The sequence below is a fragment of the Subtercola boreus genome, assembly GCF_003399645.1.
In the GTDB taxonomy this organism is placed as follows: Bacteria; Actinomycetota; Actinomycetes; order Actinomycetales; family Microbacteriaceae; genus Subtercola; species Subtercola boreus_A.
Genome location: NZ_NBXD01000002.1, coordinates 281,697 through 338,843, shown reverse-complemented (window position 1 = coordinate 338,843; position 57,147 = coordinate 281,697). Strand labels below are relative to the sequence as shown.

General features: G+C 67.7%; 53 protein-coding genes and 1 pseudogene (2 of these 54 running past the window's edge). 34 read left to right on the top strand and 20 right to left on the bottom strand.

From position 1 onward, the window contains the following. The 3 genes from B7R24_RS01660 to B7R24_RS01650 form a co-directional block, all read left to right on the top strand. Positions 1-394 carry the 3' portion of a lysophospholipid acyltransferase family protein gene (locus tag B7R24_RS01660; RefSeq protein WP_116417214.1) on the top strand. Its footprint begins 296 nt before the window's first position, so only the last 394 of its 690 coding nucleotides appear in the window; its start codon lies beyond the left edge, outside the window; it ends in the stop codon at positions 392-394. Positions 395-529: 135 nt separating this feature from the next. Beyond that, positions 530-1,327: a ferritin-like domain-containing protein gene (locus B7R24_RS01655; protein ID WP_116417213.1), complete on the top strand. Its 798-nt coding sequence runs from the start codon at positions 530-532 to the stop codon at positions 1,325-1,327. 8 nt (positions 1,328-1,335) lie between these two features. Continuing rightward, the gene (locus tag B7R24_RS01650) at positions 1,336-2,403 is read left to right on the top strand and encodes a diacylglycerol/lipid kinase family protein (RefSeq protein WP_116417212.1); all 1,068 of its coding nucleotides are present in this window, start codon (positions 1,336-1,338) and stop codon (positions 2,401-2,403) included. On the opposite strand, the gene B7R24_RS01645 is transcribed toward B7R24_RS01650, so the two are convergent. Next, positions 2,400-2,777, bottom strand: coding sequence for a DUF4440 domain-containing protein (locus B7R24_RS01645; RefSeq protein ID WP_116417322.1), 378 nt, complete (start codon positions 2,775-2,777; stop codon positions 2,400-2,402). The two genes, B7R24_RS01650 and B7R24_RS01645, sit on opposite strands and share 4 nt — an antisense overlap. Positions 2,778-2,924: 147 nt before the next feature. On the opposite strand from B7R24_RS01645, the gene B7R24_RS01640 reads away from it, so the two are divergent. Further along, positions 2,925-3,161, top strand: coding sequence for a hypothetical protein (locus tag B7R24_RS01640; protein WP_116417211.1), 237 nt, complete (start codon positions 2,925-2,927; stop codon positions 3,159-3,161). Between the two features lie 121 nt (positions 3,162-3,282). Then, positions 3,283-4,680 (top strand): LLM class flavin-dependent oxidoreductase, encoded by a 1,398-nt coding sequence (locus B7R24_RS01635; protein WP_116417210.1) that lies wholly within the window; start codon positions 3,283-3,285, stop codon positions 4,678-4,680. Between the two features lie 43 nt (positions 4,681-4,723). Here B7R24_RS01635 and B7R24_RS01630 read toward each other — a convergent pair whose 3' ends face one another. The 7 genes from B7R24_RS01630 to B7R24_RS01600 all read right to left on the bottom strand — a co-directional run bounded on the left by B7R24_RS01630 (position 4,724) and on the right by B7R24_RS01600 (position 14,035). Continuing rightward, positions 4,724-6,598 carry a cation:proton antiporter gene (locus tag B7R24_RS01630; RefSeq protein WP_116417209.1) on the bottom strand — a complete coding sequence of 625 codons (1,875 nt, stop codon included), beginning with the start codon at positions 6,596-6,598 and terminating at the stop codon, positions 4,724-4,726. A gap of 76 nt (positions 6,599-6,674) precedes the next feature. After that, positions 6,675-7,586 (bottom strand): glycerophosphodiester phosphodiesterase, encoded by a 912-nt coding sequence (locus tag B7R24_RS01625; RefSeq protein WP_116417208.1) that lies wholly within the window; start codon positions 7,584-7,586, stop codon positions 6,675-6,677. Between the two features lie 2 nt (positions 7,587-7,588). After that, entirely contained in the window at positions 7,589-8,965 is a 1,377-nt protein-coding gene (locus B7R24_RS01620; protein WP_116417207.1) for an ABC transporter substrate-binding protein, read from the bottom strand. A gap of 119 nt (positions 8,966-9,084) precedes the next feature. Beyond that, positions 9,085-9,906 carry a carbohydrate ABC transporter permease gene (locus B7R24_RS01615; RefSeq protein ID WP_116417206.1) on the bottom strand — a complete coding sequence of 274 codons (822 nt, stop codon included), beginning with the start codon at positions 9,904-9,906 and terminating at the stop codon, positions 9,085-9,087. Further along, positions 9,903-10,889 carry a carbohydrate ABC transporter permease gene (locus tag B7R24_RS01610; protein WP_116417205.1) on the bottom strand — a complete coding sequence of 329 codons (987 nt, stop codon included), beginning with the start codon at positions 10,887-10,889 and terminating at the stop codon, positions 9,903-9,905. Before B7R24_RS01610 ends, B7R24_RS01615 begins: the two co-directional genes overlap by 4 nt. Positions 10,890-11,303: 414 nt before the next feature. Next, positions 11,304-12,110, bottom strand: coding sequence for a response regulator (locus B7R24_RS01605; protein ID WP_116417204.1), 807 nt, complete (start codon positions 12,108-12,110; stop codon positions 11,304-11,306). Beyond that, positions 12,107-14,035, bottom strand: a complete 1,929-nt coding sequence (locus tag B7R24_RS01600) for a sensor histidine kinase (RefSeq protein WP_116417203.1) — start codon at positions 14,033-14,035, stop codon at positions 12,107-12,109. Before B7R24_RS01600 ends, B7R24_RS01605 begins: the two co-directional genes overlap by 4 nt. A gap of 185 nt (positions 14,036-14,220) precedes the next feature. On the opposite strand from B7R24_RS01600, the gene B7R24_RS01595 reads away from it, so the two are divergent. Then, positions 14,221-15,684, top strand: a complete 1,464-nt coding sequence (locus B7R24_RS01595) for a cation:dicarboxylate symporter family transporter (RefSeq protein WP_116417202.1) — start codon at positions 14,221-14,223, stop codon at positions 15,682-15,684. 145 nt (positions 15,685-15,829) lie between these two features. On the opposite strand, the gene B7R24_RS01590 is transcribed toward B7R24_RS01595, so the two are convergent. The 3 genes and pseudogenes from B7R24_RS01590 to deoC all read right to left on the bottom strand — a co-directional run bounded on the left by B7R24_RS01590 (position 15,830) and on the right by deoC (position 19,525). After that, complete coding sequence (locus tag B7R24_RS01590; RefSeq protein WP_116417201.1) at positions 15,830-16,690, bottom strand: aldehyde dehydrogenase family protein; 861 nt, start codon at positions 16,688-16,690, stop codon at positions 15,830-15,832. A 359-nt stretch (positions 16,691-17,049) separates the two neighbouring features. After that, a pseudogene (locus B7R24_RS01585) lies at positions 17,050-18,504 on the bottom strand (aldehyde dehydrogenase family protein); the annotation flags it as partial. A gap of 16 nt (positions 18,505-18,520) precedes the next feature. Then, positions 18,521-19,525 (bottom strand): deoxyribose-phosphate aldolase, encoded by a 1,005-nt coding sequence (gene deoC / locus B7R24_RS01580; RefSeq protein WP_116417200.1) that lies wholly within the window; start codon positions 19,523-19,525, stop codon positions 18,521-18,523. A 127-nt stretch (positions 19,526-19,652) separates the two neighbouring features. Here deoC and B7R24_RS01575 point away from each other — a divergent pair, with 127 nt between their 5' ends. The 3 genes from B7R24_RS01575 to B7R24_RS01565 all read left to right on the top strand — a co-directional run bounded on the left by B7R24_RS01575 (position 19,653) and on the right by B7R24_RS01565 (position 23,424). Next, positions 19,653-20,621: an ABC transporter permease gene (locus B7R24_RS01575; RefSeq protein WP_116417199.1), complete on the top strand. Its 969-nt coding sequence runs from the start codon at positions 19,653-19,655 to the stop codon at positions 20,619-20,621. Positions 20,622-20,737: 116 nt separating this feature from the next. Then, positions 20,738-21,556: an ABC transporter permease gene (locus B7R24_RS01570; protein ID WP_253259219.1), complete on the top strand. Its 819-nt coding sequence runs from the start codon at positions 20,738-20,740 to the stop codon at positions 21,554-21,556. After that, positions 21,556-23,424, top strand: a complete 1,869-nt coding sequence (locus B7R24_RS01565) for a dipeptide ABC transporter ATP-binding protein (protein WP_116417198.1) — start codon at positions 21,556-21,558, stop codon at positions 23,422-23,424. The genes B7R24_RS01570 and B7R24_RS01565 overlap by 1 nt, the downstream gene beginning before the upstream one ends. Before the next feature lie 26 nt (positions 23,425-23,450). On the opposite strand, the gene B7R24_RS01560 is transcribed toward B7R24_RS01565, so the two are convergent. The 3 genes from B7R24_RS01560 to B7R24_RS01550 all read right to left on the bottom strand — a co-directional run bounded on the left by B7R24_RS01560 (position 23,451) and on the right by B7R24_RS01550 (position 25,350). After that, positions 23,451-23,744: a putative quinol monooxygenase gene (locus B7R24_RS01560; RefSeq protein WP_172582655.1), complete on the bottom strand. Its 294-nt coding sequence runs from the start codon at positions 23,742-23,744 to the stop codon at positions 23,451-23,453. A gap of 64 nt (positions 23,745-23,808) precedes the next feature. Beyond that, positions 23,809-24,300: a hypothetical protein gene (locus B7R24_RS01555; RefSeq protein WP_116417197.1), complete on the bottom strand. Its 492-nt coding sequence runs from the start codon at positions 24,298-24,300 to the stop codon at positions 23,809-23,811. Between the two features lie 216 nt (positions 24,301-24,516). Continuing rightward, positions 24,517-25,350 (bottom strand): DeoR/GlpR family DNA-binding transcription regulator, encoded by an 834-nt coding sequence (locus tag B7R24_RS01550; RefSeq protein ID WP_253259205.1) that lies wholly within the window; start codon positions 25,348-25,350, stop codon positions 24,517-24,519. Positions 25,351-25,543: 193 nt separating this feature from the next. Here B7R24_RS01550 and B7R24_RS01545 point away from each other — a divergent pair, with 193 nt between their 5' ends. The 9 genes from B7R24_RS01545 to msrA all read left to right on the top strand — a co-directional run bounded on the left by B7R24_RS01545 (position 25,544) and on the right by msrA (position 34,878). Then, positions 25,544-26,827 carry an ABC transporter substrate-binding protein gene (locus B7R24_RS01545; RefSeq protein WP_116417319.1) on the top strand — a complete coding sequence of 428 codons (1,284 nt, stop codon included), beginning with the start codon at positions 25,544-25,546 and terminating at the stop codon, positions 26,825-26,827. A 96-nt stretch (positions 26,828-26,923) separates the two neighbouring features. Beyond that, positions 26,924-27,844: a carbohydrate ABC transporter permease gene (locus B7R24_RS01540; RefSeq protein WP_116417195.1), complete on the top strand. Its 921-nt coding sequence runs from the start codon at positions 26,924-26,926 to the stop codon at positions 27,842-27,844. Between the two features lie 2 nt (positions 27,845-27,846). Then, positions 27,847-28,767: a carbohydrate ABC transporter permease gene (locus tag B7R24_RS01535; protein ID WP_116417194.1), complete on the top strand. Its 921-nt coding sequence runs from the start codon at positions 27,847-27,849 to the stop codon at positions 28,765-28,767. Positions 28,768-28,822: 55 nt separating this feature from the next. Next, positions 28,823-29,680, top strand: coding sequence for a ketose-bisphosphate aldolase (locus B7R24_RS01530; protein WP_116417193.1), 858 nt, complete (start codon positions 28,823-28,825; stop codon positions 29,678-29,680). 5 nt (positions 29,681-29,685) lie between these two features. Then, positions 29,686-30,882, top strand: a complete 1,197-nt coding sequence (locus B7R24_RS01525; protein WP_253259203.1) for an ADP-dependent glucokinase/phosphofructokinase — start codon at positions 29,686-29,688, stop codon at positions 30,880-30,882. A 210-nt stretch (positions 30,883-31,092) separates the two neighbouring features. Next, complete coding sequence (locus tag B7R24_RS01520) at positions 31,093-32,034, top strand: permease (RefSeq protein ID WP_367302598.1); 942 nt, start codon at positions 31,093-31,095, stop codon at positions 32,032-32,034. Next, complete coding sequence (locus B7R24_RS01515; protein ID WP_116417192.1) at positions 32,024-32,878, top strand: TIGR03943 family putative permease subunit; 855 nt, start codon at positions 32,024-32,026, stop codon at positions 32,876-32,878. Before B7R24_RS01520 ends, B7R24_RS01515 begins: the two co-directional genes overlap by 11 nt. Next, entirely contained in the window at positions 32,868-34,280 is a 1,413-nt protein-coding gene (locus B7R24_RS01510; protein ID WP_116417191.1) for an Ig-like domain-containing protein, read from the top strand. The genes B7R24_RS01515 and B7R24_RS01510 overlap by 11 nt, the downstream gene beginning before the upstream one ends. A gap of 82 nt (positions 34,281-34,362) precedes the next feature. Continuing rightward, on the top strand, positions 34,363-34,878 hold the full coding sequence (msrA, locus tag B7R24_RS01505) for a peptide-methionine (S)-S-oxide reductase MsrA (RefSeq protein WP_116417190.1): 516 nt from the start codon (positions 34,363-34,365) through the stop codon (positions 34,876-34,878). A gap of 46 nt (positions 34,879-34,924) precedes the next feature. Here the strand turns inward: msrA and B7R24_RS17470 are convergent, their stop codons facing one another. Continuing rightward, positions 34,925-35,077, bottom strand: coding sequence for a hypothetical protein (locus B7R24_RS17470; RefSeq protein WP_172582654.1), 153 nt, complete (start codon positions 35,075-35,077; stop codon positions 34,925-34,927). Between the two features lie 116 nt (positions 35,078-35,193). On the opposite strand from B7R24_RS17470, the gene B7R24_RS01500 reads away from it, so the two are divergent. From B7R24_RS01500 to B7R24_RS01465, 8 genes are all read left to right on the top strand, one after another. Beyond that, positions 35,194-36,213, top strand: coding sequence for a LacI family DNA-binding transcriptional regulator (locus B7R24_RS01500; protein WP_116417189.1), 1,020 nt, complete (start codon positions 35,194-35,196; stop codon positions 36,211-36,213). A gap of 193 nt (positions 36,214-36,406) precedes the next feature. Continuing rightward, positions 36,407-38,068 (top strand): xylulokinase, encoded by a 1,662-nt coding sequence (locus B7R24_RS01495; protein WP_116417188.1) that lies wholly within the window; start codon positions 36,407-36,409, stop codon positions 38,066-38,068. Beyond that, positions 38,065-38,772: an L-ribulose-5-phosphate 4-epimerase gene (locus tag B7R24_RS01490; RefSeq protein ID WP_116417187.1), complete on the top strand. Its 708-nt coding sequence runs from the start codon at positions 38,065-38,067 to the stop codon at positions 38,770-38,772. The genes B7R24_RS01495 and B7R24_RS01490 overlap by 4 nt, the downstream gene beginning before the upstream one ends. Next, on the top strand, positions 38,769-40,286 hold the full coding sequence (gene araA / locus B7R24_RS01485) for an L-arabinose isomerase (protein ID WP_116417186.1): 1,518 nt from the start codon (positions 38,769-38,771) through the stop codon (positions 40,284-40,286). Before B7R24_RS01490 ends, araA begins: the two co-directional genes overlap by 4 nt. Positions 40,287-40,379: 93 nt before the next feature. Next, positions 40,380-41,513, top strand: coding sequence for a multiple monosaccharide ABC transporter substrate-binding protein (chvE, locus tag B7R24_RS01480; protein WP_116417185.1), 1,134 nt, complete (start codon positions 40,380-40,382; stop codon positions 41,511-41,513). Between the two features lie 115 nt (positions 41,514-41,628). Beyond that, positions 41,629-43,161: a multiple monosaccharide ABC transporter ATP-binding protein gene (mmsA, locus tag B7R24_RS01475; RefSeq protein WP_116417184.1), complete on the top strand. Its 1,533-nt coding sequence runs from the start codon at positions 41,629-41,631 to the stop codon at positions 43,159-43,161. Beyond that, a complete protein-coding gene (gene mmsB, locus B7R24_RS01470; RefSeq protein WP_116417183.1) occupies positions 43,161-44,402 on the top strand; it encodes a multiple monosaccharide ABC transporter permease in 1,242 nt (413 codons plus the stop codon). Before mmsA ends, mmsB begins: the two co-directional genes overlap by 1 nt. Positions 44,403-44,423: 21 nt before the next feature. Continuing rightward, positions 44,424-46,043, top strand: coding sequence for an ATP-binding cassette domain-containing protein (locus B7R24_RS01465; protein ID WP_116417182.1), 1,620 nt, complete (start codon positions 44,424-44,426; stop codon positions 46,041-46,043). 45 nt (positions 46,044-46,088) lie between these two features. On the opposite strand, the gene B7R24_RS01460 is transcribed toward B7R24_RS01465, so the two are convergent. The 3 genes from B7R24_RS01460 to B7R24_RS01450 all read right to left on the bottom strand — a co-directional run bounded on the left by B7R24_RS01460 (position 46,089) and on the right by B7R24_RS01450 (position 48,504). Beyond that, complete coding sequence (locus B7R24_RS01460) at positions 46,089-47,354, bottom strand: NAD(P)/FAD-dependent oxidoreductase (RefSeq protein ID WP_116417181.1); 1,266 nt, start codon at positions 47,352-47,354, stop codon at positions 46,089-46,091. 182 nt (positions 47,355-47,536) lie between these two features. Further along, positions 47,537-47,977 (bottom strand): OsmC family peroxiredoxin, encoded by a 441-nt coding sequence (locus tag B7R24_RS01455; RefSeq protein ID WP_116417180.1) that lies wholly within the window; start codon positions 47,975-47,977, stop codon positions 47,537-47,539. Positions 47,978-48,051: 74 nt separating this feature from the next. Then, complete coding sequence (locus B7R24_RS01450; RefSeq protein ID WP_116417179.1) at positions 48,052-48,504, bottom strand: MarR family winged helix-turn-helix transcriptional regulator; 453 nt, start codon at positions 48,502-48,504, stop codon at positions 48,052-48,054. A gap of 147 nt (positions 48,505-48,651) precedes the next feature. Between B7R24_RS01450 and B7R24_RS01445 the strand changes: the two genes are divergently transcribed. Further along, positions 48,652-50,634 carry an MSCRAMM family protein gene (locus B7R24_RS01445; protein WP_147303927.1) on the top strand — a complete coding sequence of 661 codons (1,983 nt, stop codon included), beginning with the start codon at positions 48,652-48,654 and terminating at the stop codon, positions 50,632-50,634. Positions 50,635-50,646: 12 nt separating this feature from the next. On the opposite strand, the gene B7R24_RS01440 is transcribed toward B7R24_RS01445, so the two are convergent. Next, a complete protein-coding gene (locus tag B7R24_RS01440; protein ID WP_116417177.1) occupies positions 50,647-51,213 on the bottom strand; it encodes a GIY-YIG nuclease family protein in 567 nt (188 codons plus the stop codon). Between the two features lie 36 nt (positions 51,214-51,249). Then, positions 51,250-51,747: a MarR family winged helix-turn-helix transcriptional regulator gene (locus B7R24_RS01435; protein ID WP_116417176.1), complete on the bottom strand. Its 498-nt coding sequence runs from the start codon at positions 51,745-51,747 to the stop codon at positions 51,250-51,252. A 118-nt stretch (positions 51,748-51,865) separates the two neighbouring features. Between B7R24_RS01435 and B7R24_RS01430 the strand changes: the two genes are divergently transcribed. From B7R24_RS01430 to B7R24_RS17730, 7 genes are all read left to right on the top strand, one after another. Continuing rightward, entirely contained in the window at positions 51,866-53,047 is a 1,182-nt protein-coding gene (locus B7R24_RS01430) for a TerC family protein (protein ID WP_116417175.1), read from the top strand. Between the two features lie 74 nt (positions 53,048-53,121). Further along, positions 53,122-53,715, top strand: a complete 594-nt coding sequence (locus tag B7R24_RS01425) for a TerD family protein (protein WP_116417174.1) — start codon at positions 53,122-53,124, stop codon at positions 53,713-53,715. 91 nt (positions 53,716-53,806) lie between these two features. Further along, entirely contained in the window at positions 53,807-54,385 is a 579-nt protein-coding gene (locus B7R24_RS01420) for a TerD family protein (RefSeq protein WP_116417173.1), read from the top strand. A gap of 68 nt (positions 54,386-54,453) precedes the next feature. Beyond that, positions 54,454-55,665, top strand: coding sequence for a toxic anion resistance protein (locus B7R24_RS01415; RefSeq protein ID WP_116417172.1), 1,212 nt, complete (start codon positions 54,454-54,456; stop codon positions 55,663-55,665). 36 nt (positions 55,666-55,701) lie between these two features. Beyond that, complete coding sequence (locus B7R24_RS01410; RefSeq protein WP_116417171.1) at positions 55,702-56,271, top strand: hypothetical protein; 570 nt, start codon at positions 55,702-55,704, stop codon at positions 56,269-56,271. Further along, complete coding sequence (locus B7R24_RS01405) at positions 56,271-56,822, top strand: TerD family protein (RefSeq protein ID WP_116417170.1); 552 nt, start codon at positions 56,271-56,273, stop codon at positions 56,820-56,822. The genes B7R24_RS01410 and B7R24_RS01405 overlap by 1 nt, the downstream gene beginning before the upstream one ends. Positions 56,823-56,825: 3 nt before the next feature. Beyond that, positions 56,826-57,147: the 5' end (the start) of a hypothetical protein gene (locus B7R24_RS17730; RefSeq protein ID WP_216363583.1), read on the top strand. The gene runs 527 nt beyond the window's last position; the window shows 322 of its 849 coding nt (coding positions 1-322); it begins with the start codon at positions 56,826-56,828; its stop codon lies off the right edge, out of view.

Genomic DNA, 57,147 nt, shown 5'->3' with positions numbered 1-57,147 from the left:
CGACGACGGAACGCTCGGAGAGTTCGATCTCGGGGCAGCGGCGCTGGGTATCCGCACCGGCGTGCCAATCGTGCCGGTGACGCTGCAGGGCACGTTCCGAGCGCTGCCGCCGTGGCGCACGTCGGCCCTGCCCGGCCGCCCACGGGTCGCCGTCGTGTTCGCGCGACCAATCCACGCGGGGCGGGGCGCCGAACTCTCTGCAGTGACCGGGAGCATCGTGAAAGCGATCACCGCCGGGCTGGCCGAGGAGACACTCGGCTGGTACGGAGCCCTGCGGTCGCAGGCAGACCAGACCGAACTCCCCCGGGAGGACGGCGCGGCGGCCGACTGGCGCCGCGTCTGGCAGGCCACAGCAACACCTGCCGGCCACGCCAGGCGGCGGGTGTGGCGGTGAGAGCCCTGATGTTCGACCGGCGCGGCAGAATTTTTCAGCCAGACACAGCAGAATAGTCAGTACAGCCCACCATCAGCATCCGGCATTTCAGAAACAGGAGGATGAGACACACCCCCGTGTGTGTCTCAAGCGCCCATGGCCTTCGATATCGACAACTACACGAAGACGTCGAAGAACGTCGCCTGGGAAGACCTCGACTTCGAAGACTTCAAGACGAATCCCCTCCCCGACGACACGCTGCGGGTCATCCGCTACATGGCCGACGTGGAGTACCACACCGTCTGCTACATGCGCGACATGCTCGTCACCCCCTCGCACCGCGATCGCGACGTCACCGGCTTCATGACCATGTGGAACCGCGAGGAGTTCTGGCACGGCGAGGCGCTCGCCGACGTTCTGCGCATGCACAACATCGAGCTCGAATTCGACGAACTCAAGTCGAAGCGCCTCAAGCTCGGTTGGAAGGATCGCATCGACCCGGTGAAGCAGTCGGTGCTCTCGAACCTCGTGGGCAAGGACTTCATCGCCGTGCACATGATCTGGGGAGCCGCCAATGAGTGGTCGGCCGTCGCCGCCTACAAGCGCCTCGCCGAGATCGAGGGTCACCCGGTGCTCGCCGAGCTGCTGAAGCGCATCGCGATGCAGGAGGCCCGGCACGTGGCGTTCTACGCGACCCAGGCCCGTGAGCGCCTCGGCAAGAGTGTTCTCGCCCAGAAGTTCGCCCGTTTCGCGCTGGGGAAGTTCTGGGGGCCCGTTGGCTCGACGATCATGGACCAGACCGAGGTCAAATACGTCATGAACCACATCTTCGCCGGTATCGACGGCCGCAAGGCGATCAACGCCATCGATGCCCACATCGCGAAGATGCCCGGGCTCTCCGGTCTCAGCGTGGTCGCCGATGCGTTCGACGCCCAGGGCATCGCAGCGGTCTAGCGTTCACGATGCCGACTCCGGGGGTCACGCCGCCGCAGCCACGCGCTGCCATCGTCTACAACCCGACGAAGGTCGACGTCAAGCGGCTGCGCTCGATGGTCAGGGCAGTGGAGGCCGAGAAGTCGTGGGGCCCATCCCTCTGGGCGGCGACCACGGTCAATGACTCCGGCGAGGGCGTGACGCTCCAGCTGCTAAACGAAGCGCCCGACGTGGTGATCGCGGCCGGCGGTGACGGCACAGTGAGCTCTGTCGCCCAGGCGCTTCGCCACCAAGCCGTGCCGCTGGGCATCCTGCCGTCGGGCACGACCAACCTCTTCGCCCGCGCCCTCGGGCTTCCGCTCGGCGTGATCGGGCTGCCGTACGTCAACGAACGGAAGGCCCTGCGGGCGGCCTTCAGCGACACGATCCGCACCGTCGACGTCGGCCGGGTGGAGGCCGTGCTCGACAGCGGCGAGACGATCGAACGAGCCTTCACGGTGATGGCCGGCATGGGTGTCGATGCGCAGATGGTCGTCAACACGTCGCCGAGGGGCAAGGACACGCTCGGCTGGACGGGCTACGTCTCGGCCATCATGGAATCCTTCGTGCGCAACCGCCGCTTCGACCTCACGTACTCGCTCGACGACACCGCAGAGCCCGAGACACCGGCCCACACGATCGTGCTCGGCAACGGCGGGGTGCTGCCGGCAGGCATCCGGATGATTCCCGGCGCCCTCATCGACGACGGTCTGCTCGACGTGGTGCTGCTTCGCCCGCTGGGTGCCGGCGAGTGGGCGCGCGCGATCCAGTGGTTCTGGCGAACGAACACCACCTACCTGCCGAGGCGCCCCGCCGCACGGGCGGCGGCAGACGGCTCGGTGCCGGTGGACTCGGCCGCCGTGCAGCACGCCCGCGCCCGTGCGGTGACCCTGTCGGTCGGCACGGCGCAGGACTTCGAGATCGACGGCGAGTACCTCGGAAAGGTGTTGAGCGCCCGCGCCTGGATCGAGCCGGGCGCCCTGCGCGTGCGCGGCTCCCTGGGCGGCAGGGCTCTTACCGAGCCGGCGACCCCGGCATCGCAGGCGCTCGGCGGCTAGCCGTCCTCGGCGCGAGTCCCCTGGTGGAAGACGCAGCGCCACCCTCCGGCGGTGGCGCGCCAGATCGAGGAACGCCGGGTGAGGCCCGATCCGCTGGCGAGCAGGTAGGTCAGCAGGTACGTGCCCGGGGCCAGCTGCTCGACGGTCGCCTGCGACACGACTGGTGCCCCCAGGGTGTCCGACATCGCTGCGTCGGCGAGCGCCTCGACCATGTCCTGCCGTGACCACAGCCGCCCCGACTGTCCGATCTCGCGGAACGCCGGGTCGAGCAACCCGTCGACGGCGGCGGCATCCTGCCGCACCTCGGGGTCGAGCAGCCGGAGCTCTGCCGCTACGACCGCTGCGGCTGCGTCGAGCTGCCCTCGGTCATCCATCAGGCCACCGTAGTCGCGCACCGGGCCCGCCGCCAGCAGGGGCCGGGCAGGGTCACGGCAGGGCCGGGCAGGGGCCACAGCTTGAAGGGTGCCGGGCCGGAGCGCAAGGCCTCTCGTCGGGGCGGGCGATCGGGATAGCGTCGAGGCATGAACGAATCTGAGATCCGCTGGAATGATGAAGCCCGCGCCAAGGTGCTCGACGACGCCGACCGGGTGCTGCGCGATGCCGTCGTGGAGTTGAACGGGACGATGCAGGAGAAGTCGTCCGATGAGATCTACGCGGCACTCAATGAACGGCTGAAGGGCCGGTTCATCGACTACAAGCCCGGCCCCGACGTGCGCAAGTACGCGGATGCCATCGCCGCGGGTGAGATCGGGAGCTGACCGACAGGCATCCGCTCGCGTCGCGCCCGTCGTGCGCCGGCCACGCACCGGCCCGCCGTGAATGTGACGCCGTGTAACGTCCACCCGGGCGCGGACGGTGCGCGCACCGCAGGATGGAGGGATGACCAAGCAGATCCGTTTCAACGCCTTCGACATGAACTGCGTCGCCCACCAGTCATCGGGCATGTGGCGACACCCCGATGACCAGTCCTTTCGGTACAAGGAGTTGTCGTACTGGACGGAGCTGGCGAAACTGCTCGAGCGCGGCAGATTCGACGGCATCTTCATCGCGGATGTGCTCGGAACGTACGACGTCTACGGCGGGTCGAACGAGGCGGCGATCCGGCACGGTGCGCAGGTTCCGGTGAACGACCCGGTGCTGCTGGTCAGCGCGATGGCGGCCGTCACCGAGAACCTCGGGTTCGGCATCACCGCCGGCACGGCCTACGAGCATCCGTACCCGTTCGCACGGCGCATGTCGACGCTCGACCACCTCACGAAGGGTCGGGTGGGCTGGAATGTCGTGACCGGATACCTGCCGAGCGCCGCCCGCAACATGGGCCACGACGACCAGCTCGAGCACGACGACCGGTACGACGTGGCTGACGAGTACCTCGAGGTTCTCTACAAGCTGTGGGAGGGGTCGTGGGAGGACGACGCGGTTGTGCGCAATCGCGAGACCGGAGTGTTCACCGACCCGGCGAAGGTGCACGAGATCGGGCACTACGGCAAGAACTACACCGTGCCGGGCATCCATCTGTCTGAACCGTCTCTGCAGCGCTCGCCCGTGATCTACCAGGCTGGGGCGTCGCCCCGCGGCATCCAGTTCGCTGCGGGCAATGCGGAGGCGATCTTCGTGGCTGCACCGACGAAGGAGCTGCTCGCGGGCACGGTCAAACGCATCAGGGACGCCCTCGAGGAGGCCGGGCGCGATCGGTACGCGGCGAAGATCTACACGCTGCTGACCATCATCACCGACGAGACCAGCGAGAAGGCCCACGCGAAGCACCGGGACTACCTGTCGTATGCCAGCGAGGAGGGAGCCCTGGTGTTCATGTCGGGCTGGATGGGCGTCGACCTCTCGCAGTACGACCTCGACGAGCCGATCGGCAATGTGAAGAGCAACGCCATCCAGTCGGCCGTGGCGAACTTCCAGGGCGCAAGCAACGGGGGCGAGGAGTGGAAGGTGCGCGACATCGCACGCCTGGGAGCCATCGGGGGGCTGGGGCCGTTCATCGTGGGGTCGCCATCGGAGATCGCCGATCATCTACAGGAGTGGGTGGAGGAGACCGACGTCGACGGATTCAACCTCGCCTACGCGATCACGCCCGGCACGTTCGAAGATGTGGTGACCTACGTGATTCCGGAGCTGCAGGCGCGCGGGGCGTACCCCACCGACTACCAGCCCGGAACCCTGCGCAATAAACTGCACGGGCGGGGCGACCGGCTGCCGGCCGAGCATCTCGGGGCGCAGTACCGCGTCGGCGCGGGGGCTGGAGTGGTCGCGGCCGGTCTCTGAGAGGGCGCCGCGCCGCGCGCGTCAGCGGTCGTCGCCTCGCGCGTCAGCGGTCGGGGTCGCCCTGAAGCTGGAGGGCGACCTGCTCGGCGTCGAGGGCGCGCAGCACGGCATCGAGGGTGTCGGCGTTGAACGTTCCGTCGTCACGCGCGTCGAGCAGCGCGGTGCGCTTCGCGGCGATGAGGGCGAGCGCATCCTGCTTCGGCGTGGTCGCGGGGTGCGTGGGGACGCCTCCCGTCGTGGCCTCCAGGGCGGCGGCGTCGCCCGGCGCGGGGCCGTCATTGACCCCGGCACCCTCCAGCGCGGCGGCGTGCTCGGCCATGGTCACGTCGCTGAGCAGGGTGAAGATGCGCTCCCGCTCGGCGTGCGCGAGCAGAGGGTCGGTGGGCGTCAGTTTCAGCAGACGGATGACCAGCGGCAGCGTTCCGCCCTGGATGAGCAGCGACAGCGCCGCCACCGCGAACGCGACCAGCACGAGCAGCGAACGGTTCGGCGTGTCGGCCGGGAGCGTCTGGGCGGCCGCGACCGTCACCGCCCCGCGCATGCCGGCCCAGACGACGACGCCGCCTTCGCGCCAGCCCAGGGGCGCCTGCACCAGATAGTCGATGTCCGCGAGCGTGCGCGTGACGCGGGTGGTGAAACGCGTCATGTCGGCGACGGTCGGTGTGCGGCGCCGACTCACCCGCCGACGGATGCGCCGGCGGGCACGCTCGCTGAGTTCCGCGCGGAGTACTCCGTCGTCGTCACCGCGGCCCGCCCCGGGCTTCGGGCGGGAGGGCCGGCCGGCATCCACCCCGCCCCGCTCGAGTTCGGGCGACGGGCGGTACCAGTCGGTGGGGTTCGCCGCAGCCCGTTCCACGGCGGCCGTCGGGTCGGCGAGCCGCTCCTGCATCACGGTCAGCCGCGGCTTCATCTTCGCCGTGCGGGCAGCGCGCCGTGCGAGCCCCCGAAGCAGTGGAGCCACATACGCCGCCCGCACGAGCACCGTCAGCAGCAGGGCACCCAGCGCGATCAGCAGGGTCGGGGCGATTCCCTCCTGCTCCTGGCCCACGTCGCCGACGATCGATGACAGTTCCAGCCCCATCAGCAGGAAGACGGCACCCTCGAGGACCATCTCGACCGTGCTCCAGTTCTGGGCATCCGACTGCCGGCTCTGGGGCGACAGCATCCGCGGGGCCAGCCGCCCGGTCACGAGCCCGGCGACCACCGCCGCGACCAGCCCTGAGGCGCCGAGCAGCTCCGCCGGAATCGATGCCAGGAACGGCACCGTGAACGAGATCACCGTACCGACGGTCGCGTTCGGGATGCGTGCCCGCACGAACAGATTGAGCCGCCCCACCGCGAACCCGAGTGCTGCGGCGATGACGACCGCGAACACGAACCCGCCGATCGTGCCCCAGACCGAGACCGCTGCCGCAGCTCCGGCGATGGCCGTGCGCAGCAGCACGAGGGCGGTCGCATCGTTCAGAAGGCTCTCGCCCTCGAGAATGGCCACAGCGCGGGAGGAGACCGGCGATCTCTTGACGATCGAGGTGGCGACGGCATCCGTGGGGCTGACGATCGCGCCGAGCGCGATTCCCCACCAGAGCCCCAGCCCCGGAATCACCCAGGCGAAGAAGAGCCCCAGCACCACCGACGACGCGATCACCAGCACGATCGACAGCCCACTGATCGCGGCGAACTCGCGCCGGAAGTTCATGGCCGGCATCGAGACAGACGCCGAGTACAGAAGCGGAGGAAGCACCCCGGCGAGAATCAGCTCGGGCTCCACCCGCACCGCCGGCACGAACGGCAGAAAACTGACCGCGATCCCGAGCGCCACCAGCACCAGCGGCGACGCGACGCGAACCTTCGGCCCGAGCAGCGCAGCCGCGGCAATGCCCAGCAGGGCCAGCACTCCGGCAATCAGCAGTTCCGTCACCGCTCCACCCTCCCACGACCGGGGTCGCTCACGCCGCACTCTGCAGCGCGGGGTTCGCGGCAGCCGGCCCGACGCCTCAGACCGCGGCCACCTCGCGCGCCAACCACGTCGCAAGTTCAAGCGGGCGGTTCGTGATGATGGCGTCGACCCCTGCCTCGACGGCGAGCTGCCAGTGCGCGGGCTCGTCGATCGTCCACACGCTGAGGGTGAAACCTTCTGCGTGCAGCGCGGAAACGAGCGCAGGATGCTCGACCGGCAGCATCCCGTGGGGGTTGCACCCCACGGCACCAACCTCACGGAGCAGCTCGAGGAGCTGGCCGATCCCCTGACGCACCATCTCGGGGTCGACGGAGGCGAGGGCCGACTGGGCGGCATCGACTTCGGCCCCGGTCATCCACTCCCGCACCGCGGGCACCCCCGGCAGCTCCGCGACGAGCAGCTCGCGCCTGAAGTCGGGGCCGACCGCGCTGAGTGCCCGCACCGTCTCGACATCGAAGCTCTGCACGACGGCGCGCGAGACCATACCGGCCGCCCGCAGCTTCTCGAGCTCGGGGGCGAGCAGAGCCCCGTTCCAGCGACCCTTGAACTCCAGCAGCCAATGGATGCCCGGGTTCGCCCGGCCCCAGGCGATCAGGTCGTCGAACGTGGGCACCCGGATGCCGGCGAAGGGGTTCGCGAACCACGATCCGGCGTCGGCCGAGGCGATGGTCGCGGCATCCGTCTGACCGACCTCGCCGACCAGGTCGGTCGTGCGGTCGAGCCGATCGTCATGGATCACCACGGCGACACCGTCGGAGGTGGGCTGCAGGTCGACCTCGATCGCGTCGGCGCCCGCGGCGAGCGCGGCCTCGAATGCGGCGAGGGTGTTCTCTGGCGCTTCCGACGAGTTGCCGCGGTGCGCGATCACCCGCGGCAGATTCTCGTCCACCCGAGGCCCGCCGCCCGCGCTGGGAGCGCCGCCGCCCGCGGCACCCCGTGCATTCCCCATCGTCACAGGTACGCTTTCACGTTCTGATCGTACGACGTGGTGATGTCGGCCGCAGCCTTCGGGAACGCGTCGGCCGCCGCCGAGTTCTGCAGCATGATCTGCTCGAGGGCGGTTGTGAGGTATTTGTCGCCCGACGGAACGAAGGCGCGGGCCCAATCCTGCGAGCGCGCGTTCTTCAGCTGGTCGACGGCCGTGCGGAACTGCGGCTTCTGGGTGTAGATCGCGCTCATCGTCGCACCGTCCATTGCCGAGGTGCGCACCGGCATGTAGCCCGTCGCGGCAGAGAAGGTCGCGGTCTGGTCGGCATCCGTCAGGTACTTCAGGAACATCCCTGCCGCAAGCTGCTGCTCCGGGCTCTTGCCCGAGGCGATCGCCATACCCGTACCGCCGGTCGGCGTGAACGCGCCCTTCGGCCCGGCCGGCAGAAAGCCCGTGCCCACGTCGAACGTCGCCGACTTCAGGATGCCCGTCAGCGCACCGGTCGAGGCCACCGTGCAGGCGCTCAACCCGGCCCCGAAGTCTGCGGCCGAGTCGGTCGCAGACACCGCCGCGCTCTTGTTCTCGTTGATCATCGCGCGCAGGTACTCGCCGGCCTCGATCGTCTCGGGCATGTCGAGCTTGGTCGTCCACTGGTCGGAGTACGCCCCGCCCTTGCCCCACATGATGTTGCAGAACCACCACGCAGCCCACGAGGTGCCCTTGCCGATGCCGAGCGGAGCTGCACCGTTCATCACCGCACTGAGTTTCGGCGCCCACTCGTCGAACTCGTCCCAGGTCTCGGGTGCGCGGTCGGGCAGGCCCGCAGCCGTCCACAGCGACCGGTTGTAGTAGAACAGCGGCGTCGACCGGGCGTACGGCATCGCCCAGTGGCTGTCGTTGTACTTGTAGTCGTCGTAGAGCGTCGTGTTGAAGTCGTCGGTGTTCGCGTTCAGGTGCGCAGCCAGGTCGTCGAGCGGAATGATCTGCTGGTTGATCATGTAGCGGAACCACCACACGTCGCTCGCGCCGACCAGGTCGGGCACACTGTCGGTGCCGGAGGCCGCCTGGAACTTCTGCGCGATCTCGTCGTAGTTCGCACCCGCGGTCACCATGTTGACCACGATGCCCGGGTTGGCCTTCTGGAAGCCGTCGATCATGGCCTGTTCGGTGGCCATCGAGTTGCCGGGGTGGTTGGTCCACCAGGTGATGGATGAAGCGGGCTTGATGTTCGTCCAGTCCTGCAAGGGTGTGGACGAAACGGCTCCGACGTCACCGCCGACGGACGGCCCGGCGCAGGCCGCGAGCAGTGCGGTGCCCGAGAGGGCGGCGCCGAACGCGAGAACGTTGCGGCGGGTCACGCCGTTCGGAAAGGCGTGGGAGAGGTCGAATCGAGGCGTCATGGATCTGGTCTTCCTGGTCGGGAACGGGTGGGGCACGGGTGGGGAGGAGAAGAGTTCGGGTTGTGGATGACCGGCTGCCGTGCATCCGGAACCACGCGGTGAAGCGCGCTGACGTTCGCCTAGCCGGTGACCGCGCCGGCGGTGAGCCCGGCCACGATCTTGCGCTGCATCACGAAGAACACGATCAGGATCGGCAGCGTCACGAGCACGGTGCCCGCCATCAGCACGCCCCAGTTCGTGATGCCATCGGTGTTCTGCAGGAGGGTGAGCCCGATGGGCAGCGTCATCATGTTCGGCCGGTCGACGACGAGCAGCGGCCAGAGGTATTCGTTCCACTCGGTCACAACCGAGACCAGCGCCACGGCGGCGATGGTCGGCGTCGACATCGGCAGCACGAACGCCCAGAGCCTGCGCAGGTGCCCGGCGCCGTCGAGCGCGGCCGCCTCGAGCACGGAGGGCGGCAACGACAGAAAGTGCTGCCGGAACAGGAAGGTGCCGAACGCACTCGCCAGCCCGGGCACGATGATGCCCTGGTAGGTGTTCAGCCAACCGAGGCTCGCGATGAGCGTGTAGTTCGGAATGATCACGATCTGCTGCGGAACGAGCAGCGCGAAGATCACGATGCCGAAGAACACCTTCTTGAACGGCACCTCGATGAAGACCAGCGCATAGGCCGTCATCAGGCCCAGGATGATCTTGATCCCGGCCCCGAAGACGGTGGTGATGGCGCTGTTCACAAAGAACGAGCCGAACGGCACCACGTCGAGCGCATCGGTGTAGTTCGTCGGAGCGAAAGACGACGGGAGCCACTGGATCGGCAGGGAGTAGATCTCGCTCTGTCCCTTGAAACTGGCCAGCAGCATCCACACCAGCGGAAGAACCATGACGACGACGGCGATCGCCAGGGCGATGTACCCCCCGAGCGGAAATCTGCGGATCATGCGTAATGCACCTTTCGTTCGACGAAGCGCAGTTGAACGAGCGTCACGATGAGCAGCACGACGAAGAGGATGGTGGCGACCGCCGAGGAGTACCCGGCCCGGCCGGCGACGAAGCCATCACGGTAGATCTCGTACATCATCGTGGTCGTGCCCTCGAGCGGGCCGCCCTTCGTCATCGCCTGGATGATGTCGAAGCTCTGCAGCGAACTGAGCAGCGTCGTCACGCTCAGAAAGAAGGAGGTCGGGCTGAGCAGGGGCAGGATGACGCGCCGGAACGTTCGGGCCGGACCCGCGCCGTCGAGCGCGGCCGCCTCGAGCACGTCCTGCGGAATCGCCTGCAGCCCCGCCAGGTAGATCAGGGCGATGTAGCCCACGTTCTTCCAGAGCTGCACGATGATCACCATCACGAGCGCCCACTGCGGGTCGTTGTACCAGGCGGGTGAGGGCAGTCCAACCGCTCCCAGCGCTGCGGCGACGATACCGAAGTTCGGGTCGAAGACGAAGAGCCACAGCAGCCCGACCGCGACGCCCGACAGCACATAGGGGGCGACGACAATCGTTCGCGCAGGCCCGCGCAGCTTGAGCTTGCGGTTGAGCAGTACGGCCAGCGCCAAGCCGATCACCATGCCCCCGCCCACCGTGGCGAGGGTGAAGACGACGGTCACCCCGATGACGTGTGGGGTCTCGGAGTCGGTGAACCAGTCCGTGTAGTTGCGGAACCCCACCGAGATGGCACGCTGGGAACCGATGTTCCACTGCAGGGTGGAGTAGTAGAACGACTGCAGCAGCGGCTTGTAGGTGAAGGCGATGAGCAGGGCGATGTTGGGGCCCGCGAGCAGGGCGAACAATAGCCGGTTGTGCCGGCGGGTGCGACGCGAGCGAACCTTTCGGGCCCTCGCCTGCTCGGCCGGGGTCGGGATGACCCGGGTCTTCGCCCTCTGGTCCGGCTCGATTCGCGCGGGTCGCGTCGCTGTCGACGTCATCTCCTCAGGCTGCCTTCGTTTTTTGCACAAGGGCGATGGTATTCGGGGCCTCACGGTCGAAACGGGGCAATCGGGATCGCCGTCGAAGGCGTCGTCTGGGCTTCACACGGAGTTCAGGTCGACACGTCCGAGTTCATGAAAGGTTGTCCTGCCTGAACCAGTTTCCGGCTCGTCACCCGCTTGCGGCGCGGTATGTTGCGGGCGCGGCGGCGGGTCGACCAAGCGCAGGCGCGGCGCCTCCGGTCGAGGACAGCTGCCTCCGGTCGATCAGGTACCCGGGCATCCGGGGTCGACCACCCGGGCGGAGCAGGGCGAAAACAACGCCCAGAGAGCGTCGATGTGGCCCAGTTCCGGCCGGACGGTAATCGGGCGACCCGCGGGGCGGGGCGGCGCAGTCCGGGGCGGGGGCCGGCGTCAGCGACCGGTGAGCCGGTACTCCACCTCGGGGCGGCCCGGGGCTCCGTAGCGTGAACTCTTCGCTGCGACACCCGTGGCCACGAGATGCTCGAGGTAACGCCGCGCTGTCACCCGCGACACCGCCGCCGCGTCGCTGAGCTCGGTCGCCGAAAGCGCGTGCGGCGCCCCCGCGAGTGCCTGCACCACGAGCTGCAGGGTTCCCTCAGACAGACCCTTCTCGTAGGCCGCCGGGGCGACCGAACGCATCCGCACGAACGTGTCATCGACCTCGCCCTGAGTGGCGAGCAACCGGTCGTCGCCGAACCCGCGCCGAAAGTCGAGGTAGGTGCGAAGCCGGTCGGCGAATGTGGCGTAGGTGAACGGCTTGATCAGGTACTGCACGATTCCCAGCGAGAGGGATGCCCGCACCACCCCCACTTCGCGAACAGCGGTGATGGCGATGACGTCGGTCTCGAGCCCCGCACTGCGGATCTGCCGGCACAGGTCGAGCCCGTGCAAGTCGGGCAGGTTCATGTCGAGGAGCACCAGGTCGATGCCTGCCGGCCGATCATCCGGAGCCGGCGTCGCCAGAGCCCGCGATGCGGAATCGGGCACCGGATCGTCGCGAGCAGGAACACTGCCAGCCGAATCGCCGAGTGCAACGCGCAGCTGGCGCACCGCCTCCCGACCGGTGTGCGCAATACCAGCCACCTCGAATCCACCGACGCGGCCGAGGTAGGCGGCGTGGGCGCTGGCGGTGATCTCCTCGTCGTCGACCACCAGCGTGCGCACCGGAGCTGCGCCGCGCGCCAGCTCCGGACTCATCGGCGCACCCCGTTCCGCTCGGCGGCACCCGTCCCGGCGAGCGCTCCCCCGAGCTGCGCTCCGCCGAGGGGGCGCGGGAGGGTCACGGTGACCACGGCGCCGCCGTCGTCGTCGACCTCGATCGTGCCGCCGAGTCGCCGAACGCTCTGCCCCACCAGAGCCAGGCCGATGCCCCGGCCGTGCGGACCGGCGGGCTTCGAGGAGTATCCGCGCTCGAACGCCTGGGCGACATCCGCGATCCCCGGGCCGGTGTCGGCGACGCGGATGACAACAGAACCACCCTCGCCGCCGCCGACCGACACGTCCACCCTCGCCTCGCCGCGCAGCGCCACGCCCCCGGGGTCAGAATCGACACGTTCCCGGGCATCCTCCTCGCCAGCCCCGGCGGATGCGGGTAACCGTGTCCATTCGGAGGTTCCCGCCGACGCTGCGGCAGAGGTTCCGGCGGACGCTGCGCCGGCAGCCGCATCGAGCGCATTGTCGACGAGGTTTCCCACGATCGTGATGAGGTCGTCGGCCGGCACGCCGAGAGCGCCGAGCGCCGGATCGACCTCGAGGCCCAGAGCCACCCCGCGCTCCCGGGCCTCCGCCGATTTGCCCACCAGGAGGGCCGCCAGCACCGGCTCCTCGATCGCCTCGACGAGCTGGTCGGCGAGGTTCTGCCCGCGATCGAGCTCGCCGGCGGCCAGCGCGATCGCCTCCTCCGGTCGCCCCAGTTCGATCAGCGCGACGATCGTGTGCAGCCGGTTTGCGTGCTCGTGCGTCTGCGAGCGCAGGGCATCGGAGAGCGTGCGCATGTTCTGCAGCTCCCCCGAGATGCGCAGCAGGTCGGTGTGGTCGCGCAGGGTGGTGACGGTTCCCATCACCCGGGCCGCGCCTCCGGCCCGCACGCCCGCAGCCGCTGCACGCCCGCCCACCGGATCCCGCGCTCCGCGCTTCGGGCCGCGCGCACCAGCCGCACCGCGCTCAGCCCCCGCGGGCACACTGACCGCCGGCTCCTGGTTCACCACGAGCACCCGGTTCTCCGTGACGAAGATCTCGTCGACCGCACGGGCACCCCCGGCGAGCAGGCTCCGCAGAGCATCCGGAATCTGCAACCCATTCACGGCAACCGGCGCTCCACCCGACGGCGGAAGGCCGAGCAACTCGGCCGCCCGGTCGTTGTGCAGCACCAACCGCCCGCGGGCATCCACCAGCACCAGCCCTTCGCGCACCGAGTGCAGCACGCCTTCGTAGTACAGGAACATGCGCCCGAGCTCCTCGGGCCCCCGCCCCCAGGTGACCCGCCGCAGGTACCGGCTCAGCAGCCACGAGGCGAGCGCGCCGAACAGCAGCGTCAGCCCGGCGAATCCGAAGACCAGCGGCAGCCGCTCGCCGAGCGCCCCCGACACCTTCGCCACTGTCACGCCCGCCGCCACCAGCGCGATGACGTTCCCCTGCTGGTTCAGGATGGGCACGACCGCCCGCACCGACGGCCCCAGAGTGCCGGTGTAGGTCTCGGTGAACACCCGCCCCTCGAGCGCGGGCTCGACGGTGCCGACGAAGGGACGCCCGATCTCGGCGGGGTTCGGATGCGTGAAACGCGTGCGGTCGGGAGCCATGATCGTGATGAAGTCGGTGGCGGTGTCGGTCATCAGCTTCTGCGCGTACGGCTCGAGAACGAGGCTCGCGTCGGCCCCGGCGACTCCGCTGCCGGCAGACCCCGCGGCATCCGGGCCCGCAGTCTCGAGCGCTTCGACCACGAACGGATTGTCGGCGATCGACGTCGCCACCGACAGGCTGTGGTCGGCGGCGCCCTGCTCGACGATGCCCCGGGCGTCGTTGTAGAGCCAGGCGAGAGCGGCCACCGTGAGCACCACGACGAACACGAACTGCAGCGCGAAGAGCCGGCGGGAGATGCTCCAGCGGCGGATCCAGGCGATCATGCGGCGTGCCCTGCTCTCTGCTCGCGGCGGTGCGGGCCAGTCGGTCACCTCAGGGTAGACCGGCGGGCTTCCGGATGCTCGCGAACAGTATGAACACAACCCCCGACCGTCTGTTGTTCTGTCACAGACTGTGGCAACGACAAGCGCCCACAAAGCAGTGCGGCGACCTTCGAAAGGGAAAACCCATGGCAAAGACGCCCCACCCGGTCGGCACCAGACGGCGCCTCGACCGCGCACACTACCTCTACCTCGCGGTCATCGTCGCTGTCGCGGCGGGTATCGCCGTGGGGCTCCTCGCCCCCGAATTCGCGAAAGGGCTGAAGCCGCTCGGTGACGGGTTCGTGAGCTTGATCAAGATGATGATCGCGCCCATCATCTTCTGCACGATCGTGCTGGGCGTCGGATCCATCGCGAAGGCGGCGACGGTCGGCCGCATCGGCGGGCTCGCGCTCGGTTACTTCATCGTCATGTCGACGTTCGCGCTCGGCATCGGGCTCGTCGTGGGCAACATCATCCACCCCGGTGAGGGCCTGAACATCGCGAACTCGACCTACGACACCTCGGCCCTGGCGCCGGCGGATTCGACGCAGTTCATCCTGGGTATCATCCCGACATCGCTGCTGTCGTCGCTGACGGCCGGAAACATCCTGCAGGTGCTGTTCGTGGCCCTGCTGGTCGGGTTCGCGCTGCAGCACCTGGGCGCGAAGGGAAAACCGATTCTGACGGCCATCGGGCAGATCCAGGTTCTGGTGTTCCGCATCCTGTCGATGATCATGTGGGTGGCACCGATCGGTGCCTTCGGCGCCATCGCCGCGGTCGTCGGTTCGAGCGGGGCCGCGGCACTCGTGAGCCTCGGAACGCTGATGATCGCGTTCTACATCACCTGCGCACTGTTCATCGTGGTGATTCTGGGCGGCATCCTGTGGCTGTCGGCCCGCACCAACATCTTCTCGCTGATGCGCTACCTCGGGCGGGAGTACCTGCTCATCGTGTCGACGTCGTCGAGCGAGGTCGCGCTGCCCCGCCTCATCGCGAAGATGGAGCACGTTGGCGTGACGAAGTCCGTTGTCGGCATCACGGTTCCGACCGGGTACTCGTTCAACCTCGACGGCACCGCGATCTACCTCACCATGTCGTCGCTGTTCATCGCCAACGCGATGGGAACTCCGCTCAGCATCGGCGAGCAGATCTCGCTGCTGCTGTTCATGATGATCGCGTCGAAGGGTGCGGCCGGGGTCTCCGGCGCCGGAATCGCGACCCTCGCCGGCGGCCTGCAGGCGCACCGCCCCGACCTCGTGAACGGTGTCGGCGTGATCGTCGGCATCGACCGCTTCATGTCGGAGGCCCGCGCTCTGACGAACTTCACCGGGAACGCCGTGGCGACCATCCTGATCGGCACCTGGACGCACCAGATCGACCGTGACCGTGTGCGGGCCGTGCTCTCGCGCCAGCTCCCCTTCGACGAGGCGACGATGAGCACCGAAGACGCCGACCCTGCTGTCGATGCGGGCACGGGCGTCGGCACGAGTGCTGATGCAGGTGCTCCGGATGCCGCGGGTGCGGCCGACGGCGCACCCCACGACCCGCGCGTCTCCACCTCGGAGATCGCGGCCATCGTCGAAGGCCCGGTCGGCACCCGCCGCCGCTAGCGGCGGCCTCCACGCAGCGAACGGACACGGTTCTGGAGATCCCCGGCGGATAACGTCGGGGATGACCGGAATCGTGTCCGTTCGTGCTCGGCGCGGCGGAGCGCGGCGGAGGGCCGCGCGGCGCCGCGGAGCGCGGCGGGTGGGGCTAGAGCAGGCTCTTCGTGTGCCAGACCGTCTTCGTCTCGGTGAACGCGGTGATGCGGGCGAGGGCGGGGGCCGCGGCATCCGGCCCGCCCTCGGGCGGGAGCACGCGCTTCAGGGTCTCGGCCGCCTGGATCTCGAGCGACACCCAGTCGACCGAACCGGCACCCACCAGGTCGAGCGCATTCACGTCGGCGTGCGAGGCGAGCCACGGCGCGATCTGGGCGACCGATCCGGTGAGGATGTTCACGACCCCACCCGGCACATCACTCGTCGCGAGCACCTCGGCGAAGCTGATGGACGAGAGCGGAAAGCGCTCGCTCGCCAGAATCACGACAGTGTTCCCGCTGACCAGCGCGGGCGCCAGCGCGCTGACGAAGCCGAGCAGCGAGGTGTCCTGCGGGGCGACGATCGCCACCACCCCCGTCGGCTCTGGCACCGAGATGTTGAAGTACGGCCCCGCGACGGGGTTCGCGTTGCCCGCCACCTGCGCGTACTTGTCGCACCAGCCGGCGTACCAGACCCAGCGGTCGATGGCCTCGTCGACCTGGGCACCGGCATCCTGGCTCGACACGTTCTCGGCCTGCACGATCTCGTCGACGAACTGCGCCCGGCGCCCCTCGAGCACCTCGGCGATGCGGTAGAGCACCTGTCCGCGGTTGTACGCGGTCGCGCCCGACCACTTCGAGACGGCGGCGCGGGCCGCGACGACCGCATCCCGGGCGTCTTTGCGCGACGCCTTCGCCGCGTTGGCGATGAAGGCTCCGGATGCACTCCGAACCTCTGTCGTATACCCCGACTCGCTTCGGGGAAAGGCCCCGCCGATGTACAGCTTGTAGGTCTTCGGTATGGCGAGGTGGGTCACTTGTCGGCCTTCTTCCGGGCGGAACGTCGGGTGGCGGCGGAGGATGCCGCGGTGTCGGAGGCGGCGGAGGGCACCGCAGTGGCGGCAGATGGCGCCGCGGTGTCGGATGGGGCGGAGGGCACCGCAGTGCTGGCGGTGGTAGCAGACGTCGCCGCCGCGGCGGCGGTGGCCTCTCCCGCAGACGCGGTGCCGTCGGCGGCCGCACCGATGGCGGCACCGACGTCGGACTCGGATGCCGTGGCATTCGCGTGCACCCGGAGGCTGGCGGCCTCCGGCACGTACATCGGAGTCGCACTGCCCTCGACCCACGTGGCCGGAGCGCCGGCGTACATCGCAGGCGCGGCAGGCGCGGCAGGCTCGCCAACGCTGCCGCCGAGCGGTGCCGGCTTCAGGTACGCGGCCAGCCCGGGCCGACCGCCCTCGCGGCCGTAACCCGACTCCTTGTACCCGCCGAACGGCGAAGACGGATCGAACTTGTTGAACGTGTTCGCCCACACCACCCCGGCGCGCAGCTTGTCGGCCACCGCCAGCACCCGGCTGCCCTTGTCGCTCCAGATGCCGGCCGACAGGCCGTAGGGGGTGTTGTTCGCCTTGGCGATCGCCTCTGCCGGCGTGCGGAACGTCAACACAGACAGCACCGGCCCGAAGATCTCGTCACGGGCGATGCGGTGACTGGCCTGCACGTTCGTGAAGATCGTCGGCGCGAACCAGAATCCCTCCGCCGGGAGATCGCAGGGGGGGCTCCACCGCTCTGCGCCCTCGGCCTCGCCGGCCGCCGTCAGTTCGGTGATGCGCGCGAGCTGCGCCGCACTGTTGATCGCGCCCACGTCGGTGTTCTTGTCGAGCGGATCGCCCACCCGGAGTGTCGACAGCCGTTCCTTGAGTCGCGCGACGACCTCGTCGTGCACGTTCTCCTGCACCAACAGCCGTGACCCTGCGCAGCACACCTGGCCCTGGTTGAAGAAGATGCCGTTCACGATCCCCTCGATCGCCTGGTCGATGGGAGCGTCGTCGAACACGATGTTCGCCGCCTTGCCACCCAGCTCGAGGGTGATCTTCTTCGATGTTCCGGCGAGTGAGCGCGCGATCTCGCGGCCGACCGCCGTCGAGCCGGTGAACGCGACCTTGTTGACATCCGGATGGTTCACCAGCGCGCGCCCGGTCGCCCCGGCCCCCGTGATGATGTTGACCACACCGGCCGGGAGGTCGGCCTGCTGCAGGATCTCGGCGAACAGCAAAGCCGTCAGCGACGTCGTCTCGGCCGGCTTCAGCACCACCGTGTTGCCCGCGGCGAGCGCCGGCGCGACCTTCCACGCCAGCATCATCAGCGGGAAGTTCCACGGGATGACCTGGGCGGCCACCCCCAGCGCGGCCGGGTTGGCACCGAGCCCCGCGTGGTCGAGCTTGTCGGCCCAGCCGGCGTAGTAGAAGAACCAGGCCGCGACCGTGGGGATGTCGAAGTCGCGGCTCTCCTTGATCGGCTTGCCGTTGTCGAGCGTCTCGGCGACCGCGAGTTCGCGCGCACGCTCCTGCACCAGCCGAGCGATGCGAAAGAGGTATTTGCCCCGGTCGCGGCCCGACAGGCGTGACCACGTCGTGTCGTAGGCGCGCCGCGCGGCGGCGACCGCAGCATCCACATCCTCGTCGGAGGCGGTCGAGATCTCTGCGATGGTCTTCTCGGTGGCCGGCGAGATGGTGGCGAACGACTCACCGCGGCCGTCGACGAACTCACCGTCGATGAAGAGGCCGTAGGCCTCCCTGAGGCTCAGCAGGCCGGTCGATTCGGGGGCGGGTGCGTACTCGAGAAAAGTCATGGTGTTCCTAGCAGAGTCAGTCGATGGTGACGTAGTCAGCGCCCGAATAGTGGCCGGAGGTGAGCTTCTGACGCTGCAACAGCACGTCATTGAGCAGGCTCGACGCTCCGAAACGGAACAGGTGCGGCGTCAGCCACTCCTCGCCCACGGTCTCGGCGACGGTCACGAGGTACTTGATCGCGTCTTTCGACGAACGGATGCCGCCGGCCGGCTTCACACCGATCTTCACGCCGGTCAGACGGTGCCAGTCGCGAACCACCTCGAGCATCGACAGCGTGACGGGCAGCGTTGCGGCCGGTGCGACCTTTCCGGTCGACGTCTTGATGAAGTCGCCACCGGCGAGGATCGAGAGCCAGGATGCCCGGCGCACGTTGTCGTAGGTGTTCAGTTCGCCCGTCTCGAGAATCACCTTGAGGTTCGCGAAACTGCCGTCAGCGCGGCGGCAGGCGTCTTTGACCGCGACGATCTGGTCGTGGACGAGCCCGTAGCGACCGGAGAGGAATGCGCCGCGGTCGATCACCATGTCGATCTCGTCGGCGCCGGCCGAAACGGCGTCGGCGGTGTCGGCCAGCTTCACCGCGAGCGACGCGCGCCCGCTGGGGAATGCGGTGGCGACGGCCGCAACGCTGATTCCGCCCTGGTCGGGGTCGCCGTGCGAGGCCCCGAGCGCGGCCACCGCGTCACCGACCATGTCGCCGTACACGCACACAGCGGCCACCCGCGGGGTGGTGGGGTCGGCAGCATCCGGAACCATCGCCTTGGCGACGAGCGAGCGCACCTTGCCCGGGGTGTCGGCACCCTCGAGCGTGGTGAGGTCGATGAGCTGGATGATGCGGTCGAGCGCCCACGCTTTGGACGACGTCTTGATCGAGCGGGTTCCGAGCGACGCCGCGCGCTGCTCGAGCCCGACCGCATCGACACCCGGGATGCCCTCGAGGTAGCGGCGGAGGTTCGAATCGGTCAGCTCACCGCCGACCAGGTCGCGGGCCAGCGTGCCGGCCGGGAGGGTGTCTATCGTCATGGCTTCTCCAAGCATCTCGAACAACGACGTTATACCCATCGGCTTGGGGAAGCCGCAACGGCTGCGGCTGGGAATGCGGCGGCCAGACGGCTGGGGCGGTGCGGGTGGGAGCGCCTAGGCTCGTCACGTGACGACCCTCGCCAGCGCCCCGCCCCGGAGGCCGCTCGGCGCGCTGACCTGGGTGGGCAGCCGTCTCGCCGGGGCGCTGTTCGTACTGTGGGCGGTCGCCACGCTCATCTTCTTCGGCATCAGGCTCATTCCCGGGGACCCGGCCGAAGCGATTCTCGGTGGACCGGGATCGCGTGCGACGCCCGAGGCGCTGGCCCAGGCCCGCGCCGAGTTCGGTCTCGATCAGCCGCTCCTCACCCAGTACCTGCACGAACTCGGCCGGCTCGCCTCTTTCGACTTCGGTACGTCGTATGCACTGAAGGTGCCGGTGGCCCAGGTGCTCCTCGACGGGTTGGGCAACACGCTCGTGCTGGCCATCGCGTCGCTCGCGGTGGCGTGGCTGCTCGCGATCGCACTCGCGCTGTGGGCGACTCGGGGTGGGCGGGTCGCGGGCGCCGTGTCGACGGTGCTCGAGATCGTTGCGGCGGCCGTGCCCAACTTCTGGCTCGGAACGATCCTCATCCTGGTGTTCAGCGTGGCGCTGGGGTGGCTGCCGGCGATCAGCACCCCGGGCATCCCGGGCCTGGTGCTGCCCGTGCTGACGCTGGCGGTTCCGCTGGCCGGTTTCCTGGGGCAGCTCATGCGCGAGTCGGTGCTGAACGCTCTGGATGCCCCGTTCGTGGTCTCGGCGCGCGCGCGGGGTGAGAGCGAGACCGGGGTTCGGCTGATCCATGCCCTGCGGCACGCCGCCCTGCCCGCGATCAGTCTCTCGGGCTGGGCGTTCGGATCGCTCATCAGCTCTGCGGTGGTGGTGGAGACGGTGTTCGCCCGGCCCGGGCTAGGCCGTACCCTGCTGAACGCGGTGTTGATCAGGGACGTTCCCGTCGTCATCGGCGTAGTGATGGTGGTGGCGCTGGTGTACATCGTCGTGACGATCGCGACAGATCTCGCCGACCGGATCGCCGACCCGCGATTGCGCGGCCGGTGAGCGGCTCGGCGGGGGCGCCGCTGCTGCCCGGCTCGGCTGGTGCGGCGCGCACCGGCCGCGGCTCGGCGCCGGTGCGGGCGCCTGGCGAACCGTCGTTGCGGGAGGCGGGTGCCGGCATCCGGAGCCTCGGGCGACCGCGACCGCGACCGGCCGAGGTCGTCTCGGCCGTCATTCTGATACTGCTGGTCGCCGCTGCCCTCGCGCCGCAGCTGTTCACGGCCACCGATCCCCTCGCGATCGCGCCTGCCAGCGCCTTCACTCCGCCCTCGCCCGGGCACTGGTTCGGTACCGACGAATCGGGCCGCGACATCTTCACCCGCGTCATCTACGGCGCGCGCACCTCTCTGCTCATCGGCCTCTGCGCGACGGCGATCGGGATGCTTCTTGCCCTCCTGCTCGGATCGCTCGCCGGGCTCGGCCCGCGGCCCGTCGATTTCGGGGTCAACCGGCTGCTCGAAGTGCTCTTCGCGTTCCCGGGACTGCTGCTCGCGCTCGTCTTCATCACGATCTTCGGAGTCGGCGTGACAAGCGCAACGGTAGCGGTGGGGCTGGCGACCGCGCCCGGGTACGCGCGCATCATCCGGTCGGAGATCCGGTCGATCCGGTTGTCGGGGCACATCGAGGCGGCCGTGGTGCTCGGGCGGAGCCCCGCGCAGATCTTCCGCCGCAACATCCTGCCGAACGTGGCGGCAGGTCTGTTCGCGCTCGCCACACTCGGGGTCGGGCAGGCCATCGTGTGGGCATCGGCGCTCAGCTTCCTCGGACTCGGGGCGGTGCCGCCCGCTGCCGAATGGGGCGCGATGCTGTCGGCCGGGCGTACCTACATCTCTCTTGCGTGGTGGCTGACCTTCTTTCCGGGTGCGTTCGTGGTGCTGAGCGCCGCAGCGGCGACCGTGCTCGGCCGCAGCCTCCAACGCCGCAACCGGGAGCGCTGATGAGCGAACCAGATGCCGCGCCCGCGCCTGACGTGCCCACGCCCACGCCTGCGCCCGCGCCCGCGGGCGCGGCGACCTCTGCGCCGGTGCTCGACGTGCGGAACCTCCGTGTCGCGTTCCGTTCCGGCCGCGAGCTCACCACCGTTGTCGAGGGCGTCACCTTCGCGCTCGCGCCGGGGCAGTGCCTCGCGCTGGTGGGCGAATCGGGGTCGGGCAAGAGCGTGACGGCCCGCAGCATCCTGGGCCTGGCGGGCGACAGTGCCGTGACGAGCGCCGAATGCCTCCGCGTGAACGGGGCAGACGTGCTCGAGCTCACGCCCTCGAAGCTCCGCGCCCTGCGCGGCGCCTCCGCCGGGCTGGTGCTGCAGGATGCCCTCGTCTCGCTCGATCCGCTCCGCCCGGTAGGGCGCGAGATAGCGGATGCCCTGCGGCTGCACACACGCATGACCCCGTTGGCGCGGAGGGCACGTGTCGTCGAACTGCTGGCTGACGCGGGCGTGCCGGAGCCGGCGTTCCGCGCCGGGCAGCGCTCGGGCGAGCTCTCGGGCGGACTGCGCCAGCGTGCCCTCATAGCGTCGGCGATCGCGCTGGATCCGCCGCTGCTAATTGCCGACGAGCCCACCACGGCGCTCGACACGACCGTGCAGGAGCAGATTCTGCGGCTGCTCGAACGGCTGAAGCGGGAGGGAACCGCGGTGCTGCTCATCAGCCACGACCTGGCGGTGGTCGCACGCATCGCCGACACGATCGCGGTCATGACGGGCGGCCGCATCGTCGAGCAGGGCCCCGCGGCAGAGGTGCTCGGGGCGCCCCGGCACGAGTACACCAGGCGCCTCATCCGCGCAGTTCCCGCGGGTCGCCCCCGCGGTGCCCGCCTGACGCCACCCCCCGCACCCGTACCCGCGCCCACCCCCCTCACCCCCGCACCCGCACCCCCCGCACCCACACCCACGCCCACACCCACGCCCACGCCCACGCCCACGAAGGGGCCCATATCGTGGCAACCCTCCCGGGGTGGAACGATATCGGCCCCTTCGATGCCTCCCGAGGGCGCGGGTGCGGGCGCAGGCGCAGAGGAGCGCGGACGCGCGGGCGGGCGCGACGTGGTGCTCGAGGCGCGGGGGCTCGTGAAGAGGTATGCGGGCGCCGACGGCGGCAGCCGCAGCGTGGTGGACGACGTCTCGGTGGTGCTGGAGCGCGGACGCACCCTCGGACTCGTCGGCGAGTCGGGTTCGGGCAAGACCACCGTCGCGCGGCTGGTGCTCGGCATCACCGCACCCGACGCCGGAACAGTGACCCTCGACGCCCAGCCGTGGAGTGCCCTCACCGAGCGCGAACGTCGCCCGCTCCGGCGGCGGATCGGGGCGGTGTACCAGGATCCGCTCGGCTCCTTCGACCCGCGGTGGACGGTGCGCGAGATCCTCACCGACGCGCTCACCTTCGGTCGCAGCATCCGGAGCCGTGCGGAGACTCGAGCCCTCACCGAGCTGCTCGACGCCGTGGGCCTGCCGCTCTCGCTCGCCGATCGTCGCCCGCTGCACCTCTCGGGCGGACAGCGCCAGCGCACAGCCATCGCCCGTGCGCTCGCGCCGCGCCCCGACATCCTCATCTGCGACGAGCCTGTGTCGGCGCTCGACGTCTCGGTGCAGGCGCAGGTGCTCGACCTGCTCGACGACCTGCAGCGCGAACGTGGCCTGAGCTATCTCTTCATTTCGCACGACCTCGGCGTCGTGCAGCACATGAGCGACACGGTCGCCGTCATGCGCGCCGGCCGCATCGTCGAGCAGGGCTCTGCGGCCGACGTCTTCGCCCACCCCGCCCACGACTACACCCAGAGCCTGCTCGCCGCCTCCCCCCGCCTCCCTTGAAGCGCGGAGGGGGGCGGCGGCGGCGGTTACAGGGTCGCAGCGGTGGTGTTGACCGTCAGCACGGGGGCCGACGCGACGATCGTACCGAGAGCGCTCTTACCCTCATCGGTGGCACGCCAGGCGCGGTACGCGTTGTCGGCCTCGATCGACTCCCAGTGCTCGACGATGGTGATGTGGGACTCGTCGGCAGCATCGACCAGAACCTCCACTCCGAGGTTGCCCTCGCGGGCGCGGGTGGCGGCCAGCACCTCGGTGATGACGCCGAGCGCGCCATCCACAGATTCGGGCTTGATGCGCAGTTCGAGCAGGGCGGTGATCATTGTTCTCCTTGAAAAAACGGATGCCCGCAACCGAACCGGCAGCGGAACGGCGGGGCGGTGGGGGTCAGAGGGCCAGTGCCTCGGCGTAGTCCTCGAAGTAGACGGTGGCGAGGGGGAGGGTGTCGAAGCCGAGCACGGCGCCCTTGGCGTCGGCGGTGTGCAGCACTCGATAACCGGATGCGACGTGCTCGATCTCCCCCAGCATCCCGAGCTGCTCGTCGACGACGAACCAGCGGCCGAGGTCCCATTCGTGGATGGTGACGTGGCAGGTGCGCGGCACGGGTTCACAGGCGACGCACGCCGGCTCGACGGCGTGCGGCAGCGCCCGGGTGAGGGAGAGCAGAACGAGGGGCGCAGCATCCCGCAGCTGGTGGGCGCAACTCAGGCCGAGCGCAGCGACGGCGGCCGGGCTGGGGAGGTGGCCCGCTTCGAGCCCCACACGGGCGGATTCGAAACCCACGCGGGCCGATTCGAGGCCGACGCGAGCCGTCTCCAGCCCGACGCGGGCGGCCTCGAGGCCCTCACGCGCCGCTCGGAAGGGTTTGGCACTCAGCATGCGGCATCCTTCCGGTCGTGAGAAGTCCCCGATGCGAAAACGAACACCGACGTCTGACATCCAGTATCCCGCAGATGCGTCGACGCCGCGCCGGGAATGTGACTCCGCGCGGGGAATATGCCGCCACGTCGACCCGTCGGTGCGCCGTCACCCCACTCCGCGCACTCAGATCCTTCCGCACGCGCGACCTTCCGCAGGCTCAACCCCTCCGCACACTCACCCCACCCGGTCGGGCGGCAGAAGCACCTGCACCCCGTTGCGCTTCAGCGCGGCCGCGAGTTCGGGCGGCGGCGCCTCCTCCGTGATGAGGTAGTCGGCGGTGCCGAGCTCGGCGACCTGCGCGAAGAGCGGCGGACCGAACTTCGACGAGTCGGCGAGAATCGCGACCCGCGACGCCCGCGAGATCATCTCCCCCATCATCACGGCCTCGCCCACGTTGCTCGTCGAGTACCCCACATCGGCCGACACCGCACCGACCGAGATCAACGCCAGGTCGCACCGGAGCTCGAGGTCGCCGCTGCGGCCGGCGACACGGAAGTTGATGGGGCCGATCGTCGACTGCCCGGCGAACCGCACCGCACCGCCGAAGATGTAGAGGTCGTTGACAGCCTTCGGCGACACCTCCGCTGGAATGCGCAGGTTGTTGGTGGCGATGGTGAGTTCCCGGTGATCACGCAGATGCCTGGCCAGCGCCAGCGACGTCGTGCCGGCGTTGATCATGATGACCGAGGCGTCGTCGACGAGCGTCGCCGCGAGAGCCCCGATCTTCTCCTTCGCTGTGGTGTGCAGCTGCAGCCGCACGTCGAGCTTCTTCTCGGTGACGACCATGGCCGACCGACTGACCGCCCCGCCGTGCGTTCGAACCAGGATGCCGTCAGCGTCGAGCTGGTCGAGGTCACGCCGGATGGTGTCGCTCGACACCCCGAAACGCTCCGAGAGCACGGCGACGGTGACCTGCTCAGACTCGGCAACGAACGCGGCGATCTCGGCCTTTCGACCCGCCGGAAGACGCACGAGTTGCCCGTTCTTTCGTGCACTGCTGTCTTTCACAGAACCAGTTGTAGCAGACCGATGCGAACAAGAGCGCATTCGTGCTGTTTTTAGCATTGACGTCAAGGTTCATGCGTATTAGCATTCCAATACGCGCAGAGAAGCGCATAAAGTCGCAGTAGTTCTCAACATATACGCATCAAGCAACACCTCCCGCACCATCACGAACGCAATCACCGAAGATTGGATGAACATGAGCAACGTTGCTCGAAACCGTAAGGTCAGACTCGCCGGGGTCGTCCTCGCGACGACCGCGGTTCTTCTCACCTCTGCCTGCAGCGGCAGCAGCAGTTCCACCAGCGCAGACGGCAAGGTCACGATCGAGTTCTCGCAGTGGTGGGGCTCCGAACTCCCCGACGGCGACCTGCAGAAGATCGTCGACGGCTTCCAGGCCGAGAACCCGAACGTCACCGTCAAACTCCTGACGCAGCCCTACTCCTCCCTGCAGGACCAGACGACCACCGCCGGTGTCTCCGGAACCCTGGCCGACGTGGTCGGCCTCGACGGCGCCTGGGTCAACAACCTGGTCAAGCAGGGCGCCCTCGACAACCTCAGCACCGAGATGACGTCGACGAACTACGACGCCAGCCAGCTCTCGAGCCAGGTGCAGATCGACGGCTCCACCTACGCCATCCCGGTGGTCAACTTCGTCTACCCCCTCTTCACGAACGACGACCTGCTCGCACAGGCCGGCGTCACCACTCCCCCGGCCACGCGCAGCGAGTTCCTCACCGATGCCAAGGCGATAACAGAGAAGACCTCGGCCAAGGGCTGGATCCTTCCGCTTGGCACGACCAACCCCAACGGCGTGCAGAACGACGTGATGTCGTGGCTCTGGGCTTCCGGCGGAAGCATGCTGAAGGACGGCCAACCCGACCTCACCAACGACGGCGTGAAGAGCGCGGTCGACTACGTGAAGTCGCTCTATGACGCCAAGGTCGTGGCCGACGGCACCTTCACGCTGCAGGAGCCCGACAAGGTGACCCAGTTCACGAACGGCCAGGTCGGCATGATGGTCGACTCGCTCGCCCACATCACCACCATCCGGAAGGCCAACCCCGACCTGAAGTTCAGCATCTCTGCCGTTCCCGCGGCGGACAGCTACACCGGCAAGCGTGGCATCCCGTTCGCCTCCTGGGGCATCGGCGTCTCCGACAAGTCCGAGCACAAGGCCGAAGCGTGGAAGTTCGTGCAGTACATGATGAGCAAAGACGTCAACGCGAACATCTCCAGCCTCGCCCACGGCTTCCCGGCGAACAGCACGGCGACGCCCGACTTCACCGGATCCGACCCCCTCTACGAAGAGGCGTTCAAGATCTACCAGGCCGGATACCCCGCCAACGAGTTCGTCGGACTGCCGACCTCCGACCAGCTGATGCGCGACTTCGACACCAACTTCCAGAAGACACTGAACGGCGACGGGAGCGTGGGCGACATGCTCAGCAGCACCCAGGACAGCTGGAAGAAAGCCTTCTAGGCGGGCACTGACACCACACGTGCACCCAGCGGGCCGCGCCACGGCCGAGACACCACCGCGGCGCGGCCCCATCCGCTGTAAGAAAGAAGGACCACCATGACTGCTCTTCGAGCGGGACGCCCCCTGTCCCGGTTCGGCTCCACCCGGCTGGCGCGCAAGGGCACTCCCTACGGGTTCGTCGCCCCCACCGCGATTCTCCTCATCGCCCTGATGGTGGTGCCGATCATCCTGGTGATCGGCTACTCGGTCTCAGACGGTGCGATCACCACCAAGAACGCCTCGTTCGCCGGTCTCACCAACTACGTCACACTGCTGACGGACCCGGAGTTCTGGAACGCGGCGCTCAACACGCTCATCTTCACGGTCTCGAGTGTGGTCGCCCACCTGCTCATCGGCCTCGGCTTCTCGATGATGCTGAACTCGAAGCTCATCGGATCGGTACCGCGGGCCTTCTTCCGCGTCATCTACATCCTCCCGTGGCTGTTCACCGCCGCTATCATCGCGGTGCTCTGGCGGTTGCTGCTCGACCCGCAGGGCGTCATCAACTACCTGTTGCAGTCGGTGCATCTCACTGACAGCCCCGTCGCCTGGTTCGGCGACCCGGGCACGGCACTGCTCGCGGTGACGGTCATGAACATCTGGGCCGGCTATCCGTTCTTCATGATCAGCCTGCTGGCAGGCCTGCAGGGTGTGCCCGCAGACCTCTACGAGGCGGCTCGGGTCGACGGGGCGTCGCCCTGGCAGCAGTTCCTCAACGTGACGCTGCCGCAGCTGCGTCCGATCATCATCTCGATGGCGATGCTCGATGTGCTCTGGACCACGCAGCAGTTCGCCCTCATCTGGCTCACCACCGGCGGCGGGCCGATCAGCGTCACCGAGATGCTGAGCACCTTCACCTACAAGCTCGCGTTCACGGGCTTCGATTTCTCGATGGCCTCGGCGAGCGCCGTGATCGTTCTGGTCTTCTCGCTCATCGTCGCCATCTTCTACGTACGCTCGCAACGATCGGAGAGCTGATCATGGCCGACGCCATCATCACCCGCACACCCGCCAGGGCCGTTCCGAAGGCCCGGGCCGCGAACCGCGCCGATGCACTCGCGATCCACCGCGCGCCCCGCAAGATCGGCCTGCGCATCGCGCTCGTCATCGGTCTGCTGGTCGGTGCCGTGTTCGCCGGCTTCCCGGTGTTCTGGATGCTCATCAGCAGCTTCAAGACGAACACCGAGATCTTCGCGTACCCACCGCAGATCATCACGCAGGGGTTCAGTTTCGATGCCTACCTCGCCGTACTGAACGACCCGGAGGAGATCCGGTTCTTCATCAACAGCTACGTGGTGGCCCTGTCGGTGACCGCGCTGACCGTGCTGTTCGCCATTCTGGCGGCCTACGCGTTCAGCCGGTACGAGTTCCGCGGCAAGCGCATCATGAACGTGATCATCATCGGCACCCAGGCCGTGCCACCGATCGCCCTGATTATCCCGTTCTTCGGGCTGATGGTCTCGCTCGGTCTGTACAACACCTATGCGGGCCTGATCCTGACCTACATCGTGTTCACGCTCCCCTACGCGATCATCATGATGACCGCCTACTTCAACACCCTCCCGAAGGAGCTCGACGAGGCGGTGAAGGTGGATGGCGCCGGCGCCTGGACGGCCCTCTGGCGCATCCTGGTGCCGATCTCAGTGCCCGGTATCGTCTCGGTCGCCGTCTACACGTTCATGATCTCGTGGAACGAGTACCTGTTCGCGCTCACCCTGACGCGAACCAATGACCTGCGGACCGTTCCCGTCGGCATCCAGCTGCTGATCGGGCAGAACTCCTACGAGTGGAACCAGATGATGGCCATCTCGATCATGGGCAGCATCCCGGTTCTGCTTCTCTTCCTCGTCTTTCAGCGCTACTTCATAGGCGGACTCACCTCCGGCTCCGTGAAGAGCTGACCCCTTCGTTTTCACCCTCCCCCCGCACCACCCCTATTAAGGAGAACAACCAGCTATGTTGATGAACGGCAAAGACCTGCTCGCAGTCGCCAACGAACACAAGTTCGCGATTCCGGCCTTCAATGTCAGCGACTACGCGATGATGAACGGTCTCTTCGAGATCAGCGAGGAGAAGAACGCACCGATGATCGTGGCCATCCACCCCGACGAGGTGAGCCACCTGGGCGTCGAGGCGATCCTCGCCATCCGTGAGCGGGCCCACAAGTCGAGCGTGCCGGTCGCCATCCACTGGGACCACGGTGGGTCGTACGAGCAGATGCTGACGGCCATCCAGTCGGGCTTCACCTCCGTGATGATCGACATGTCGATGCAGCCCTTCGATGAGAACGTGGCCGTCACCCGCCGCGTCGTCGACACCGCACACAGAGTGGGCCTCTCGGTCGAGGGCGAGCTCGGCACCATCGGAAAGCTCGACGAAGAGGCTGAGGAGGGCGGCGAGATCATCTACACCGTGCCGTCGGAGGCCGTCGACTTCGTGCACCAGACCGGTGTCGACAGCCTCGCCATCGCCATCGGCACCAGCCACGGCCTGTACCCGAAAGATCTCGACCCCAAGCTGCGCATCGATCTCCTGCAGGAGATCAAGGCACTGCTGCCGATTCCGCTCGTACTGCACGGTGGCTCGAACAACCCCGATACCGAGATCGCCGAGGCCGTGAAGTACGGCATCAACAAGATCAACATCTCCAGCGACATCAAGGCGGCCTACCACGACGCCATGCGCATCGAGCTCGAGAACAAGAGCCTGCGCGAGCCGAACACCATCCAGCCGCCGGCGATCGCCGCCATGAAGAAGGTCGCCGCGCACAAGATCGACCTGTTCAACGCTGCCGGCAAGGCCGAGCTGTACTGAGCATCATGGTGAGCTCCGAAACCGTACTGGGCCTCGGCGGCACCGTCGACTACGAGATCGACTGGCAGTCGTCGGTGCTCGAGGCCCTGGCACTCGACTACGGTGTGACGGCCTCGGAGCTCACCACCCACCGCCCGATCGCGAGCGAACGGGACCTCGTGGTCTCAGTGCTCGCGTTCCTCGAAGCCGGTTCCGGGGGAGAGCGCTTCGTCGCCTCCTCCGGCATCGTCGAGCAGTTCGCCGCCCGCTTCACCAGCCGCATCACCCTCGGTGGAACAGGGGTACGTGCTGCGTTGGCGATGCAGGTGCTGGGAGTCACGAGCATCCTGCATCTGGTGAGCATCGACGACCACGTCAGGCGCCTGCTGCCGCCCGGCTGCGGCTACGTCAGCAGTGCCCTGCGCGACACGACCGACCCGCACCTGATCATCCAGTACCCCGTCGGAGCGACGGTGCGCCTCGGCGAGGTCACTCTCACCGCGACGCACGCCAACCGGCTCATCTACTCCAACGACCCGCCGAACCAGACGCTTTACCTGGCCGACGATCTGCCGCAAGCGCTCGCGGATTCCTCGCTCTTTCTCATCTCGGGTTTCAATTCGATGCAGGATGCCGCGGCCCTCGACGAGCGCCTCGGCCAACTCCGCGCCGCCATGCGTTCGCTGCCGCCCGGGGCGACGGTGTGCTACGAAGACTCCGGATTCCACCGTCCCGAACTCAACGTGCGGGTTCGCGACGCGCTGCTCGAGTTCATCGACGTCTACTCGATGAACGAAGACGAACTCGAGAACCACCTCGGTCGGCCGGTCGACCTGCTCGACGCCGGCGACGTGCAGAAGGCGCTGGGCGACATCCGGTGGCTCATTCCGGCCCGCCAACTGGTGGTGCACACGAAGTTCTGGTCGGCGGCGATCGGTGAGAGTGCGCACCGTTACCGCCAGGCCCTGCAGGGCGGCATCCTGATGGCGAGCACACGGTACCGCTTCGGCGACTCGTTCACCCTCGCCGACTACGAGGGGATGATGCTCGAACAGCTGAACCCCCGGGGTGTGGCGCTGGCCTCCGCGCTCGAGGCCGCGCTGCCCAGGGCCGTCTTCATCCCGGCCTTCCTGCTCGAAGACCCGGCACCCACCACGATCGGTCTCGGTGACTCCTTCGTGGGCGGCTTCATCGCGGCCCTCCGCCGGGGCCGCGCCGTCTGAGCGAGTCTGCGCTGCGCCGTCTGAGCAAACGGTCAGCGACACCCTCAATACACTGGGGACGAACCTCGGGAGGGCCCACTGTCTCGTTCGCTGACCCACGAGCCGCCGCGTGGCGACGCGTCGCACCGTGACTCGTCGCCACGCGAGCCGTCCCTCCGCGAGCTGACCGCTTCGGAGTTCCAGTGGGCCCCGGTCGTCGGCGTCGTCGCGGTGCTGGTGCTGCTGGGCATCCGGTACCTCACCCCGGCCTCGGTGACCGAGTGGATGACCGACCCGGCCCGTGACTTCGTCACTCTCTCGATCAGCGTCATCATCGAATCGCTGCCCTTCGTCTTTCTGGGCATCGTGCTGTCGAGCCTGGTGCAGGTGTGGCTGCCGGAGGGGTTCCTGCTGCGCCGCTTGCCGCGGAATCCGGCGCTTCGCCGTTTCACGATCTCGCTGCTCGGGGTTCTGCTGCCGGTCTGCGAGTGCGGCAACGTTCCGCTCGCGCGCGGGCTCATCATGAGCGGGCTGACGGTGGCCGACTCGATGACCTTCCTCTTCGCCGCGCCCATCATCAACCCGATCACGATCGTCACGACGTACCAGGCGTTCGGCTGGAACGACGGCATCCTGGTCTCCCGCATCATCGGCGGGCTGCTGATCGCCAACCTGGTCGGCTTCATCTTCAGCCGCCACCCGTCCCCCGAGAAGCTGCTGACGACGGGGTTCCAGGAGGCGTGCGCCATCGACGAGGCGGCCCCCCGCAACCGCCGGGTGCGCCGCACCTTCCTGCAGTTCTCGCGCGAGACCAGCGCCATGATGCCGGCGCTCTTCATCGGGGCCGGCATTGCGGGGTTCATCCAGGTGGCGGTCTCGCGCAACGTGCTGGTGGCGCTCGGCAGCAATCCGCTCTGGTCGGTGCTGGCGCTGATGACCCTCGCGTTCGTGGTGGCGATCTGCTCGAACGTCGATGCGTTCTTCATTCTGTCGTTCGGATCGACCTTCCTACCGGGCGGCATCGTGGCGTTCCTGGTTTTCGGACCGATGATCGATGTGAAGATGCTCGCACTGCTGCGCACGACGTTCACAGCAAAGACCCTCGTGCAGGTCAGTATCCTGATCGCGATGTGTGCAGCGACTCTCGGACTGGCGGTCAACTATGTCTTTTAGCCGTCTCGTCTCGCGCTGGCAGGGTCTCGCGCTCAGCCTCATCGGCGTCACAGCGACCGTCTGGCTGGGGTTCGCCGGGCAGCTCGGGCTCTACATCCACCCCCGCTACTACGTCTTCACGCTGGTCATGGCCGCGATCGCGGTGGTGCTGATCGTGGGCGCGTTCGCGGTGGTGCCGACGGAGGGCGACGACGACGCGCACGACCACGCACCGGGCGGGCACGAGCACGCACACGACCACGCTGCGGGCGGGCACGACCTCCACCCGGCCGCCGTCGCGCGATCCGGGCGCTCCCCGCGCACCCGCAGGCTCCGGATGCTCACCGGCACCGCCGCGAGCCTCGCCGTCGTCGCGGCCGCTGTCACCGCCCTGCTCGTGGTGCCGCCCACGACGCTCACCTCCTCGACGGTCGCGCAGCGCAGCATCAACAACGCCTCCGCCACTCTGCCGGGCGAAGGCTCGGCCAGCGCTGCGAGCGCCGGTGACGACACCTCCTCGTACACAGTGAAGAACTGGTCGCTGCTGATGCGCCAGGGCGTCGGGCTCGACTACTTCGACGGCCGGGCCGCCACCGTCACCGGCTTCGTCACCCCCGATGCCGACGACCCCGACAACGTGTTCTTCGTCGCCCGATTCGTGGTCACCTGCTGCGCGGTCGACGCCCAGCCGGTGGGGGTCGCGGTCTACCGACCGGGCTGGCAGAGCTCGTACCCCACCGACAGCTGGGTGAGTGTCGACGGCACCTTCGGGGCCGACCCGAGCGTTCTGAGTACCGCGAACATCGTGCTGCAGCCCGACGCGATCACGGGCATCGCCCAGCCCTCCGATCCCTATGTCTACTGACGCCGATCTGACGGGGCCGCCGAGGGCTGCGCCGTCGTCTCGCGCGTTCCGGCGGCTGCTGTACGGCAGCATCGCGGTGTTCGCGCTGCTCGCCCTCGGCCTCGTCGCGCTCAACCTCTCCCAGGGCCCCCGCCTCACCTCCGCCCAGCTCAACGTGCAGACCAGTGTCGAGCGGGCGGGCCAGCGCCTGCTGCTCGAGTCCAACGAGGTCCTCGCGCCCGTCGGTGACGCGCAGATCAGCGTCACCCCATCTGTCGGCGTGGCGACGACATCGAACCAGACGAGCATCCAGGTCGAGTTCACCAGCATCCTGGAGTACAACACCACCTACACGGTGACGGCGACCGGCGTGAAGAGCGCCTCCCAGAACGCCGAATCGACCTTCAGTTACTCCTTCACCACACCCGACGCGAACGTGGCCTTCCTGGTGCCCGGTTCCGCGGTGTCGACCGCGGAACCGGCTCCGGATGACCGGATCGAACGCGCCTCGCTGACCGGAGGTACGACCGAGACCCTCTACAGCGCGCCGCACATCAGCAGGTTCGCGACAATGGGACAGAAACTCGTCGTCGCCACGACGGACGCCGACGGCTACGACCTTCTCGACATCATCACCCCCGACGGATCTGCCGCGCCCATACCCGTGCAGCTCGCAGGGCCCGGCACGGTCACCGGGCTCACGGCCTCGGCGAAGAGCAACCTGTTCGGCTACACCTATCGCGCGGCCCCGTCGCCCTACTACCCGACCGCCAATGAGCAGCTCTACATCTACGACACCACCCTCGGGCAGGCGTTCTCGATTCCGGTGACCGGCCCCGACCACGAGCTGCTCGACGTGACGAGCTGGTTCTTCGTGCCGGGAACCACCTCGCTGGTCGCCCGGAGCCCTGACGGATCGCTCTACCTCGCCGACGTGCTCGGGCTGCTCGACGGGTCGTCGGGCACCGTCGGCGTCGGGTCGGCAGATGCTCTCCAGGGGTTCGTACCCGGCACGAAGTCGCTGGTGACCGAACGGGGCGGGGCCACGTTCACCATCGACTTCGGCACACCGGGCACCCCGGTGACAGCGCCCTTTACTGAAGCGAGCGGGGCAGCCGGCGCCGGGTCAGGCGCCGGCGTCTCGCCGCCCGTCCAGACGCAGACCGCCCTGCCGCTCGACGCCTCGGGAACCGTGGTCGCCCGAAGCAGCGATGCCACCGCCCTCGTGAAGCGCGACGCCAGCGCGAGCACGACGGTGTTCACAACACCCGACGGCACCCCGATCACCCATTTCTGCCTGTCGACGAATGGTCGCTATGCCGTCACCTCGACGAGCGCAGGCACCACCTACATCCCGCTCGCCGGCTCGGCCGAACCGCGCACCTTCCCGGGCTCCCAACCCGACTGGTGCAGCGCTGGCTGACAGCTTGCTGAGAGCCTCGTCGGCAGGAACACACAGCCCCGACGCGCTGTTGTAATCGATGTTGAGTGCAAAGGAGAACACCATGGCTACAACTGAGAAGGCGATCCTCGCAGGCGGCTGCTTCTGGGGAATGCAGGACCTGATCCGCAAGCGCGCGGGCGTCGTGTCGACCCGCGTCGGCTACACCGGCGGAGACACCCCGAACGCGACCTACCGCAACCACGGCCTGCACGCCGAGGCCATCGAGATCACCTATGACCCCGCGGTCGAGACGTACCGTGACCTGCTGGAGTTCTTCTTCCAGATCCACGACCCGTCGACCAAGAACCGCCAGGGAGGCGACCGCGGCACGAGCTATCGCTCCGCGATCTACTACACCGACGACCAGCAGAAGAACACCGCTCTCGACACCATCGCCGATGTCGACGCGTCAGGCCTCTGGCCGGGCAAGGTCGTCACCGAGGTCGAGCCCGCGGGCGACTTCTGGGAGGCCGAGCCCGAGCACCAGGACTACCTCGAGGTCTACCCGAACGGGTACACCTGCCACTTCGTGCGCGCGGGCTGGAAGCTGCCGCGCCGCGAGTCAGCGGTCGCCTAGCGCTCCAGCGCTGCCGCCGGTGACGCTCCGTTGCCGGCGGTGACGCTCAGTTGCCGCCGGTGACGATGCCGTAGATCCCGGTACCGAGAAAGTAGAGGCCGACGGCCGCGACCACGATCCAGATGGTGATGCGGGCGGTGGTCGGCCTCTTGGGGCGATTGGGGTCGTCGGGCTCTTGCGGGGCGGGCGTGTAGCTCACGGGATGACCTCTACTGTCGAAAAGGGCATTGTTTCACGGATCGATGGCATGGCGCGAGCATGTGACTGTCACATCCCATTCGGACGCCCCCCATCGGGCGGGGGCATAATGGGCGGGTGGACAGCGACCCGACCCGGAACCGCGCCCCGAGCATCCGGGATGTAGCCCGCCTCGCCGGGGTGTCGCACCAGACGGTTTCGCGTGTTCTGAACAACTCCACGAGCCTTCGTGAAGAGACGAAGCAGCGCGTTCAGCAGGTGATGGACGAACTGCAGTACCGCCCCAACCGGGCGGCCCGCATGCTGGTGACGAGCCGGTCGCGCACCATCGGCGTCATCTCGGCCTCGGGCTACCAGTACGGGCCGGCCTCGAGCATCACCGCCATCGAGCAGGCAGCCCGGGCCGAAGGTTACTTCGTGAATACCGTCAACCTCGACGGCAGCGATCGGGAATCGATCGAGAAGGCGCTGAACCACCTGCTCGACCAGGCGATCGAGGGGCTGGTGGTAATTGCGCCACAGGTGCGCGTCTTCAACGCCTTCACCGAGATGAAGCTCTCCGTGCCATTCGTGACACTGCAGTCGACCGGCACCTCCGACCACGCTCTCTCGGTCGACCAGATCGCTGGCGCGCGACTGGCCACGCGCCACCTCATCGAGCTGGGGCACCGCAACATCTACCACCTCGCCGGCCCACAGGACTGGATCGAAGCCGAGGCCCGCATGCACGGCTTCCTCACCGAGATGTCGGAGAACGACGTGGCGACGACCGCGCCGATCCTCGGCGACTGGACTGCGGAGTTCGGGTACTTCGCCGGTCGCGAACTGCTGCGGGTACGCGACTTCACCGCCATCTTCTCCTCGAACGACCAGATGGCACTCGGCCTGATCCACGCGGTTCGGGACGCTGGACTCGACGTTCCCGGCGACGTGAGCATCATCGGGTTCGACGATATTCCCGAGGCCCGGCACTTCTGGCCGCCGCTGACCACCGTGCGCCAGGACTTCGCCGAACTGGGCCGCCGGGCCATCGCGCTGCTGCTCAGCGGGGGAGTCTCAGCGGGCGATCATGCCGCACCCGAGCTCATCGTTCCCGAACTCATCGTGCGCGGCAGTACCCGCGCCGTCTCGCGCTGATCCGTTCGTCGAAAGGGCCGGTGAGCCTCCGACCGACAGTTATCGAACCGTGACCGACGGGTTTCTGTCGAGGTTGACAGAGGGCCGGATTGTGGTACTAACATGAGTCCAAGCCCAATGTGACCGTTCACATGCACCGTCACAGAGTGGCTTCCTCCCGGCTCTGCCGGCCCTTCCCACGGGGGCTGTCGGCATGCCTGAACCAGACAAAGGAGTTTGCAGCGTGTCAGACGTGCCCCTCACCGCCCCGCCGGTGATCGACAGCGCCGCGACCTCCCTCGGTATCGAGCTCGGCTCCACCCGCATCAAGGTCTGCCTCATCGGCGAAGACCCCTCCGTGGTGCTCGGCGTCGGCAGCCACGACTGGGAGAACGAGTTCGAAGGCCGCGTCTGGACCTACTCTCTCGAGAACGTCTGGTCGGGCATCCGCGCCGCCTACGCCGATCTCGTCGCCGACGTCGAGCGTCGGGGCGGCGAACGCCCCGCGACCTTCGGTGCCATCGGCATCTCGGCGATGATGCACGGTTACCTTCCCTTCGGCGCAGCCGACGAGCAGCTCGTGCCGTTCCGGTCGTGGCGCAACACCACCACCGGCACCGCAGCCGCTGAGTTGACCGAGGCGTTCGGTGTCAACATCCCGCTGCGCTGGTCGATCGCCCACCTGCACCAGGCCGTGCTCGACAGCGAGCAACACGTCGGCGACGTACGCTTTCTCACGACCCTGGCCGGCTATGTGCACTGGAAGCTGACGGGCGAGAAGGTCATCGGCGTCGGCGACGCCTCGGGCATGTTCCCCATCGACGCCCAGACCGCGACCTACGATGCCGAGCTGCTCGGCCGTTACGCCGACCTCGTCGGCTCGAGGGCACCGGGCTTCGATCTCGTCGACCTGCTGCCGACGGTTCTCGTCGCCGGCACCCCCGCCGGAACGCTCACCCCCGAGGGCGCGGCCCTTCTCGACCCGAGCGGCACGCTTCAGCCGGGCGCCGTCTTCTGCCCGCCCGAGGGTGACGCCGGTACCGGCATGGTCGCCACCTGCTCCGTCGCCCCGCGCACCGGCAACGTCAGCGCCGGCACCAGCATCTTCGCCATGATCGTGCTCGAGAGCCCGCTCGAGAAGCTCCACCACGAGATCGACCTGGTCACCACCCCCGACGGCCACCCCGTCGCCATGGTGCACTGCAACAACGGCGCCAGCGAACTCGGCGCGTGGGCCGGCCTCTTCGTGCGCTTCGCCGCCGCCGCCGGTCTTCCGCTCAGCAGCGATGCCGTCTTCGAGACGCTGTTCCGCGAGGCCCTCGAGGGCGAAGCGGATGCCGGCGGCCTGTTGGCCTTCAACAATCTGGCGGGTGAACCCATCACCGGGCTCGACGAGGGCCGGCCGCTCGTCGTGCGCACCCCCGACAGCCGCCTCGACCTGGGCAACTTCATGCGCGCCCAGCTCTACGCCGCGTTCGCCACCCTCAGCCTCGGCATGCGGGTTCTGGCGTCGGAAGGCGTCGCCGTCGACCGGATGTTCGCCCACGGCGGCATGTTCCGCACCGCCGGCGTCGCACAGCGCTTCCTCGCCGGTTCCCTCGACGCACCCGTCGTCGTCACCGAGACCGCATCGGAGGGCGGCGCCTGGGGCATGGCCGTTCTCGCCTCGTACGTCGGCCCCGCAGCATCCGGAGTCTCACTCGACGACTACCTGCGCACCCGGGTCTTCGACGAGAACCAGTTCAGCCAGACCCCCGCCGACCCGGCCGATGTCGCCGGGTTCTCGACCTATCTCGACCGCTACCGCGCCGGCCTCGCCGTCGAGAGCGCAGCGATCGAGAATCTCACCCACCGAACCACGGAGCAGGCACGATGAACTACGGACCCGAAATCGAGGTGGTCATCGCGGGAATCCGTGAAGATGTGGCCCGCCTGCACTCCGAGTTGACCGCCAACGGCCTCGTCGTGTGGACCGGAGGCAACATCTCCGGCCGCGTGCCCGGCGCCGACCTGTTCGTGATCAAGCCCTCCGGTGTGCGGTACGACGAGCTCGGCCCCGACAACATGATCCTCTGCGACCTCGACGGAGAGGTGATCGCCGAGACGCCCGGCAGCAACCGCTCCCCCTCGAGCGACACTGCAGCCCACGCCTACGTGTACCGCAACATGCCGCAGGTCGGCGGGGTCGTGCACACGCACTCCACCTACGCCACGGCGTGGGCGGCCCGGGGCGAGGAGATTCCCTGCGTCATCACCGCGATGGCCGACGAGTTCGGTGGCCCCATCCCGGTCGGCCCCTTCGCCATCATCGGCGACGACTCGATCGGCGTCGGCGTGGTCGACACGCTCACCGGCCACCGTTCGCGCGCCGTGCTGATGCAGAACCACGGCGTCTTCACGATCGGCAAGAACGCCTCCGACGCGGTCAAGGCCGCCGTCATGGTCGAAGACGTGGCCCGCACGGTGCACCTCGCCCGCCAGCTCGGCGATCCGCTGCCCATCCCGCAGGATGCCATCGACGCCCTCTTCAACCGTTATCAGAACGTCTACGGACAAGCCCCCGAAGGAGCTCTCGCGTGAGCCGCATCACCCCCGATCTGCACCGCTACGAGGTCTGGTTCTTCACCGGAAGCCAGAACCTCTACGGCGACGAGACCCTGCGACAGGTCGCCGAGCAGTCGAAGACCATCGCCGACACACTCGCTGCAGCAGAAGGCATTCCCGTCACCATCGTGTGGAAGCCGGTTCTGAAGGACTCGGAGTCGATCAAGCGCGCCATCCTCGAGGCCAACGCCAATGACAGCGTCATCGGCCTGATTGCGTGGATGCACACCTTCAGCCCCGCGAAGATGTGGATCTCGGGGCTCGACGCCCTGCAGAAGCCGCTGCTGCACCTGCACACGCAGGCCAACGTCGAGCTGCCCTGGGCAGAGATCGACATGGACTTCATGAACCTGAACCAGGCCGCGCACGGCGACCGCGAGTTCGGCTACATCCAGACCCGCCTCGGCGTCGCCCGCAAGACCGTCGTCGGCCACGCCACAAACCCCGCCGTCACCGCGCAGATCGGCACCTGGTCGCGCGCTGCTGCCGGGTGGGCCGCCACGAAGACCCTGAAGCTCGCCCGGTTCGGCGACAACATGCGCTTCGTCGCCGTCACCGAGGGCGACAAGACCGAGGCCGAGCTGCGCTTCGGCGTGCAGGTCAACACCTGGGGCGTCAACGAACTGGCCGAGGCCGTTGCCCAGGCGACGGATGCTCAGATCGACTCTCTCGTCGCCGAATACGAAGAGCTCTACGATGTGGCTCCCGAGCTGCGCGCCGGTGCCGCTCGCCACGAATCGCTGCGCAATGGCGCCGCGATCGAGATCGGGCTGCGTTCGTTCCTCGAGGAGGGTGGATTCGGCGCCTTCACGACGAGCTTCGAAGACCTCGGCGCGCTCCGCCAGCTGCCCGGCCTCGCCGTGCAGCGCCTGATGGCCGACGGCTACGGGTTCGGTGCGGAGGGCGACTGGAAGACGGCCATCCTCGTGCACGCCGCCAACGTGATGGGTTCCGGACTGCCCGGCGGCGCGTCGCTGATGGAGGACTACACCTACGACCTCACCCCCGGCTCCGAAGTCATCCTCGGCGCACACATGCTCGAGGTCAGCCCCTCCCTCACCTCCGCCAAGCCGACCCTCGAGATCCACCCGCTCGGCATCGGGGGCCGCGAAGACCCCGTGCGGCTTGTCTTCACGGCCGACCCCGGCCCCGCCGTCGTCGTCGCGATGAGCGACATGCGCGACCGGTTCCGGCTCGTCGCGAACGTCGTCGAGGTCGTCGAACCCACCGCTCCCCTGCCGAAGCTGCCTGTCGGCCGCGCCGTCTGGAAGCCCGAACCCTCCTTCGAGGTCAGCGCCGCCGCGTGGCTCACCGCCGGCGCCGCCCACCACACCGTGATGTCGACAGCAGTGGGGCTCGACGCCTTCACCGACTTCGCCGACATCGCGAAGACAGAACTTCTCGTCATCGACGAGAACACAGACCTGCGCACCTTCCACCGGGAAGTGCGCTGGAACCAGGCCTACTACCGTTTGGCACAGGGCCTGTAACCACCGCAGTCACACCACTGCAGCAATCGCAACACCTTCACACAGCACCTGCTGACAACGAAGTCTCAACGCACAACTCTGAAAGGAAATACAGTGAAGAAGAAAGTTGTACTTTCCCTCCTGGCCTCAGCGGCCATGGTGGTTTCACTTGCAGCCTGCTCCTCGGGCAGCTCATCATCAGGCTCCTCCACCGACGGCGCTGCCGCGGGTGCTGGCGGTCTCATCGGCGTCGCGATGCCGACCAAGTCCTCCGAGCGCTGGATCGCCGATGGCAACAGCATCAAGACCCAGCTCGAGGCAGCCGGTTACACCGTCGACCTCGAGTACGCAGAAGACGACATCCCCACCCAGGTCAGCCAGCTCGAGAACATGATCACCAAGGGCGCCAAGGCCCTGATCGTCGCCTCGATCGACGGCACCACGCTGACGAACACGCTTCAGAACGCCAAAGACAACAACATTCCTGTCATTGCCTATGACCGCCTGATCCGTGACTCCGAGAACGTGGACTACTACGCGACGTTCGACAACTACAAGGTCGGTGTCGAGCAGGGCACGTCACTGCTCACCGGCCTCGGCGTTCTCGACGCCAGCGGCAACAAGACCGGCACCAAGGGCCCGTTCAACATCGAGCTGTTCGCCGGTAGCCCCGACGACAACAACGCCACGTTCTTCTTCAACGGCGCGATGGACACCCTGAAGCCCTACATCGCCGACGGAACGCTCGTCGTCAAGAGTGGCCAGACCGACTTCAACACGGTCGCCACCCTGCGTTGGGACCCGGCAACCGCCCAGTCGCGTATGGAGAACATCCTCACGTCGACCTACTCCGACGGAACCACGAAGGTCAACGGCATCCTGTCGCCCTACGACGGTATCTCGCGCGGTCTGATCTCGGCAGTCACGTCGGCGGGTTACACCGTCGGTGCCTCGTTCCCGATCATCACCGGCCAGGACGCTGAGCTCGACTCGGTCAAGGCCATCAACGGCGGAGAGCAGTACTCCACCGTCTACAAGGACACTCGCGAGCTCGCGAAGGTCGCCGTCGCCATGGCCAGCGCCGTTCTCGAGGGCAAGACGCCCGAGACGAACGACGACAAGACCTACGACAACGGCAAGAAGGTCGTTCCGGCCCAGCTCCTGCAGCCCGTCATCGTCACCAAGGACCTCATCAAGAGCGTTCTGATCGACGGCGGCTACTACACCGACGCTCAGGTCAACGGCTAGTCTCACCTGCACCGCTACGCTTTGCGCAAAAGCACCCAAACCTCCCGGTTTGGGTGCTTTTGCGCAAAGTCTTCACCACCCCAGCACCACCCACACACTTAGAGGAAGAGATATTGTGACCACCAATATCCTGGAAATGCTCAGCATCACGAAGACGTTCCCGGGCGTCAAGGCGCTGCAGAACGTGACGCTCGCCGTCGGCCGCGGTGAAGTCCACGCGATCTGCGGCGAGAACGGTGCGGGCAAGTCGACCCTGATGAAGGTTCTGAGCGGGGTCTACCCCTTCGGCACCTACGAAGGCGACATCGTGTTCGAGAACGAGACGATGGAGTTTCGCGACATCCGGGACAGCGAGGCCAAGGGCATCGTCATCATCCACCAGGAGCTGGCGCTCAGCCCGTTCCTGTCGATCGCCGAGAACATCTTCCTCAACAACGAGATCAAGGGCGCGTTCGGCCTGATCGACTGGAACAAGACGAACATCGAGGCCTCCAAGCTGCTCGCGCGCGTCGGCCTGCGAGAGAACCCCACCACCAAGGTGCGGGAGCTCGGTGTCGGCAAGCAACAGCTGGTCGAGATCGCGAAGGCGCTCTCCAAGCGGGTCAAGCTGCTGATTCTGGATGAACCGACCGCCGCCCTCAACGACGAGGACAGCGATCACCTGCTCGACCTGATCCTCAGCCTCAAGGGCCAGAACATCACGTCGATCATCATCAGCCACAAGCTGAACGAGATCAAGAAGATCTCCGACACCGTGACCGTCATCCGTGACGGCAAGGCCATCGAGACGATCGCCAAGCAGGACGTAACCGAAGAGCGCATCATCAAGGACATGGTGGGGCGCGACCTCGAACACCGCTACCCCGACCACACGCCCCACATCGGCGAAGAGATCCTCCGGGTCGAGAACTGGACGGCGTACCACCCGCAGGACCCGACGCGCATCATGGTCGACAACGTCAACCTCAACGTGAAACGCGGCGAGATCGTGGGCATTGCGGGGCTGATGGGAGCCGGGCGAACCGAATTCGCGATGAGCCTGTTCGGCCGCTCGTACGGAACCCGCATCTCGGGCCAGGTCTACAAGCACGGTGTCGAGATCAAGACCCGCACCGTGTCGGAGGCCATCGACAACGGCCTCGCCTACGCCACCGAAGACCGCAAGTTCTACGGCCTCAACCTGATCGAGGACATCAAGCGCAACATCTCGATGGCCTCGCTGAAGAAGCTCGAGCGCGGCGGCCTGGTCGACGACAACAAGGAGTACGAGGTCGCCGACGGCTACCGCAAGTCGATGAACATCAAGGCACCGTCGGTGCTGTCGAAGGTCGGCAAGCTCAGCGGTGGCAACCAGCAGAAGGTCGTGCTGAGCAAGTGGATCTACTCCGACCCCGACGTGCTCATTCTCGATGAGCCCACCCGCGGCATCGACGTGGGTGCGAAATACGAGATCTACACGATCATCAACCGCCTGGCGGCCGCCGGGAAGGGTGTCATCGTGATCTCGAGCGAGCTGCCCGAACTGCTCGGCATCTGCGACCGCATCTACGCGATCGCCGAAGGCCGCATCACCGGCGAACTGCCCATCGCAGAAGCCACCCCCGAAACGCTGATCAAGTACATGACCATGGAAAAGGAACGAGCCTGATGTCCAACCTCGAAACGAAGCCGTCCGACGACACGGCGGCGGGCGGCCGGGTCAACCCGGTCGAGAACAAGTTCACCACCGCGCTCAGCCACGTGCTCAGCGACCTCGGCAAGAACGGCATCTTCATCGCCCTCGTTCTGGTCGTCGTGGTCTTCCAGGTCCTCACGAACGGCGTGCTGCTCCGCCCGCAGAACGTCAGCAACCTGATCGTTCAGAACGGCTACATCCTGATCCTCGCCATCGGCATGGTGATGGTCATCGTAGCTGGCCACATCGACCTGTCGGTGGGCTCCGTCGCCGCCTTCGTCGGTGCCGTCTCCGGTGTGTTCGCCGTCAACATGGGGCTCCCGTGGTGGCTGTCGATCATCCTCTCGCTGCTGATCGGCGCCGTGGTCGGCGCCTGGCAGGGGTTCTGGATCGCGTACGTCGGCATACCCGCGTTCATCGTGACCCTGGCCGGCATGCTCATCTTCCGAGGGCTTGCCCTCGTCGTGCTCGGCAACGCGAACATCGGCTCGTTCCCCGAGGAGTACCGCGCCATCGGCAACGGCTTCCTCACGAACGTGTTCGGCGACCTGAACGTCGACCCGCTCACCATGGGCGTCGCCGCCATCGCCATCGTTGCGCTGATCGTGCAGTCGATCCGCACCCGTCGCGGTCGCCAGAGCTACGGCCAGGCCGTCGAGCCGATCGGCTGGTTCATCGGCAAGCTCGTGCTGGTCTCCGTCGTCATTCTGCTCTTCGCCTACGCCCTCGCCACCTTCAAGGGCATCCCGGTCACCCTGATCATCCTCGCCGTGCTCATCCTGATCTACGGCATGGTCATGGGCCGCTCGGTCTTCGGCCGCCACATCTACGCGATCGGCGGCAACCTCCACGCCGCTGAGCTCTCGGGCATCAAGACCCGCAACGTCACCTTCTGGTTGTTCGTCAACATGGGCGTTCTCGCGGCTCTCGCCGGTCTCGTCTTCACGGCCCGCCTGAACCTGGCCGGCCCGAAGGCCGGTGACGGCTTCGAGCTCGAGGCCATCTCTGCCGCCTTCATCGGTGGCGCGGCGGTGACCGGTGGCGTCGGAACCATCAGCGGTGCCATCATCGGTGGTCTCATCATCGGTGTGCTGAACAACGGTATGTCGATCATGGGTATCGGTATCGAGTGGCAGCAGGCCGTCAAGGGCCTCGTGCTGCTGCTGGCCGTCGCCTTCGACGTGTACAACAAGCGCCGCTCCGGCGGTCGTTGATCTCGCGATCGGTCTGAACGGATGCCCGTGCACGGCCTGCCCCTCACCCTGAGTTCCGTCTCAGCGAGGTCGGCAGCCGGCACGGGCATCCGTTCTGTGTCGGTGGAGGTGTCGGCGGGGGCCGTGCACGGCATCCTCGGCGAGAACCTCTCCGGGGCATCCGAAGTGCTCGCGGTGATCGGTGGCTACCTGCCGGTTGACGGAGGAACGCTCACCGTCGGCGGTGTCGAGCAGCACTTCGCGGCGCACGAGGCCGCCGAGGCCCTGGGCGTGCGGGTGGTGCGCGGCGAGCCGGCCATCGTGCCGCACCTCTCGGTCGCCGAGAACATCTACCTCGGGCGCGAGGGCGCGGTGCGCGGGTTCATCCGGTTCGGCCGTCTGAACGCGAACGCCGCCGAGTTGCTCACCCGTTTCGGTCTCGGCGCCGTCACGAACCCGGCGGCCCCCGCCTCCACCCTGAGCCGCGCCGAGCGCTGGATCGTGGAGCTGCTGCGCTGCCTCGTCGCCGAGCGCACCGTGGTGCTGCTCGACGAACCCTTCACGGGGCTGGATGCCCGGGGGCTCGACCTCGTCGCGGCCGGCATCGGGCGGCTCGCCGCCGAGGGGGTCACCGTGGTCGTGGCGAGTCACCGTATCGACACCCTGCGGCGGGTCGCATCCGAGGTGACGGTGATGTCGCGCGGGCTGGCGGTCGAGACGGTCAGCACCGGTTCCGCCCCGGCCGCGAGACGTTTGAGCGCGACCTCCCGCCTCATCGAACTGATGACGGCCAACATCGTGGTCACCCCCCGGCCGACCCACGAGAGCATCGCGCCCGGTGACGTGGTCTTGGAACTCGTGGACTTCACGGCCCACCACCCCGTCGACACCGCCCGTGCGGTGGTCGAGAACGTCTCCCTGACGGCGAGGCGAGGCGAGATCGTCGGGCTCGCCGGGCTCGAGGGTTCGGGTGTCAGCGACCTCGCGCTCAGCCTGTTCGGACGATCGTTCAGCTCGAAGGTGACGGGCGAGTTGCGGGTGAACGGGCATCCGCTGGTCGCCTCGACGCCGCAGGAATCGGTGGCCGGGGGAATCGGGTTGTCGACGGCGGCGAACCTGAAGTACGACCTGAACCTGCTGGGCGGCATCCCCTCACGCATCTCGTCGTCGATGCTCGCCCGCTTCGCCAGGCTCGGCCTGGTCGACCGCGACCGGGACTACAAGACGGCGGCGCCGGCTTTCGGCCTCGGCGGCATCTCGGCTCTGGTGGGCGGCGGTCGGCGCGGGAGTGCGGGCGGCGGCATCGACGGCTCCGATTTCGGCGGTCCGGGTGCCGGTGGCACGTGGACGACGGATGCCCGGCGGCACCTCGACGCCCTCACGGCCTGGCTCGACCTGCCCCTGGAGCGGCGGCCCGTCGTGGTGGTGCTCGATCATCCGACCGCCCGGCTCGACACTGCGAGCCTGCAGGTCGTGCGCGACCTGATCGTCGAGCTCGCGGCGGGAGGCACCGCGGTGCTTTTCGCTTCCGACGACCTCGACGAGCTCCTCGTGATGACGAACCGCGTCTACACCTTCGTGGCGGGCCGGGTGACCGCCGACCTGGACACCCGCGCGGCCAGCCCCGAGACGCTTCTGGCGCATATGATCGGGCCGGCCTGACGCGACTGCATCCGCGGTGCGGATCCGGTGCGGATCAGGTGCGGATCAGGCGCGGCCCTTGAGGATGAGGTTCCAGTAGACCCAGGGCAGAACGTAGCGGTCGGCCACAAACGTCAGGCGTCGCTCCTTCGCCAGGCCCTTCCAGAACGGAATGGTCGGTTTTGGCCGGTAGCGGTCGTCGAACTCCGAGAACACCACCGTCGATCGCGAAACGGTGAACGGACACACCGAGTAGCCGTTGTAGACCTGCGGCAACGGCTTGCCCTTCTGAGCGGCGACGAGGTTCTTCGCCAGCACCAGCGTCTGCTGGCGAAGCGCGCCGCCCGACTTGGAGTTCATCGTCGCGGCAGCATCGCCGAGGGCCCACACGTCGGGAAAACGCGGATGGCGCAGCGTCAGCGAGTCGACCTCCACGAAGCCGCCCGCGTCGCCCCCGGCCGCGAGACCCGTGCCCACGAGCCAGTCCGGCGCGGACTGAGGCGGAACCGCGTGCAGAACGTCGTAGGAGAGGGTCTCCCGTTCGACGTCGACGTCGGCGGTGGCGCCCCGGGTGCTCTCCGCGCCCGGCACACGATCGATGCCGTCGACGCCGGCGATCACGACTGTCTTCTGCCGGGCATCCACCTCGACCAGCTCGCGGTCGAAGTGCACCTCGATTCCGTACTCGGCGACCTTCCGTTCGAGCTCGGCGTCGATCAGCGGCATGCCGAACATCGTCGGAGTGGGCACCACCAGCACCACTCTGATGTCCTTCAGCACGCCGGTCTCACGCCAGTGGTCGCAGGCGAGGTACATCGGCTTCTGCGACGCCCCCGCGCAGGTGGCCGGCCCCGAGGGCTGGGTGAAGACGACCGTTCCGGTACGAACACTCCGGAGCACATCCCAGGCCTTCTGCGCGTACTCGAACTCGTAGTTCGAGATGCCCGACGACGTCTGCATGGCATCTGTCAGGCCCGGCACGGAGTTCCAGTCCTTCTGGATACCCGGGCACACGACGAGCTGGGAGTACGAGATCGAACGGCCCGACGCCAGCGCCACCGTCTTTCGTTCGGGATCGATGCTCTCGACGCGGGCCTTCACCCACGTGACACCCTTCGGGATGACGGACTCCTGGGGCCTCGTCGCGGCACCCGCCGGGGCGGTACCGCCCGCGACGTGCGAGAACATCGGCTGGTAGAGGTGATGCGTCCGTGGTTCGATCACCGCGACATCCTGAACCCCGTACCGCCGCAGCCGGCCGGCGACGGAGAGCCCGGCGTTGCCGCCGCCGATGACGACGACCTCGTGGTGTTCGGTGCTGCTGTCGGTCATGGCTGTGGCCCCGTTCACTGTGCTCGAACGGCCACCCTACGTCGCCTACCCCCGGGCAGGGTGGGCGTTGCGCTGAACCCCGTTTACTGCTGGGCCGACGCACCGACCGACTGAAACCTTCGAAGTTGCCGCCCCGAGTGATCGGAGCGACAACTTCTGAGGTGTCGAGGGGGGGCGGGAGCCTAGGCCTCGAGGCCGGCGTCGAGGGTGATCTCGACGCCGGTGAGGGCCTTGCTGACGGGGCAGGTGTTCTTGGCGTCGGTCGCGGCCTGCAGGAAGGTCGCCTCGTCGATGCCGCTCACTTCGCCGCGCACACGCAGTGCGATTCCGGTGAGGCGGAAGCCGCCCTCGGGGTCGGGGCCGAGCGACACTTCAGCCTTGACGTCGAGCGCCTCGACCGTGCCACCGGCTGCACCGAGCACGGCGGAGAACTGCATGGCGTAGCACGCGGAGTGCGCTGCAGCGAGCAACTCTTCGGGGCTGGTGGCGCCGTTGGCGTCGTCAGCGGCGCGCTTGGGGAACGAGACATCGTAGGTGCCGAGCTTCGAGCTCGACAGCTCGACCTGGCCCTCGCCGGTCTCGAGGCTGCCGTTCCAGGCGGTGCGAGCGGTACGTGTGGGCATGAGTGTCTCTTTTCTTTCGGTGTTCTCTAGGGGTGGTTCTCGGGATGGATGACCGGCAGCACCGGCCACGTCGGCTACGGCTGGGCAGTTTCTCGCACGTGCGCGGAAACATCGGCGATCTGGTCACGGAGAGCGTGCAGGTCGGGCAGGTCGAGACCGGTGGCCCCGCAGATCTGGCTCTGGATGCCCGCGGTGCGCTCGCGCAGACGATCGCCGGCCTCGGTGAGAGTGATGAGCACCGATCGCTCGTCTTCGGGCAGGCGCATCCGTGTCACAAGCCCTGCACCCTCGAGTCGGCGCACCAGCGGGGAGAGTGTTCCCGAATCGAGCATCAGACGCTCGCCGAGATGCAGCACCGTCGACGGCCCTTCCTCCCACAACACCAGAAGCGCGAGGTACTGCGGATAGGTGAGACCGAGCGGGTCGAGCAGCGGACGGTAGCGGGCGGTCAGGGCACGCGAAGCGTTGTAGAGCGCGAAGCAGATCTGGTCGTCCAGGAGGGGGCTGACAGCGGGGCTCGGCGACATGTTCCGACCCTACTACATTGTGCGCCGTTAAATTGTGCACAATGAAAAAGAAGTTCCCGAAGGTGAAGGATGCTTGACGACGGTCCGTCCGGCTGCCACAGTGGGCGCACACGCCGCCGGCGTCGTGTACGAGGGGGGATACGCGTCGTGGATCGAACTGCCGGGCATCCGTCGCCGTCGTCGCTTCGCAGAGGAATCAGACCCCGGGGCCGAATTGCCGGGTCGATGCTTGCCGGAGCGCTCGCTGCTCTGCTCGTCGCCGGCGGGGGGCTCGAGTCGGCCACCGCCACACCGAACGCCGCCAGCGTACCCAGCGTGGCACCGAACGCCCCCGCCATACCGTCGCCGGCGCCGAACGCCCAGCGCTTCGCCGCCGCACCCACACCGACCGTGTCGGGCACCCCGCGCGCCGGCCTCACGCTCACCGCCACCATCGGCACATGGAAACCCAGCATCGAACCGTCGTCGTACCTCACCTCGTGGAGCGTCGGAGGCACCACCCTCACCCGCAGCGTCAACTCCCCGACGCTGCTTCTGACCGCGGGCGACGTGGGCAAGCCGGTCACCTTCACCGTCGTCAGCCAGCTGCCCGGTTACGAGCGACTGGTCCGAACGAGTGCACCGACAGCTGCCGTGTCGGCCGGGGTCTCCCTCGTGAGGCCGGGTACGGCATCCGTCACCGGCAGCGGCCTCGTCGGCCAGACGCTCACTGCCGTCGCCGCGGGCTGGATACCCGACCCGATTGCCTTCACCTACCAGTGGTCGGTCGGCGGCCGGGCCGTGGCGGGCGCGGCCGCGAAGACGTACACGCCGACGGCTGCGGATGCCGCGAAACGCGTCACCGTGTCGATCACGGGCTCCTACCCCGGCGCGACCCCGGCTACCCGCATCGCGGCGCTGACCGGCAGCGTCACCCAGCTCGGATCGATCGCCGGAACGGTCTACGCGAGCGCGGCGCCCGTGAGAATCGTGACGAATGGATCGGTGGCGCTCTTCACCGGCGATGCCGGCAGGTACACGGAGCCCCTGGCGCGCACCGTTCTCGTCAACGGCACCTATTCCTTCGCCGGTCTCGTTCCCGGCGAGTACACGGTACGGTTCACCGACGAGAGCACCGGCCAGCAGGCCTTCATCGGCGGCGGCAACACCGCCGGCGGTTCCACGGCGATCACCGTGACCTCCGGGCGGCAGACCACGAGGAACTACACCTTCAGTGCGACCGGCTCGATCTCGGGGGTTCTGACCCTCGACGGCCCCCCGGCTTCGCCCGACGACGCCTTCGTGGTCGAGGCGACCTCGAGCAAAGGGTTCGACTACGCCGTCGCGGCCGCCGACGGCACCTTCACGATCAGCGGCCTGCCCGGCGGTTCGTACACCCTGGCCGTGCACACCTCCAACAATCGTGACCAGGTGTCGATCTACAACACCGGCGTCTACACCGTCGGTCCGAACGCGACCCCCGGCCGGGTCCCTGTGGCGGCCGACCGCACGACGACAGGCATCGCAATCGTGATGAAACCGGCACCCGTCATCGCGGGAGTCGCCACGCTGAAGGACACCGGGTCGCCCTCCCCGTACACGCTCATCGAGGTGTACAGCGTCGGCGGGGCGTCCGACGGGTTCGTCGATTCGAGCCAGACCGAGACCGACGGCCGCTTCCGGGCCCCGCTCCTCGAGCCCGGTTCGTACAAGCTGGTTGCGCGACCGCCCGCCGGGGAGGGGCTTGCCGTCACCTTCATCGGCGGCACCTCGTTCGAGACCGCCCGGGTCTTCACGGTGAAGAACGGCGACACGGTCGGCGGGGTGACGGTCGCGATACCGACGGAAGCGGTGCTGACCGGGGTGATCATCGCTCAGGACACTGAGCTGCCGATCCAGAGCGACATCACGCTGGTGCCGGAGGCCAACGCGCTCGACATCCTCCCGACGACGGTGAAGAGCACCGACGAGCTGGGTCGTTTCAGCGCTGACGGGCTCCCGGCCGGTCGCTACACGATCCGGGTCCACCCGGTGACGGGTAGTTACCCCGAGGCGGTGTGGGGCGAGGGAGCGCCGGGGGGCGCGAGAGTGATCACACTCGTCGCCGGGCGCACCACCGACATCCGCGTGGTGGCGTTGCGGCTGTACTGAGCCGGCGACCCTCTAGCCGCCGAGCGCTCGCCGCTCGCTCAGCCAGCGCGCGTACAGCCCCCACGGGTCGTCGACACCGTACGCGAGAACCGCGATGTGCGAACTCAGCTCCGGATGCACGGCGAACCACTCGCTGCGCGGCACCCGTGCCGAAGCGAACCGCTCGTGCCGACGGCGCTCGAGCAGCCGCCCTCCCCGCTCGAAGGCGAGCAACTCCTCATAGAAGAGGCTGCCGAGCCGCTGCCTCGGGTTGGCGGAGGTACCGATCTTGATGCGATCACCGGAGCGGATGTAATAGACGACCTCGACCCGCTCGACCCGCACCCCGGCATCGGGCACCTCACCGACCCGCCACTCGCAGATGGCGCACAGCCAGCCCGAGGGGTACCGCACCCCCAGCCGGGAGCCGCAGGCCACGCACGGCGAGGGCAGTACGTCGGTCGTTCCCACGTCACGGGCGACGAAGTCGTGCGCGAGGAGCAGGTGGTGCGCGCAGAGTGCCAGCGGAGCATCCCCCTCGACCGGCGCGCCGCAGACCCCACCGTCGTCGTCGACGCTGCAACAGGATGCTCGGCTCACCCCTTCACGCTACGCCGCACCCCCGACGCCCCGGCCTCACCGCGTCTCGTTGTGTCGCCAGACCGCGTCGGTGACCCAGGAGAGCTCGTCGGCAAAGCGGCCGAGCAGGCGGGAGAACTCGGCCCGGTCGTGTTCGTTCCACTTGCCGACGAGCGTGTTGTAGACATCCTGGGCGATGCGGCGGTGCCGGTCGATGGCGATCGCGCCGGCCTCGGTAGCGCTGACCAGCACAGCGCGACGGTCGGCAGGGTCGGGCGCGCGCGCGACGAGGCCGGCAGCCTCGAGCCGCCGGATCTCGGTGGTCATCGTCGACTTGTCGACCGAGAGCCATTCGGCCAACCGGGACATGCGGATCGGCTTCGACGCGACGAGGCGTTCGAGCAGCCAGGAGTCTGTACTCGAGAGGGCCGCTCCCTCGGCGTCGTGGAGGGTTCGGCGGTTGTCGGCGCGAGATGACCAGCGAGCGATGAGCGACAGGGTCGCCTCGATCGACTCACCGACATCGACGCCGGTCTCCTGCGGAGTGTTCTCCATACCTGAGTGTTTCCTGTCGAATCGCAAGCGATGAATGGTTGGATTGGCCCAACTAATATAGTGGGAACACACCAACTAAATCACATCAACCCTCGAACAAGCGGAGAACGCGCAAACCATGGACATCCCCGGCTACGTCTGGCTGCTGACAATCGTCGGCATCCTGGCCCTTCTTGCCTTCGACTTCATCTTCCACGTGCGGAAGGCCCACGAGCCCACGCTGAAAGAGGCCGCCAAATGGTCGGCCATCTACGTGGGCATCGCCATCGCCTTCGGTATCGGCGTGCTCACGTTCGGCGGCCAGACCCTCGGCACCGAGTACTTCGCCGGCTACATCACGGAGAAGGCCCTGTCGGTCGACAACCTCTTCGTCTTCCTGATCATCATCGCGAGCTTCAGGGTGCCGCGCGCCGACCAGCAGAAGGTGCTGCTGTTCGGCATCATCTTCGCCCTCATCGCCCGCACCGGATTCATTTTCATCGGTGCAGCGGCCATCAACTCCTTCGCGTGGCTGTTCTATCTGTTCGGCGGGTTCCTGATCTTCACCGCCATCAAGCTGCTGCGCCCCGAGTCAGAGGGTGATGACGCCGACAATGTGATCATCCGTCTCGCGAAGCGCCTGTTCAACACCACGGAGCGCTACGACGGCGACAAGTTCTTCACGATCGAGAACGGCAAGAAGGTTCTCACCCCGATGCTCCTGGTGATGGTCGCCATCGGTGGAACCGACCTGCTCTTCGCGCTCGACTCGGTGCCCGCCATCTTCGGCCTCACGCAGAACACCTACATCGTGTTCACCGCCACAGCCTTCTCGTTGATGGGTCTGCGCCAGCTGTTCTTCCTGATCGACGGTCTGCTCGACCGCCTCATCTTCCTCAGCTACGGCCTGGCCGCGATTCTGGCCTTCATCGGCGTGAAGCTGGTGCTGCACGCTCTGCACGAGAACAACCTGCCGTTCCTGAACGGTGGCCAGCCCATCCCCGTGTTCGAGATCAGCACCGAGCTCTCCCTGATCGTCATCATCGGAGTTCTCACCGTGACCGTTCTGGCCTCGCTCTTCAGCCCGGCCGGCAAGGCGAACACGATCATCAGCGACTCCCGTCTGCAGGCCAAGAAGTACGTCGAGCACGACTTCAAGGGTGACGATGCCGAGCGAAGCGCCACCTACAGGAAGATGGTCGCCCGCGAGAACCAGTTCGACACCCTCTCAGACAGGCAGCGCGCGAAGCTGACCGAAGACGATGAGCTGAAAGAACTCATCGCACAGGCTCACGAACTGCACGGCCAGGGTTCGAAGTAAAGCCGTATCCTCTAGCGTGGGGAAGGTTTCTCCCCCACGCTCCGCAATTGCACCACGAACAGGGAGTACACATCATGGGTCTGAGCTTGGAAAAAGGCCAGTCACTGTCACTGACGAAGAAAGACGGTGGCGCTCTCACGAAGATCCGCCTGGGTCTCGGCTGGGACAGCGCCACGCCGACGAAGCGCGGCCTGTTCGGCAGGCCGAAGGCCGCCGCTGAGATCGACCTCGACGCCTCGGCCATCTTCTTCGACGCAGCCGGCCGCGTTCTCGACACCGTCTGGTTCCAGCAGCTGGCGAGCAAAGACGGGTCGGCCCAGCACACGGGCGACAACCTGACAGGGGCCGGTGACGGCGACGACGAGACCATCCTGGTCGACCTCTCGAGGGTCGCCCCCGCGGTCTCGCAGATCGTCTTCGTGATCTCGAGCTACAGCCAGCAGACCTTCGATCTGGTCGAGAACGCCTTCAGCCGGGTGGTGGATGATTCGACCTCCGGTTCACCGGAGGTCGCCCGGTACCAGCTCACCGACTCGGGAAACCACACCGCGATGATCATGTCGAAAGTCTCCCGCGACGGCGACGGCTGGAGCTTCAAGGCCATCGGTGAGCGCGCGAACGGCCGCTCGGTGATGGACCTGCTGACCCCCGCCGCCAAGGCACTCTGACCCGATGTCGGAGGGTCGAGGTAATCTCGACTCCGACCCTCCGACACTCCCCCACAACTGCACGACCCGAACACAAGGAGCACTGAACACCATGGCTGGTCTCTCACTCGAAAAGGGAAACAACCTCTCGCTGACGAAGGTCAGCCCCGGACTCACGATCGCCACCGTCGGCCTCGGCTGGGACCCACGCACCACCAGTGGCGAGCAGTTCGACCTCGACGCCTCGGCCCTGCTGCTCGGCGCCGACGGCAAGGTGCGCTCGAGCGCCGACTTCATCTTCTACAACCAGCCCGCGACGCCCGACGAGTCGGTCAAGCACATGGGCGACAACCGCACCGGCGAGGGTGACGGCGACGACGAGCAGATCAACATCGACCTGCAGAAGGTCACAGGCGACGTTCAGCGCATCGTCATCGCCGTCTCGATCGACAAGGCCGACGACCGCCGGCAGAACTTCGGCCAGGTTCGCGCCGCCTACTGCCGGGTCGTCGACCAGGACGGCCAGGAGATCGTGCGCTTCGACCTCAGCGAAGACGCGGCCCCCGAGACCGCCATGGTCTTCGCCGAGGTCTACCGCAACGGCGCCGAGTGGAAGTTCAAGGCCGTCGGCCAGGGCTACACCACCGGTCTCGCCGGCATCGCCGGCGACTTCGGCGTTCAGCTCGGCTGAGCCCCGGGCATCCCCCTCCCCCGCTCCTCCCTCCACAGACGACCTTTCACGCGAGTTAGGCACACACCATGAGTACACCGCTCACTCCCCCCGACGCCGGCGACCAGGCCCAGGCCTCGCTGGTGCTGCGTGCTCCGGATGCCCCGGCCATCGTCGAGGCAGAGGAGGCGCCGGGCATGGTTCCGGTGCCCGCCGACCGGCAGAGCGAGATCCAGCGCCAGGCCCGCGAGTTCGTGGCGGAGGTCGCGACGCTCGATCCGCGCACGCCCGAGTTCACGCAGAAGGTGGAGGGCATCTCGCAGATCGGCGGCAAGGAGATGGTGCAGTCGGGCGGCTACTCGTCGCGCATGCTCGAACGCTCCTCCACCTCGGTCGCCGGCAGCAAGCGCAGCGGCAACAGCGCCCAGGTGCAGGTGGCGGCGACCCTCGGAGACCTGCGCACGACGGTCGAAGACCTGACGCCGAACGCGGCAGACCTCGGCGTCGGGCGAAAGATCCTGGGCTTCATCCCGGGCGGCAACAAGCTGGCCCGCTACTTCCAGAAGTACGAGAGCGCCCAGACGCAGCTCGACAAGATCATCAAGTCGCTGATGGCCGGGCAGGACGAACTGCTGAAAGACAACGCCTCGCTCGCCGGTGAGAAGGTGCAGCTGTGGGAGACCATGCAGGCGCTCAGCGAGTACGCCGTCTTCGCGAAGGCGCTGGATGCCGCGACCGTCGAGAAGATCGAGTCCAGCCGCGCCTCCGGGCGTATCGACGAGGCGCAGAAGCTCGAAGCCGACGTGCTGTTCCCGATCCGGCAGCGCCACCAGGACATCCTGACCCAGCTCGCGGTGTCGGTGCAGGGCTATCTCGCGATGGACCTCATCCGCAAGAACAACCTCGAGCTCATCAAGGGTGTCGACCGCGCGCGAACCACCACGATCGCGGCGCTCCGCACGGCGGTCATCGTGGCCCAGGCCCTGGCGAACCAGAAGATGGTGCTCGACCAGATCGACGCGATCAACACCACCACGAACAACATGATCCTGAAGACGAGCGAGATGCTGAAAGACCAGACGGTTCGCATCCAGCAGCAGGCAAGCACGTCGGGTGTCAGCGTCGAGACGCTGCAGAAGGCGTTCGACAACGTGTTCCAGACGATGGATGCCATCGACACCTTCCGCGCCTCTGCCGCCAAGAACATGGAGGGCACGGTTTCGGCGCTCGAGACCGGGCTGCTGAAGGCCAAGCCGTACCTCGAACGCAGCCGCCAGACCGAGCAGGGTGAACTGCGCTGACCCATTACAGTCAGGTGTGACGAGAGAGGTGACACCATGGCATTCGGCAGGTTCGTGAATTCCCTCTTCGGCGGGGCCCCGCAACCGCCGGCCGTCATCGACACCGTGCCAGAAGCGACGGTGGAGAACGAAGACGTGCAGACGGAGCGGGCCCTGGGCGCCCTGCGGAGCTCGACGCGCCTCGCGGGACGCGAACTGCCCACCCTGCTCCTGTCGCGGCTCGGGCAGATCGACGATCTGCTGCGGGAGGTCGTCTCGACGATCGCGGCGCAGGACGCCTCAACCGAACAGCGGGTGCTGCTGGCGGCGATGGTGAACGACTACATCCCGACCCCGCTTCGCGCCTATCTCGCCCTGCCGGAAGAGGATCGAGCCGACGACGCCCAGGCCACACTGCTCTTCGCGAACCAGCTCGGCCTGCTCGAAGAGACGGTGCGCGACCTGCTCAACCAGATCCGCATCGGCGCTATCGCCGAGTTGTCGACGCACGGGCGCTTCCTGGCCGACAAATTCCAGGCTCCGGATGCTGCGCTCACGCTGGGTGGGAGCAGCGCGGATGCTGCGGGCCGGGCTCCCGATGCCGGGCTCACGCTGGGCGGGCGCTGATGGCCACGCTCATTTCGGGGGCGAATGCCGCCCTCACCGCAGAGAACCCGGGCTTGGAAGACGTGCTCGTCGGGTTCGGCTGGGAGGTCATCCCGAGCCGCGGACCGCAGGCCGAACTCGTGCCGCTGGCGATCATGTGCGGAGCCGACGACCACGCCCTCTCGAACGACCATCTGGTGTTCTTCAACCAGCTCGAGAGCCAGGACGGATCGGTCGTGTTCGCGACCGGCACCGACGTCGAGGAGATCGACGTCGATCTCGCACTCGTGCCGACCGAGGTCGCCAAAATCGCCTTCCTCGTCTATGTCGACCCCGACGTGCGCGGTGCCACCGACTTCTCGGCTGTGCGCTCGGCCTACGTGCGGGTCGCAACGAGAGACGGGCGGGAGCTGGTGCGCTTCGACCTGCCTCTCGGCGACAACCGCAGCGTGCACGCCATGCTCTTCGGCGAGCTGTACCGTCACCGCGACGACTGGAAGTTCCGGGCCGTCGGGCAGGGGTACACGAGCGGGCTGGCGGGCGTGGCCAAAGACTTCAGGATCGACCTCTAGGCCGTGGCCCTGAACCCGGCGGCGGTACGCCGCGACCTCCCGTACCTGCGCCGGCGCGTGAAGGCGCCCGTGCCCGCGCCTACGCCTGCGCCCGCGCCTGCGCCTGCTTCCGCTGAGCCGCCTGCTGCACCCACCTCCTCCGTTCCCTCGGGTGGACTCAGCCTCGCGCGACCGAGTGGTGGGGGCACCGGGCTCGACCTCGGTGCCCGCAGCTCTCCGGCCCCGCAGAGCGCGGGTGCGCGCCCGGCTGCGCCCCGGGCATCCGGAGCACCCGGCGGAACGCCCCGCTCCACCCCCGCCGCACCGCGCGGGCGGCCCGCACGGC

Coding starts and splice junctions, on each gene's coding strand:
- B7R24_RS01655 (WP_116417213.1), top strand. CDS start 530: ATGGCCTTCGATATCGACAACTACACGAAGACGTCGAAGAACGTCGCC.
- B7R24_RS01650 (WP_116417212.1), top strand. CDS start 1,336: ATGCCGACTCCGGGGGTCACGCCGCCGCAGCCACGCGCTGCCATCGTC.
- B7R24_RS01645 (WP_116417322.1), bottom strand. CDS start 2,777: ATGGATGACCGAGGGCAGCTCGACGCAGCCGCAGCGGTCGTAGCGGCA.
- B7R24_RS01640 (WP_116417211.1), top strand. CDS start 2,925: ATGAACGAATCTGAGATCCGCTGGAATGATGAAGCCCGCGCCAAGGTG.
- B7R24_RS01635 (WP_116417210.1), top strand. CDS start 3,283: ATGACCAAGCAGATCCGTTTCAACGCCTTCGACATGAACTGCGTCGCC.
- B7R24_RS01625 (WP_116417208.1), bottom strand. CDS start 7,586: ATGGGGAATGCACGGGGTGCCGCGGGCGGCGGCGCTCCCAGCGCGGGC.
- B7R24_RS01620 (WP_116417207.1), bottom strand. CDS start 8,965: ATGACGCCTCGATTCGACCTCTCCCACGCCTTTCCGAACGGCGTGACC.
- B7R24_RS01615 (WP_116417206.1), bottom strand. CDS start 9,906: ATGATCCGCAGATTTCCGCTCGGGGGGTACATCGCCCTGGCGATCGCC.
- B7R24_RS01610 (WP_116417205.1), bottom strand. CDS start 10,889: ATGACGTCGACAGCGACGCGACCCGCGCGAATCGAGCCGGACCAGAGG.
- B7R24_RS01605 (WP_116417204.1), bottom strand. CDS start 12,110: ATGAGTCCGGAGCTGGCGCGCGGCGCAGCTCCGGTGCGCACGCTGGTG.
- B7R24_RS01600 (WP_116417203.1), bottom strand. CDS start 14,035: ATGATCGCCTGGATCCGCCGCTGGAGCATCTCCCGCCGGCTCTTCGCG.
- B7R24_RS01595 (WP_116417202.1), top strand. CDS start 14,221: ATGGCAAAGACGCCCCACCCGGTCGGCACCAGACGGCGCCTCGACCGC.
- deoC (WP_116417200.1), bottom strand. CDS start 19,525: ATGACGATAGACACCCTCCCGGCCGGCACGCTGGCCCGCGACCTGGTC.
- B7R24_RS01565 (WP_116417198.1), top strand. CDS start 21,556: ATGAGCGAACCAGATGCCGCGCCCGCGCCTGACGTGCCCACGCCCACG.
- B7R24_RS01560 (WP_172582655.1), bottom strand. CDS start 23,744: ATGATCACCGCCCTGCTCGAACTGCGCATCAAGCCCGAATCTGTGGAT.
- B7R24_RS01555 (WP_116417197.1), bottom strand. CDS start 24,300: ATGCTGAGTGCCAAACCCTTCCGAGCGGCGCGTGAGGGCCTCGAGGCC.
- B7R24_RS01545 (WP_116417319.1), top strand. CDS start 25,544: ATGAGCAACGTTGCTCGAAACCGTAAGGTCAGACTCGCCGGGGTCGTC.
- B7R24_RS01540 (WP_116417195.1), top strand. CDS start 26,924: ATGACTGCTCTTCGAGCGGGACGCCCCCTGTCCCGGTTCGGCTCCACC.
- B7R24_RS01535 (WP_116417194.1), top strand. CDS start 27,847: ATGGCCGACGCCATCATCACCCGCACACCCGCCAGGGCCGTTCCGAAG.
- B7R24_RS01530 (WP_116417193.1), top strand. CDS start 28,823: ATGTTGATGAACGGCAAAGACCTGCTCGCAGTCGCCAACGAACACAAG.
- B7R24_RS01525 (WP_253259203.1), top strand. CDS start 29,686: ATGGTGAGCTCCGAAACCGTACTGGGCCTCGGCGGCACCGTCGACTAC.
- B7R24_RS01515 (WP_116417192.1), top strand. CDS start 32,024: ATGTCTTTTAGCCGTCTCGTCTCGCGCTGGCAGGGTCTCGCGCTCAGC.
- B7R24_RS01510 (WP_116417191.1), top strand. CDS start 32,868: ATGTCTACTGACGCCGATCTGACGGGGCCGCCGAGGGCTGCGCCGTCG.
- msrA (WP_116417190.1), top strand. CDS start 34,363: ATGGCTACAACTGAGAAGGCGATCCTCGCAGGCGGCTGCTTCTGGGGA.
- B7R24_RS01495 (WP_116417188.1), top strand. CDS start 36,407: ATGCCTGAACCAGACAAAGGAGTTTGCAGCGTGTCAGACGTGCCCCTC.
- B7R24_RS01490 (WP_116417187.1), top strand. CDS start 38,065: ATGAACTACGGACCCGAAATCGAGGTGGTCATCGCGGGAATCCGTGAA.
- mmsB (WP_116417183.1), top strand. CDS start 43,161: ATGTCCAACCTCGAAACGAAGCCGTCCGACGACACGGCGGCGGGCGGC.
- B7R24_RS01465 (WP_116417182.1), top strand. CDS start 44,424: ATGCCCGTGCACGGCCTGCCCCTCACCCTGAGTTCCGTCTCAGCGAGG.
- B7R24_RS01460 (WP_116417181.1), bottom strand. CDS start 47,354: ATGACCGACAGCAGCACCGAACACCACGAGGTCGTCGTCATCGGCGGC.
- B7R24_RS01455 (WP_116417180.1), bottom strand. CDS start 47,977: ATGCCCACACGTACCGCTCGCACCGCCTGGAACGGCAGCCTCGAGACC.
- B7R24_RS01450 (WP_116417179.1), bottom strand. CDS start 48,504: ATGTCGCCGAGCCCCGCTGTCAGCCCCCTCCTGGACGACCAGATCTGC.
- B7R24_RS01435 (WP_116417176.1), bottom strand. CDS start 51,747: ATGGAGAACACTCCGCAGGAGACCGGCGTCGATGTCGGTGAGTCGATC.
- B7R24_RS01430 (WP_116417175.1), top strand. CDS start 51,866: ATGGACATCCCCGGCTACGTCTGGCTGCTGACAATCGTCGGCATCCTG.
- B7R24_RS01425 (WP_116417174.1), top strand. CDS start 53,122: ATGGGTCTGAGCTTGGAAAAAGGCCAGTCACTGTCACTGACGAAGAAA.
- B7R24_RS01420 (WP_116417173.1), top strand. CDS start 53,807: ATGGCTGGTCTCTCACTCGAAAAGGGAAACAACCTCTCGCTGACGAAG.
- B7R24_RS01415 (WP_116417172.1), top strand. CDS start 54,454: ATGAGTACACCGCTCACTCCCCCCGACGCCGGCGACCAGGCCCAGGCC.
- B7R24_RS01410 (WP_116417171.1), top strand. CDS start 55,702: ATGGCATTCGGCAGGTTCGTGAATTCCCTCTTCGGCGGGGCCCCGCAA.
- B7R24_RS01405 (WP_116417170.1), top strand. CDS start 56,271: ATGGCCACGCTCATTTCGGGGGCGAATGCCGCCCTCACCGCAGAGAAC.